The following is a 57,671-nucleotide window of genomic DNA, read 5'->3' as shown; positions in this document are numbered from 1 at the left end:
CGACACCTGCGAAGTCGATGCCGGTGACGACGGTGCTGCCGCCGCCCGGTACGACACTCACCCGGTCACCGACGCGCACGGTGCCCGAGGCGACCTGCCCGGCATAGGCGCGGTAGTCGCGATAGGAATCGGCGTCTTCGGGGGCGACGGCGACGGCGCCCTGCGGGCGGATGACCAACTGCACCGGAAGCCGAAACGCCTCGAGGGCACTCTCGGCCTCGTCGATGAGCGGCAGCGTCTCGAGAAGTTCGAGCAAGCTGGGGCCGTCGTACCAGGGGGTGTTGACGGAGCGATCGACGACGTTGTCACCGGCGAGAGCCGAGACCGGGATCACGTGCACCGCATCGATACCCAGCTCGTCGGTCACGACGCGCACGGCGGCGGCGACGCGATCGAAAGCAGCTTCGTCGTAATCGAGTAGGTCGATCTTGTTCACCGCCACGATGATGTGCGGCACGCGCAACAGCTGCACGACGGAGAGGTGCCGACGCGTCTGCTCGAGCACTCCGTTGCGGGCGTCGATGAGCACGACGACGGCGTCTGCGGTTGTGGCACCGGTCACCATGTTGCGGGTGTACTGCACGTGGCCGGGGCAGTCGGCGAGGATGAATGAGCGGCGCCCGGTGGCGAAGTAGCGGTAGGCGACGTCGATAGTGATGCCCTGTTCCCGCTCTGCCCGCAGGCCGTCGGTGAGCAGGGCGAAGTCGATGCCGCCGGTCTCGCCACCGAATCCGCGCTCCACGGAGGTGCGGGTGACGGCGTCGAGCTGGTCGGCGAGAATCGCCTTCGAATCGTGCAGCAGGCGTCCGACCAGGGTCGACTTGCCGTCGTCGACGGAGCCGGCGGTGGCGAAGCGGAACAGCGTGCCCTCGAGTGGGCGGGTCAGCAGTGCGTCGGTCATTAGAAGTACCCGTCCTTCTTGCGATCTTCCATCGCTGCTTCTGAGATGCGGTCGTCGGCTCGTGTGGCGCCGCGTTCGGTGATGGTCGACTGGGCGACCTCGTGCACGACGGCGTGAACGGTGGCGGCATCGGATTCGACGGCGCCGGTGCAGCTCATGTCGCCGACGGTGCGGTAGCGCACCGTGCGGAGCTCGACCGTTTCGTCGGCCGTGGGCGCGCTGACCGGGCCGACGGCCCGCCACATGCCATCACGCCGGTAGACCTCACGCTCGTGGGCGTAGTACAGCGGCGGCAGCTCGATGCCCTCGCGTTCGATGTAGCGCCAGATGTCCAGCTCGGTCCAGTTGCTGATCGGAAACGCCCGCACGTGCTGCCCGACGGTGTGGCGCCCGTTGTAGAGATTCCACAGCTCGGGCCGCTGGTTGCGTGGGTCCCACTGACCGAACTCGTCACGAAGCGACAGGATGCGTTCCTTGGCTCTGGCCTTGTCTTCGTCGCGACGAGCACCACCGAACACCGCATCGTGGCGGCCGTTCGCGATCGCATCCAACAGCGGCTGCGTTTGCAACGGATTCCGGGTTCCGTCCGCGCGCTCGAGGAGTCGGCCGTCGTCGATGTAGTCCTGCACACTCGCCACGGCGAGCCGGATGCCCAAACGCGCGACCGTCGCATCCCGGAACGCGAGAACTTCCGGAAAATTGTGGCCGGTGTCAACGTGCAGAACAGGAAACGGCACCTTGCCCGGCCAGAAGGCCTTCGCAGCGAGATGCAGCACGACGACGGAATCCTTGCCGCCGGAGAACAGCAGCACCGGCCGCTCGAACTCGGCGACGACCTCGCGAATGATGTGGATGGCCTCGCTTTCGAGCAGGTCGAGCTGGTCGAGGCGGGGTCGTGCAGTCGAATCGGGCTGTGCCTCCTGGAAGACAGGTGCCGCCTGGAGAGCTGGTGTCGAGGTCATAGGTGAAGTCCGCATTCTGTCTTCTCGAGCCCGGCCCAACGGCCGGACCGGGGGTCGTCTCCTGCGCTGACCGGTTTCGTGCACGGTGCGCAGCCGATGGAGGGGTAGCCCTGAGTGAGCAGGGGGTTCAGCACCACGGAATGCGCGGCGGCGTAGTCCTGCAGTTCGTCAAAGCTCCAGGCGGCCAGGGGGTTCACCTTGACCAGCTGGTTGCGTTCGTCCCATTCGATGAGGGGAGTGTTGATGCGGGTGGGTGCTTCGTCGCGGCGCACCCCGGTGAACCACAGCTCGTAGCCACGCAGAGCGCGGTGCAGCGGGGCGACCTTGCGCGCCGCGCAGCAGGCGCCGGGATCGCGGGCGAACAAGTCCGTGCCGAGAGCCACATCCTGCTCGGCGACGGTTTGCTCGGGCAGCACATCCACAATCGTGACGTCGAGGGTGCTGGCCACCTCGTTCCGCGTCGTGTAGGTCTCCGCAAAGTGGTAGCCCGTGTCGAGAAAGAGCACGTCGACGCCCGGCAGCTGCCGGGCGACAAGCTGCGGCAGCACCGCGTCCGCCATCGAGCAGGCGACCGCGACAGCGCTGGTGTCGAAATTCTCGGCCACCCAGGCGATCAGCTGCTCGGCCGAGGCCGCGCTGAGCTCAGCGGATGCTTGCTCGGCAAGGGTGCGCAGCTGTTCGGGTGTGCGGAGGTTCGGGTTGCGGTCGGGAGCGGCGGTCTTCCTGATGCGCAGCGCATCGGTACCCGGGGTTGCTGAACTCACTGGAGTGCCCCCTCGTCGGCGCGGTGCGCCCAGGTTGCGAACGTCTCGGCTTCATCGCGCTCGCCGAGGAACCGGCGAACGAGACGTTCGACGTAGTCGGCGAGGTCGTCGGCAGTGACCTTCAAGCCCCTGACCGTGCGGCCGAGGCCGGCCTCGTCACGGCCGACCGAGGCGAGACCGCCGCCGAGGTGCACCTGGAAGCCGGGCACCTGACCGCCGTTGCCGTCGGCGAGCAGCTGACCCTTCAGGCCGATGTCGGCGGTCTGGATGCGGGCGCAGGAGTTCGGGCATCCGTTGACGTGCAGGCTGATCGGCTGGGGGAGGTCGAGGCCGGCGAGGCGTTTCTCGAGCTCGAGCACGGCGTCGGTGGCCGTCAATTTGGTCTCGACGATGGCCAGTTTGCAGAACTCAATACCGGTGCAGGCGATGGTCGAGCGGCGGAACAGGCTCGGCCGGGCGGCCAGGCCCAGCGCGTCGAGCGCCGTGATGAGCGGCTCGACGTTCTCTTCGCTGATGTCGAGCAGCACGATTTTCTGGTGCGGCGTCGTGCGGAGGCGGGAGGAACCGTGCTGCTCGAGCAGATCGGCGAGGGCGGTGAGAACAGTGCCGGAGACGCGGCCGACGAACGGGGTCACGCCAATGTAGAAGCGTCCGTCGTTCTGCTTGTGCACGCCGACGTGGTCGCCCTGGCGGGTCGGGGTCGGCGCGGCCGGGCCGTCGGGCAGGGCCGCAAACAGGTACTCGTCTTCGAGGATCTGCCGAAACTTCGCCGGCCCCCAGTCGGCGAGCAAGAACTTGAGCCGGGCCTTGTTGCGCAGGCGCCGGTAACCGTAGTCGCGAAAGATCGAGACGACGCCGAGCCAGACATCGGCGACCTGGTCGGGGGTGACGAAGACGCCGAGTCGTTCGCCGAGGCGCGGGCTGACCGAGAGGCCGCCGCCGACCCAGAGGTCGTAGCCGATGCCGAGCTGAGGGTGCTCGACGGCCACGAAGCCGACGTCGTTGATCTCGTGCACGACATCCTGACTCGGATGCCCGGTCAGCGCGGTCTTGAACTTGCGCGGCAGGTTGGCGAGCTCCGGCACCCCGATGTACTTCGCGGTGATCTCGGCGATGGTCTCGGTCGGGTCGATGAGTTCGTCACTGGCGATGCCGGCGACGGGGGAGCCGAGAACCACGCGCGGCACGTCGCCGCAGGCCTCGGTGGTGCCGAGACCGACAGCCTCCAGGCGGCGCCAGATCTCCGGCACGTCTTCGACCCGGATCCAGTGCAGCTGAATGTTCTGCCGGTCGGTCAGATCGGCCGTGTCCCGGCCGAATTCCTCGGAGATCGTGCCGATGACGCGCAGCTGCTCTGTCGTGAGCTGGCCGCCGTCGATGCGCACGCGGAGCATGAAGTACTTGTCTTCCAGCTCGTGCGGTTCGAGAGTGGCGGTCTTGCCGCCGTCGATCCCGGGCTTCCGCTGCGTGTAAAGCCCCCACCAGCGAAAACGGCCGTGCAGGTCGGTGCCCTCGATCGAGTCGAAACCCTGCTTGGAATAGATCTGTTCGATGCGCTCCCGCACGTTGAGGCCGCTGTCCTGCTGCTTCCACTCCTCGTTGCCGTTGAGGGGAGCGGTGCCGTCGACCTTCCACTGCCCGTTCGGGCGCGAGGCCGGGCGTGGCGGCCGGGCCGCCTCGGCGGTTTCAGTCAGGTTCAGCGACACAATGCTCTCCTCCTCGATAACGCGGCAGGGGCGAAAACCGGATGCCGCGTAACTGCGATGGAGTAAAACTAGGGTCGTTGGCCCCCGCACGCGAGAACGTGAAGTCACGTCCGGTCACGAAAAGTAGCGCTGCGTCACACAGATGCGACGGGGCGCGTTGCGGCTTACAATCCTTCGCGGTATCGGCTGGAAACGACGTCGATCAGCAGCTCGGGGGCGGCTTCGTCTGGAGTCAGCAACGGCGACGTCACGACATCCGCGCCGGCCTTTTCGACGAGAGACTGAAAGTAGCCTGGGGCCAGCAGATAGCTGCTCACGACGATGCGTCGGCCGGGCGACGCGGCGCGTGCGGCGGCGACAGCGTCGGCGAGCCGGGGCTCGGCCGCGGAGAGAAATCCGAGGGTGACGTCGTGACCGGATGCCGAGGCCAGGCGTTCTGCGACGACCCGGCAGTCAGCGACGGCGCGCGCATCGCTGGAGCCGGCTGCGGCGAGCAGGAGCACGTCTCCGGGCCCGAATCCGGCCTGGACCAGTCGATCCTGAAGCAGTGCGATGAGCCGGTCGTCGGGTCCGAGTGCCGCGGCGAGCACCACTGAACGGTTGGTTTCGGCATCAATCGCGCGGGTGAGGTCGACATGCACGTGATACCCGGCGGAGAGCAGCAACGGAACCACAATCGCCGGCAGGCGTGGGGGGAGCGCCGCCAACGTCTCGGGTGGGTTCGGATGCTGCACATCGACGAAGCCGAGGGCGACGGTGAGGTCGGGGTGGGCGGCGGCCACCCCGCGCATCAGCCCGTCGACCGCGGCCTGGCCGTCGGGGGAGGACGTGCCGTGCGAGATACCGACGAGGGCGGGGGCGAGGGTGGTCGTCATGTGACCCATGGTTGACCCATTGTGCCGCGCCACCGAAACCGTGTTACTCAGAAAGACGCGGCCCGGCCGGCCGCCAAGGCGGCAGATTGTTGAACCGGCCCTAGGCGAGTTGCACAGCGCCGAGCGCGAGCGCGGCGATCAGCGCCCAGGAGAGCAGCCCGACCGCCAGCGCGCGCCCGCCGGTGCGCGCGAGTTCGCCCAGTTGCACCGCCGCGCCGAGCCCGAACAGGGCCATTCCGAGCAGCGCGGTCTGCAGTGTGTCTGCGACGTCGAGCGCAACCTCCGGCACCGGGAGCAGCGTGCGCACGAGCACGGCGGCGATGAATCCGGCCACGAACAGGGGCACGATCGGCGGTCGCTTCGCCGCACCATCCGTGATCGAAGCCGTGCCGGCGCCCACCAGGACGGCGTGCTTCTGCCGTTCGAGGACCGACGCGACAGCCACAATTGGGGCGAGCAAGAGCACCCGGGTGAGTTTGACGACAATGGCGACCGCCAGAGCGGCAGAGCCGGCGATCTGTGCGGTGGCCACGACCTGGCCGACGTCGTGCACGCCGGCGCCGACCCAGTGTCCGAACTGCACGGCGGTGAGGCCGAGCGGATGCCAGAGCGCCGGCAACACGGCGATGGCGAGCGTGCCGCACAGGGTCACGAGTGCGATCGGGGTGGCGGTCTCTTCGTCTTTCGCCCTGACCACGCCGCTCATCGCGCCGATGGCCGAGGCTCCGCAGATCGAGAAGCCGGTGGCGATCAACAGAGGCTGGTGGCCCGGCAGCTTGAAGGCGCGCCCGAGCCAGAACGTGCCGGCGAAGGTGAGCAGAACGACGGCAACGGTGGTCGTAATAGTCACCCAGCCGAGGCCAGCGATGTCGACAAGGCTGAGTTTCAGCCCCAAGAGCACGATGCCCAGGCGCATGAGTTGCTTCGACGCGACCGACAATCCGGGCGCGAGTATCCCGGTCAGAGCGGGGCGGGCGGCGGGGATCTGCCCGACGAGGATGCCGAGGGCCACGGCCGCGGTCAGAAGCGGCACGGCCGGAACCAGGGTGTGGATTCCCCAGGCGACGAGCGTGGCTGCTGCCGCGGTCAGAACTCCGGGCAACCACATGAACTCCAGCCTATTGCCGTTCCCGCGCGCCCCTGGCCGGGCGGCGCTGCACGCCGAGCGTGGTAGCCGGCGCCAGACCGCACAAAAAACGGATGCGCAGCCCGCGTGGGCTGCGCATCCGTTTGAGATGCAGGGAACTGCTGACTACCTCACCCGGAACCGGGAGACCATCGGGCAGTCGAACGGGTCGCGGGCCGACAGCCCGACGCGGTTCAGGTACTCGATGACGATCTTGTAGGACTGCGTCAGCGACGTCTCCGTGTAGAGGATGTTGTGGCTCTCGCAGTATTCCTTGGTGATCTCCTGCGCACGCTTCAGGTGCGGGCGAGCCATGTTCGGGAACAGGTGGTGCTCGACCTGGTAGTTGAGGCCGCCCATGAAGGTGTCCATCAGGGTGCCGCCGCGGATGTTGCGCGAGGTGAGCACCTGGCGACGCAGGAAGTCGACCTTGCTCTCGTGCGGCAGGATCGGCATGCCCTTGTGGTTCGGCGCGAAGGAGGCGCCCATGTAGACGCCGAACACGGCCAGCTGCACACCGACGAAGGCGAATGCCATGCCGAGCGGCAGGAAGTAGAAGATGACGCCGAGGTACAGAGCGAGGCGCGTGACGAGCATGGAGATCTCGAGCCAGCGCTTGTCGACTTTGCCCTTGCCGAAGACGGTGCGGAAGCCGTGGATGTGCAGGTTGATGCCCTCAAGCGTGAGCAGTGGGAAGAAGAAGTAGCCCTGCTTGCGCGTCATGAAGGAGGTGAGCCAGTTGACCTTCTTCGCGTCTTCTTCGAGGAAGACGATGAAGTCGGGGTCGATGTCAGGGTCTTTGCCGATGACGTTCGGGTTGGCGTGGTGACGGCTGTGCTTGGTCATCCACCAGGCGTAGCTGATGCCGACGAACAGGTTGGCGAGCACGCGGCCGGCGCGGTCGTTGGCCGGCCCGGATTCGAAGACCTGGCGGTGCGAGGCCTCGTGGGCGAGGAACGCGAACTGGGTGAAGATGATGCCGAGTGCGCCGGCGATGATCAGCTGGAACCAGCTGTCGCCGAGTAGCACGAAACCGGTGGCGGCACCCGCGGTCGCGACGATGAGGATCGAGAAGACCATCCAGTAGAAGCCCGTGCGCCGACGTAGCAGTCCAAGGTTGCGCACTGTATGCAGAAGCGAGGAGTACTCGGTGGTGGGATTCTTCGAGTCACCACCCGGGCGGGTTCTGATGATGCGTACCGAGGGTGCAGCTGTAGCGTCCGACATGAGGCCTTTGTTTTGATCTTGACTTCTCAGTCGGAGGTCGAGCAATTACTCATAAAACAGATACCGGTCATCCTATGGGCGCGCCCTGCATTCCGGCGTTATTTCACAACGCATTCTCAGTCGATATATGCTAAATGTGGAATATGTTTGATGAAAATCCGCGGAAACATGCGGAAGTTTTTCGTCGCGTGGGGCAAACTCACACCCAACTGGGCAGCCACATATGCATCTGCCAGAACCACAGCGGCACCTGAATTCCCGCCCAGAGCGGATAGAAGAACGCGCTCACGAGCAGTGCGACGGCGAGAAAGATCGCCACGATGCGGATGCCGACGGTGCGACGGGACGCCTCGGCTCGGTCTGACTCGTCGCGGAGTGCGGCGCGGAGATCCGCCGGCATATCAGCGGGAAGCGCGGGCGACGCGGGCCGGAAGAGCGGCGCCTCACGCAGCAGCATGCCCAGCACGAAAGTCAGCCCGAGCAGCAGGTAGGGCTCGAACACAATCGTGTAGAACTCGAACACCGTGCGGTTGAGGTAGGCGAGCCAGGGCAGGTATCCGGCGACCATGCCCATCAGAATCAGGCCGACCTGCCACTGGCGGTAGCGCGCGAAACGGTAGACCAGGTAGAGGATGGCGGCCGTGGCCGCCCACCAGATGAGCGGATTCGCGACGCCGAGGATCGCCTGCGAGCAGCTGGCCGACGCACATCCGTTCTGACCCAGCGTGGTTCCCTCATAGAACATGCTGGTCGGCCGCGTCATCAGCAGCCAGGTGAGCGGGTTCGCCTGGTAGGGGTGCGGGGTCGAGAGGCCGACGTGGTACTGGTAGATCGCGACCTGGTAGTGCCAGAAGCTCTGCCAGACGTGCGGCACCCAGGCGAAGGGGCCGGTCCAGGCCGAGCCCGCCGACTCGGCGTACTGCCGGTAGAAACCGCCCTGCGTGACGAACCAACCCGTCCAGGAGACGAGCAGGGTCACCGCGGCGACCGGCACGAACAGCACGAAGGTCGCCGGCGCCTGCTTGAGAACCGCGGCGCTCAGCCAGAACGGCACACCGGCACGCCGACGGGCCAGGGCGTCGACGACAACCAGGTAGACCCCGAACGCCGCAAGAAAATAGAAGCCAGACCACTTGACGGAACTGGCCAAACCGAAAGCGAGGCCTGCGGCGATCACCCAGGGCCGCCACCAGAACATCGGACCCCAGCTGGGATGCCCACCGGCCGCTCGGCGCGCGGAGAGCCAGGCGGTCAAACGTTTCTCATGCCAGTCCCGGTCCATCAGCACGGCACCGAAGCCGAGCAAGGCGAAGAACATGACGGAATTGTCGAGAATCGCCACCCTCGACATCACGATCGCATTGCCGTCGATGGCCATCAAGAACCCGGCGATCGTGGCGAGCAGGGTTGAACCGAACAGCTTCTTCGCGATGACCATCAACAGCACGACGGCGAGGATGCCGATCAGCGCGGTCACGATGCGCCACGCCCAGGTCTGGTCGGCGCCGAACGCCGCCATGCCGAGTGCGATCAGCCACTTGCCGAGCGGGGGATGCACGACGAACGAACCCTCGTCGGTGAAAATATTCGTGTCGCCGGCATTGAAGCGCGTGTCGGCTCCTTCTGGCCAGGTCGACTCATAGCCGTTGTTCCAGAGGCTCCAGGCGTCCTTCACATAGAAGGTCTCATCGAAGACGAGCGAATGCGGGTTGCCCAAATTCCAGAGTCGCAGCACCGCCGCAAGGAGGACAACGGCGAGGGGCCCGACGATGCGGAACCAGCGAGATGCGAGCACCTGACCATCGTAGTGAGCGAGGACTGCGAGACTGGGACCATGATCATTCTCGCTGCGACACCGATCGGAAACCTCGGGGATGCCTCGGCCCGCCTCGTCGAGGCACTCAGCACCGCGACAGTTGTCGCCGCCGAAGACACCAGAGTGACGGTGCACTTGCTCAAGGCGCTCGGCATTGAGAACCGGCCGAAGCTGATCAGTCTGCACGACCACAATGAGCGCCAGAAGGCCGCGGAGCTCGTCGAAATCGGCCGCGACACCGACCTGCTGGTGCTCAGCGACGCCGGAATGCCGACGGTGTCAGACCCAGGATTTCACCTCGTCGACGCGGCGGCGGCAGCCGGCGTTCAGGTGACGGCCATCCCCGGACCGTCGGCGGTGGTGACGGCCCTCGCCGTCTCCGGACTGCCGACCGACCGTTTCACCTTCGAAGGATTTCTGCCGAGAAAACCCGGCGACCGTCGTTCGGCGTTGCGGGAGCTTGCGAGCGAGCGACGCACGATGGTGTTCTTTGAGTCGCCCAATCGGTTGGCCGCGTCCCTCGCGGACGTCGCGACGGTGTTCGGCGCCGAGCGTCGCGTCGTGGTCTGCCGCGAGTTGACGAAGTTCTATGAAGAAGTGAAGCGCGGCACCGCGACCGAGCTTGCCGAGTGGGCTGCCGGCGGCGTCAAGGGCGAGATCTGCGTCGTGATTGCCGGTGCCGAGGTGCGCGTGATGGACCTGGCCACCGGTGTGGCCGAGGTGCTCGCACTCGTGGCGGGAGGCATCCGTTTGAAGGATGCCGCAGCCGATGTGTCGGCGGCGACCGGTTTGAGCAAGCGTGACCTCTATGAGGCGGCGCTCAGCAGCAAAGACGGCGCGAACGGTGTGGTGAAGGCTCCGAAAATCACGCCGATGGATCTCCCGCTGAACTAGTGGTGCGAGCGGGAGGACGCAAGTCTTCCCGACTGTCGCGCCAAAAGTCACCCCGATAGACCCCCCACTGCGCTAGTAGAGTAATCCTCACTAAGGTAACTCTGTTGGGTTCTGGTCGGAGGTGCGCGGTGGCACATGCGGTGATGTTCGCTCGATTCGGCGGCCCGGAGGTACTCGAACTCGTTCCGATGACGAAGCCGGTCGCCGGCGCCGGCCAGGTCGTCGTCGAAGTCATGGCTGCCGGGCTGAACCCGGGAGAGAGCGCGATCCGCGAAGGCAGGCGCCAGGACACCTGGCCGATCTCTCTGCCGTCGGGCCAGGGCACCGACTTTGCCGGCTTCATCGTCGATGTCGGCAGCGGCGTTGTCGGCTGGAATGTCAACGACGCGGTGTTCGGCCATGCGGTGCGTGGGGCGCAGGCGAATTTCGTGATGGTTCCGGCCGGAAATGTTCTGCACAAGCCGGAGCACCTCGCCTGGGAGATCGCCGGCAGCCTGTACGTTGCGGCCACGAACGCGTGGGAAGCCGTCGCGGCGGCGAATCCGGTGCCGGGGGAGACGGTGCTCGTGCATGCCGCGGCCGGCGCCGTGGGCGGCATCGCCGCTCAGCTCGCCCGGTTGCGCGGTGCGACGGTGATCGGAACCGCAAGCCGCGAACATTTCGACCACCTGCGTCAGATTGGCGTCGTGCCGGTCGAATACGGCCCGGGCCTCGAACTCCGGCTCGCCGCGCTCGCTCCGGAGGGCATCGATTCTGAACTCGATCACCTGGGCGACGAATCCCTGATGAACACGGAATCCACCGACGAGACCGACCTCGCGAACGTGGCGGTGATGGTGGCGAACCACCAGATTTCGGTGCCCGTCGCGGCGATCTATCCGCTCGAACACGTGCAGGATGCCTACCGTGAACTGGACGTCGGTCACGCCCACGGCAAGATCGTGCTCAGCATGCTGCCGGTCGGCTACGCCCGCCAGAAGGTGCGGGGCATCGACATGCGGGAGACCGAGGCGACCAAAGACGATCCGAACCGGCCGCCGGTGCCGCACACGGTCGAAGCGCTGCCGCCGGTGATCGGGCACCTGCCCGGCCACCCGCATCCGAAGCCGGGCTTCGACGCCGAATTCGAACCACCGGTGCCGGGCGAAGCGGAGGAGACTTCGCGAGCCGCGACCCCGGGGGCCGAGTGAGCGTCAGCGGCAGGCCTTCAGCTCCCAATAAGATATGAGAATGTCCGATGGCTCCTCTTTCTACATCACCACGCCGATCTTCTACGTGAATGATGTCCCGCACATCGGGCACGCCTATACGGAGGTGGCCGCGGACGTTCTAGCCCGCTGGCACCGCCAGAAGGGCGAGAAGTCCTGGCTGCTCACCGGAACCGATGAGCACGGCCAGAAGATCCTGCGCACCGCGACCGCGAACGGCACCACTCCCAAGGAGTGGGTCGACCGTCTGGTCGAGACCGCGTGGAAGCCATTGCTGGACACCGTCAACATCGCAAACGACGACTTCATCCGCACCACCGACGCGCGTCACGAAGTGAACGCCGCCAAGTTCTTGCAGCACCTCTACGACTCCGGGCACATCTACACTGGCGAGTACGAGGGCTTCTACTGCGTCGGCTGCGAGGAGTACAAGCAGCCGAGCGACCTCGTCGACGGCACCGGCGAATTCGCGGGCCAGCAGGTCTGCGCCATCCACTCGAAGCCGGTCGAACTGCTGCACGAGAAGAACTACTTCTTCAAGATGAGCGCCTTCGCCGACCAGCTGATCGAACTCTACGAGTCGAACCCCACCTTCGTGCAGCCCGAATCGGCGCGCAACGAGGTCATCGCTTTCGTCAAGAACGGCCTGAGCGACCTGTCGATCTCCCGCTCCAGCTTCGACTGGGGCATCAAGGTTCCGTGGGACGAGAGCAATGTCGTCTACGTCTGGTTCGACGCTCTGCTGAACTACATCACCGCTGCCGGTTACGGCCACGACGACGAGAAGTTCGCTGAGCTCTGGCCGGCAACCCACATCGTCGGCAAAGACATCCTGCGCTTCCACGCCGTGATCTGGCCGGCCATGTTGATGGCCGCCGGCATCGAGGTGCCGACGCAGGTCTTCGGTCACGGCTGGCTGCTCGTCGGCGGAGAGAAGATGTCGAAGTCGAAGCTGACCGGCATTGCGCCGAGCCAGATCACCGACACCTTCGGCGCCGACGCATTCCGTTACTACTTCATGCGCGCCATCAGCTTCGGCCAAGATGGCTCGTTCTCGTGGGAAGACCTCTCGGCCCGCTACCAGTCAGAACTCGCGAACGGCTTCGGCAACCTCGCCTCGCGCGTGATTGCCATGGTCAACCGCTACTGCGAGGGTGAGATCCCTGCTGCCGGTGCGCTGACCGAGGCCGATGAGGCAATCCTGGCCACGTCGAAGCGCGTGACGGATGCTGCCTCGGAGGCGATCGACCGTCTGGCCATTCACGAGGCGCTCGCCTCGGTCTGGGAGCTCGTCGACGAGCTGAACGGCTACATCACCGTGCAGGAGCCGTGGGCGCTGTCGAAGGACCCGGCGAACCGCGAACGCCTGGAAACCGTGCTGAACACCGCCGTGCGCGGTCTCGGCACGCTCGCCGTGCTGCTCTCGCCGGTAATCCCCGAGGCGACGGCCACCCTGTGGACCGCACTCGGCGGCGCCGGTGCAGTCACCGAGCAGCGCATCGACAGGGCCTGGGAGTGGACCGGCGGCACGCACGTCAGCACTCTCGACGCTCTCTTCCCGCGCATCGAGGCGACTGTTGGCTAACGATTCCGACCACGTTCGGAAACGCGAGCAGACCTCAGGGCGGGATCTCAGTTACCCGCCACTGCCGGAACCGCTCACCGTGGGGGTCTACGACAACCACACCCACCTGGAGATTGCCGACGGCGACGACCCGCTGTCGTGGCTCGACCAGCTCGACCGCGCCTCAAGCGTCGGCGTGCGCGGAGTGATTCAGGTCGGCAACGACCTGGAGACCTCCCGGTGGTCTGCACTGATGGCGGCCCGGGAGCCGCGCATGCTCGCGGCCGTCGCCATCCACCCGAATGAGGCACCGCGCTATGCCGCGGAAGGCACCCTCGACGACGCCCTCGCCGAAATCGCCGAACTCGCCGCGCAACCGCGGGTTGTCGCCGTGGGGGAGACCGGACTCGACTTCTTTCGCACGGGAGAAGACGGCCGGGCAAGCCAGTACCACTCGTTCGAAGCGCACATCGAGATCGCGAAGGCCAACGGCGTAGCGATGCAGATCCACGACCGTGACGCCCACGACGAGGTGATCGGCACCCTCAAACGCGTCGGTGCGCCCGAGTTCACCGTGTTCCACTGCTTCTCCGGCGACGCCGAGATGGCGAAGATCTGCGCCGACAACGGCTGGTACCTCTCGTTCTCCGGCACCGTCACCTTCAAGAACTCCGTCGCGCTCCGCGAGGCGCTGGCCGTGACGCCGCGGGAATTGCTTCTGGTCGAGACGGATGCCCCGTTCCTCACCCCGATGCCATACCGCGGCCGCCCGAATTCGCCGTACCTGTTGCCGAACACGCTGCGGGCCATGGCTGAGCACCTCGAGACCGACGTCGGGGTGTTGGCCGCCCAGATTTCTTCAAACACTGAACTCGTCTACGGCCGCTGGGATGCCCAGCCGCTGACCGGCCATCACGCCGAGATCGACGACAACGCCCAGCCCATCGGAGGCATCGCATGAGCGAGACACAGAACGACCCGTCTTCGGACCTTCCTATCGACCAGCCGCACACCGAGGCTCACCCCGAGCACGGCCGCCACGCGGCAGCCCCGGCCAAGGCTCCGAGCGCACTGCTCGGGCCCGCGGAGATCCGCGACCTGGCCGAGATGCTCGGAGTCAACCCGACGAAGAAACTCGGCCAGAACTTCGTCATTGACGCCAACACGGTGCGTCGCATCGTCAAGGTGGCCCAGATCACGCCCGGCGACACCGTCGTCGAAGTAGGACCGGGCCTCGGCTCATTGACCCTCGGTCTCACCGAGGTCGGAGCCCGGGTCGTTGCCGTCGAGATCGACGCACGGTTGGCCGAGCAGCTTCCGCTGACCGTCGAGCTCATGCAGCCGGGGGTGCCGTTGACGGTCATCCGTGACGACGCGTTGAAGGTGATGGAGTTGCCCGGCGACCCGACCAGCCTCGTCGCGAACCTGCCCTACAACGTGTCGGTGCCCGTGCTGCTTCACCTGCTCGAGCACTTTGCGTCGATTCGCACCGGTGTCGTCATGGTGCAGGCCGAGGTCGGCGAGCGGATTGCCGCGGCGCCGGGCTCGAAGGTCTACGGCAGCCCGAGCGTCAAGGCGGCCTGGTACGGCGATTTCCGCACCGCCGGCAAGGTGAGCCGCCAGGTGTTCTGGCCGGTGCCGAACGTCGACTCGATTCTGGTCGCCTTCGAGCGACGCGCCGAACCGCTCGAGTCGGAGGCGTTGCGCCTGGCGACCTTCGCCCTCGTCGACGCCGCGTTCCAGCAACGCCGCAAGATGCTGCGCCAGTCGCTCTCGGTGCTGTTCGGCGACTCGGCGACGGCCTCCGCGGTGATGTCGGCCGCCGGCATCGACCCGACGACGCGCGGCGAGCAGCTCACGGTGCACGACTTCTTGGCGATCGCCCAGGCGTGGCCGGATGAGCCGAGCGAGTCGAACGAGTCGAACGAGTCGAACGAGGAGTAGCCCGATGCCCGCGACCCCGGTGAACAGCCGTCACGACAATCTGAGCGACGACGCTCTACGCGCGGCGACCGGCAAGTCGTGGGCAGAGTGGTTTGCGATTCTCGATGCTGCCGGGGCGACGTCCCTGACGCATCCGCAGATCGCCGGCCTCTTGCAGAGCGAACACGCGGTTCCTCCGTGGTGGTGTCAGATGGTCACCGTGGGTTTCGAGCAGGCCCGCGGGATGCGTCTGCCCGGCCAGCGCGCCGACGGAACCTTTGAGGTGGGGGCGTCAGCGACGTTGGCGAGCTCGCAGCAGGAGGCCCTCGACGTAGTGATCGCTGCGGTCAGTGCCGGGCTCGGCGAGCCACCGGTTCGGGTCAGCCGTGACGTGAAGTTCGTGACCGCCAAGTGGATGACGGGGGAGAAGGCGTCGGTTCTCGCGATGGCCAATCCGAGTTCCGGCGGCAAGACATCCGTGTCGCTGACACACGCGAAACTCGACGATGCGACCGCCGTCGCGCCGGCGAAAGAGGCGATGAAAGGCTGGCTGGCCGAGGCACGGGCCTCGCTTCGTCATCACAGCCACGAGGCCTGAGCTAGGTTGGATTCATGACCATCCCGGAGGCCTCAACGGTTGTGCACGCAAGAGCGCCGGGCAAGATCAACGTCTTTCTCAAGGTCGGTGCACTGCAACACGACGGCTATCACGAACTCGCCACGGCATTCCAGGCGGTTTCGCTGTACGAAGACGTGTGGGCGGCGCCGGCCGATGATTTCTCCGTCGAGTTTTCCGGATCGATCGACACCTCCGGCCTCGTCACCGACGGCAGCAATCTGGCGATCAAGGCGGCCCGGGCGTTGGCTCGCAAGGCCGGCTATCGCGGCGGGGTGCGCCTGAAGATTTCGAAGAACGTTCCGATCGCCGGCGGCATGGGCGGCGGGTCAGCGGATGCCGCGGCCACGCTTCTCGCCTGCGATGCGCTCTGGGGAACCGAGGCCAGCAAAGACGAGCTGCTGACGATTGCTGCGAAGCTGGGCGCCGATGTGCCCTTCGCGGTCACCGGCGGAACCGCGATCGGCACCGGTCGCGGCGACCAGCTCAGCCCGGCCTTGGCCAAGGGGCAGTTTCACTGGGTGTTGGCGATTGCCGAGTTCGGCATGTCGACGCCCGGCGTCTACGCCGAGCTCGATCGGCACCGCGAACGTCACGCGCAGGATATCTTTCCGGCGATCCACCAGCCGAGCGTCGACGCGAACGTGCTGCAGGCGCTGCGTGCGGGCGACCCGGCGATGCTAGCCGAGTCGCTGCACAACGACCTGCAGGCTCCGGCGCTGCACCTGGCACCGGGGCTCGGCCGTGTGCTGGAGCTCGGTGAGGAGAACGGCGCGTTGGCCGGCATCCTCTCGGGTTCTGGCCCGACGGTGGCTTTCTTGGTCGCCGACTCCGATAGCGCTCTCGAGTTGCAGGTAGCCCTGTCGGCGTTGCGTGTGAATGCGGTGCGGGCTTCTGGTCCGGTGCATGGCGCGCGTCTGATGCACGCGTAGCTTCTGCAGCTCCGCGAGACTGCACTTGTGGCCGGCGCGACGACGGATGCCGCAGGGCATGCACATCCAGGCCAGATAAGCTCAAGGGATAATGGCACATTTGCTCGGGGCCGAGTCCCTGCACCTCGAATTTCCTACCCGCGTCATCTTCGACAGCGTCACCGCCGGCCTCAATGAGGGCGACCGAGTGGGCGTTGTCGGCCGCAATGGCGACGGTAAGTCCACCTTTCTCAAGCTCCTCGCCGGGCGCATGGAGCCTGACGCCGGCCGGGTGACCCGCAGGCGCGGCGTCACCATCGCCATGCTGGACCAGTCCGACAAGCTCGTCGAAGGCGTCACCGTCGGTCACGCGATCGTCGGCGGCATCGAAGAGCACGTCTGGGCCGGCGACGCCAAGGTGCGCGACGTGATCGGCGGACTCGTGCGGGACATCCCGTGGGACGCCCTCGTCGACGACTTGTCGGGTGGCCAGCGCCGCCGCGTCGCCCTCGCCGCGGTTCTCGTCGGCGACCACGACGTCATCTTCCTCGATGAGCCCACTAACCACCTCGACGTCGAAGGCATCTCCTGGCTCGCCGGGCACCTGAAAACTCGTTGGGCCGCGAACTCCGGCGGCCTGCTGGTCGTCACTCACGACCGGTGGTTCCTCGACGAGGTCTGCAACCAGACCTGGGAGGTGCACGACCGCATCATCGAACCGTTCGAAGGCGGTTATGCGGCGTACATCCTGCAGCGCGTGGAGCGCGACCGGATGAACTCGGTCGTCGAGGCCAAGCGTCAGAACCTGATGAAGAAGGAGCTCGCCTGGCTGCGTCGCGGCGCCCCCGCCCGTACCGCGAAGCCGAAGTTCCGCATCGACGCGGCCAACGAACTGATCGAAAACGAGCCGCCGCCCCGCGACACCGTCTCGATGCAGTCGATGGCGATGCAGCGTCTGGGTAAGGATGTCGTCGACCTGATCGACGTCACCGTCACCTACCCGACGAAGACCGGCGAGAAGACGGTGCTGAACAACATCACCTGGCGGATCGCTCCGGGTGAGCGCACCGGCATCCTCGGCATCAATGGCGCCGGCAAGAGCACGCTGCTCGGCCTTGTCGCCGGAACCGTGAAGCCGACCAAGGGCACGGTCAAGCGCGGCAAGACCATCAAGGTCGCCGTGCTCACGCAGCAGCTCGCCGAGCTGGAGGGCATCCAGAACGACCGCGTCAGCGAGGTCATCGCACGTCAGAAGACCTCATATGTCGCCGGCGGCAAGGAGATTACGCCTGGCCAGATGCTCGAGCGCATGGGCTTCATGAGCGCGCAGCTGTCGACTCAGGTCAAGGACCTCTCGGGTGGCCAGAAGCGTCGCCTGCAGCTGCTGCTGATCGTGCTCGACGAGCCGAACGTTCTCATCCTCGATGAGCCCACTAACGACCTCGACACCGACATGCTTGCCGCGATGGAAGACCTGCTCGACTCCTTCCCCGGCACGCTGCTCGTCGTCTCGCACGACCGGTACCTGATTGAGCGCGTCACCGACAACCAGTACGCCGTAGCGGATGGCGCCTTCCGTCACCTGCCGGGTGGTGTCGACCAGTACCTGCAGCTGCGCACCAAGGGCGAATCGGCGCTGACCGGATCGCCGACGGAGGCCGGGGGACCGGTCGGTGGCTCGAAGAAGGCAGCGCTCGGCGGCGCCGAACTGCGTAACGCCCAGAAGGAACTCGCGTCGATCGACCGCAAGGTCGCCAAGCGTCAGGCTGAGATCGCCGCGCTGCACGAGAAGCTGGCCACGCACGACCAGTCGGATTTCACGGGCCTCGGCAAGCTGAGCACGGAGCTCGGCGAGCTCGAAGAGTCGATCGCGAGCTTCGAGACGCGTTGGCTGGAGCTTTCGGAGTTGCTCGGCGAGTAGTAGAGCACTGCAATCGAACGCATCCGCTGATCGAGCCTGTCGAGATCCGGTGACCGGGTTCCTGAACGCGGAGAGCGTTTGAGGTTCTGCGTGCGCTGTCTCGAGAGGCTCGATCGCCGTTTTGGCGGTCGGGCCCGTTGCGTGCATACGCTGAGCTGCGCAACGAAGGTCTGATCGAGATGCGTCAAGGCAGAGGTGCGTTCGTGCGAAAGGATGCCGGCACCGGCCTGGCTCGCATCACAGAACTGGCGGCGCGGCTGATCAAGGAAGCCCAGAAGCTGGGGTTGACTCAGTCCGAAGTAGTGCAACTGATCAACAGAGCGGAATCCGCATGACGAGCACGCCCCAGAGATCAAATACCGTCCGACTTGTCATTGCAGTTGCGACCATGTTCATCCCGTTGGCCGTCGTGCTGGGATCCTTCATCGTCTGGAGGGATCAGCTGCCCCGGGAGATCGCCTCTCACTGGTCGGGGACGGGTCCGGCGGACGGAGCTATGACGGTCCCGCAGTTCCTGACCATGGCACTGGTCATGACCGGCGGCGCGGCCGTCGCAGCGGTCGTCGTCGGTCTGTGGCCGGACATGCGACCGGCAACTCGGCGAAGTGGTTTCTTGATTGCAGGAGCCGTCGCGGGAGCGGGAGCCCAGTCGTGGTTGGTCAACACGCTCCTGACTATGAGCGTCGGCGATCCGTACGAGGTCGTCCTTGGTGCCTGGTCGGTATTGGGCTTCGCAGCCGCCGCCTATGGCCTCATCCCCTTCATGATCGCCCCGAAACCGCAGCAGATCTCGCACGATGTGGTGCAGCGGATTGACATTGGGCCCGGGCAAGATGGCGAATGGTCGCGGACCATCACGGCGAAACTCTTCCTCTGGAGCTGCCTTGCGTTGGTTGCTGTTGGCATCGCCGTCTACACGGCGTCAGTCGCCAACAACAGACTTTCCGAGGCGATTTTAGGCCTGGCCGTCATCGCCGTTGTGATCCTTGTACTCGCTTCATTCAGCCGTTATCAGGTGACTGCTGACTGGCGGGGCTTACGTGTGGTCTCGTCGCTGTCGCGAATTCCACTGAAGCGCATCCAACTGGAGGACATCAAGACGGTGGAGGCTACTGAGCTCGCCCCGAGTGAATGGGGCGGTTGGGGATATCGGATCACCCCCGGGAGATCCGCGCTGATACTGAGGAAAGGCCCTGGCTTGATAGTCACCATGACCAGCAAGAAGCAATTCGCGTTGACCCTCGACGATCCAGACGTGCCGGCCGCCCTGCTGGCGACGCTGCGGGATCGGCGCTCGCGGGCCTAGGCGTCGACGAAGGGGGCGAACGGATGCCCGGGGACGCTTGATCACACCGGAACCTTCATCGGACGACTCGCAAATGGCCGAGCTCGCACCGATTGGTTTGAGTGTTGACAGTTAGAGCTTGAACAGTTAGAGTTCTTATTATGAACGCATCGGACAAGCCACTCACCACAAGCCTCGAACTGCTGCGTTGGGTCGGATGGGCGCAAATGAAGGCCGGCGAGGACTGGATCCGTGAGCGCGAACTTAGCCACCCGCAGAGCTTCGCGCTCGGCTATCTGGTGCAGAACCCCGGTGCGATCCAGCGTGACATTGCTGAGGTGACCCGCACGACCGCGGCGAGTGTCTCGAGTCTCCTGCAGGGACTCGAGGCTCGCGGTCTCATCGAGCGCCGTACCGAGGCGGGCAATGAGCGCAGCAAGCGCGTCTACGCTACGCCTGCAGGCATCGAGCTCATCAGCGGTTTCGACACCGCGATGGCCGCCACCGAAGAGGCGATCCTCGCCCCCTTGGACGAGGCCGAGCGAACCGCCCTCCACGCCCTGCTCACGAAGATCACCGCCGAACTGCCGCAGCCGACCCGGTCGTAGCCCGGGCGCGGTTGTCCCGCGCGTCAGAACATCTCTTCGCCGTGTCGGCGTGTGTCGGCGCGCGCTCGAACCTGCCCGGAAGGGAACAACCATGAGCACCACAACAGTCCAAGAGGCACCAGCCGGACGCGTCGACAGTAACCGTTGGTATCTCTCGTCCGCACCGATCGTCCGATCCCTGGTGCACCTCTGCGTGCCGATGGCGGCTGCGATGATCGTCGGAGCGATCTACAACCTCATCAACGCCGGATTCATCGGCTCGCTGCACAGCACAGTGTTGCTTGCTGCGATCACCCTCGGTTCCCCAATCCTTGGCCTGGTCATGGCTGTCGGCAATGTGTTCGGTGTCGGCGGCGGTGCGCTCATGTCGCGGTTGCTCGGCGCGGCCAAGCATGATTCCGCGAAGGCCGGCGAGATCAAGCGCGTCTCGTCGTTCTCTTTCTGGGGATCGGTCATCACCGGGGCCGTGATTGGTGGCATCGGGCTGCTGCTGCTGAACCCGCTTGTGTCGCTGCTCGGCGCGAACGCCGCAGCCGTGCCCGCGACGAGTGCGTTCGTGGGCGTCATGCTCGCCTTTGTGCCCGTTCTCGCCGCGGCGGTCTGCCTCGAGCAGCTCGTCCGGGCCGAGGGGGCCGCCCGCCAGGTCATGGTCGGGCTCATTGCGTCCACGATCGCGAACCTCCTATTCGACGTCCTGTTCATCCTCGTGCTGCCCTGGGGAGTCGCCGGCGCGGCGCTGGCGACAGGTCTGTCGAACCTCGGCGTAGTCCTCTACTTCGTTGTCTGGCTGACCCGAAACAGCGAGCATGTGAGCCTCGCTCCACGGTGGTTCACGCTCGCGCCGACCGTTCTGAAGCCTGTTCTTGGCGTTGGCGTCGGCACGCTGCTGCAGTCCGCCTTCCTCATCGTCACCGCCCTGGTGCTCAATAACCTCGCAGCCGCGTATGGCGACGGCCCGCTTGCAGCCATGGGCGTCGCGGTGCGCATTGCCCAGGTACCGGAGTTCCTCATCATGGGCGTCACGCTCGGAGTGCTGCMGCTGCTTGCCTACTCATACGGCAAGGGGGACCGGAGCCGTCTCTCGTCGGCGCTCCGCACATCCGCAATCACGGTCGGCGGTATCGCACTCATCAGTTCGGTGGCGGTCTTCATATTCCGCGACCAGGTGTTCGCGGCCTTCGTCGCTGACCCGTCGGTTCTCGCGATCGGCGTCGTTGTCCTCACAGCTCAGCTCGTCGCGATGGTCGCGAACGGATTCACGGGTCTCATCACCTCGCTTTTCCAAGCCACGGGACGCGCTCTGCCGGCAACTGTGATGTCGGTGACGCAGGGTGTCTTGTTCATCCCAGTCGTACTCCTCGGAAACCTCTGGTTCGGGCTCGGCGGCATCATCTGGGCGCTGACGGTCACCGAGGTCGCCGTGCTCCTCGTCGGTCTCGTGATGTGGCTCGCATCCCGCCGCGCGATCGACCGCGGCCTCGCCGAAGGCAGCCCCGAGCGGGCAGAAGCGGTACTGGAGGAGGCCGCAGCCTGAGCACCGTCGCCGGTCCTTGATGCGAGCCGCCTAGACAATCTTGGGGCGGAGGATGCACACAGGAGGAGATTCTGCGACACACCGCCCAAGGCCGGCTGGCGAGGGCGGCGAGTTGCAGAAGTTCCTCCTTTGCGTCGGGTCGGGTGGGGTGGGTCGGCTTGGATGCTCGGTGGGGCGTATGGAGGCAAGCCCGCCTAGGATGTGGGTGGCTGCACGCCCGGCCGGCGGAGGGGGATGGGGATGAATCCAGCGGAATTGCATGTCGGCCCGCGCGGGCGACGACTGTGCCTCGAGTTCGCACGGCACCAGGGCGGTGGCATGCGCGAACCCACGGAGTTGGGCGAGGCGCTCTTCTTCGCCGCCTACGATGTCGATCCGGGCCGGGGAACCTCGCGGGTGCTCTTCGGCGACGGGCTCGAGAGCTCCACGCGGCCGGATCGTTCGCCGAACGACGTCGCGCGTCTGCTCACGGATGACCCGCTCGTCGAGCCGGACGCACGTGCGTTGCTTCTCGCACTCGCCGCTTCCGTCAACTCCGCCCGGTACTGGCAGTACCCCGATGGCGAGGACATGCTCGCCGCGACGCCAGAGCTTCGAGGACCGTTGGCGCGCGTCGGAGCCCTGATCGCTGAGTCATCCCACTCGGGATGGTGGGCGACTCCGCTCGAGGGCTCGGCGCAATGGGAGGTTGCGTTCGCCGGAACGACTGCGGCGGAGGCGGCTCGGATGCCCGCCGCGAGCACACTCGAGCAGTGGCGGGCAGCGCAGGTCAGCGAGGAATTGAGCAACGCTGAAAGAGATCGGCCGTCCGACCCGCGCGCCGGGTGGAGCGGCTCCTGGTGGTCGAAACCACCCGGCGGCCTGACACGCAGCACACGTGCGCTCGATGGCATTGGCCCCGTCGGCCTGTGGTTCGTCGAAGACGCCATGGGGTGGGATTCGGCGACGGTTCGCCAGGTGCAGGTTCCCCGAGACGCGCGAGTCTATGAGATCGACGGCCCCGAGGCCTGGGCCGATCTCTGCCGGCGCTATCCACTGGAAGTCACCGCGTCGCGCCGGCACGATTGGTACCTCACCACCGCTCGAAACGGCCGCTGGGTCATCCCGGACTGGGCTCAGGTCGCGCGCGATTTCGACGCGGTGCACCTCACCGTGGCCGGCTATCTGACGACGGCCGGGCGGGCCATTCCGGTCGACAATGACCGCATGACCGTGCTGGCCGGTTGGGACCCAGACCAGACCCACTGGCTCATTGACGTCGCGCGTGACGAATCCCGCATCCGCCTGTGGCTCCGCGACGACTCCGAGGGGTGGGCCGTTTCTGACGCAGATGGGAACGAGCCCGGGGCGAACGAGACCTGATCGGCGGGTTTCCGGCGTTTCCAGGCGATCCTGCGCGACCCACCGCATCCGCTCGCAGAAGCTGTGACGGAGTGTGACGTAACGTCCAGCGGGCCGAATTTTCTCCAGCTAACGTAGTAGATGTGCCTCGCAACGCAGCGGCACAGACCCCCACCCTTTTGCACCGGTGGATTTTCTGTGCCGATTTTGCCCTCTCATCGAACTTCGGTGCAGGCCGGCGCACACAGCGAAAGGGAAAGTAACAAACGTGAAGAAGAAGATTTTGGCCGCCCTCGCGGTTGTACCCCTCGTGGCACTCCTCGCCGGTTGCGCAGCAGTGGCCGGCGGCGGCAACGCCGAGAAGACCGACAGCGCCGACAAGGTCGTCAAGATCGGCGTCGTCAACGCCGGCGACGCCTACTGGGCCGACTACACGAAGGCTGCCGCCGACGAAGGAATCAACGTCGAGATCGTCAGCTTCTCCGACTACCCGCAGCCGAACCCGGCGCTGACCGAGGGCGAAATCGACCTCAACCAGTTCCAGCACATCGTCTACCTCGCCGACTACAACGTGTCAGCGAAGCAGGATCTGGTGCCGGTCGGCTCCACCGCGATCTACCCGCTCGGCCTCTACTCGACCAAGGTCAAGGATGTCGCCGAGATCAAAAAGGGTGACACGGTCGTCGTTCCGAACGACAACAGCAACCAGGCTCGCGCCCTGCTGATCTTGCAGTCGGCCAAGCTCATCACGCTCAAGAGCGGCGGCAGCATCTTCTCCGACCTGACCGACATCGACACCGAAAAGTCGAAGGTTCAGGTCAAGGCGCTGGAGGCCGCACTGATCCCGACCTCGCTGCCGGATGTCGCAGCAGCCGTCATCAACAACGACTTCGTCGCCAAGGCCGGCCTCAGCCTCGACGACGCCATCGCGAAGGATGACCCCAGCGACCCGAACGCTCTGCCCTACGTCAACGTCTTCGCCGCACGCGCCGAAGACAAGGACAACGCGACCTACAAGAAGCTCGTCGAGATCTACCAGAACTCGAAGGCCGTTCAGGATGGCGTGCTGAAGGTTTCCGGCGGAACCGCCGTGCTGCTGAAGACCCCGGTTGCCGACCTCGAAGCGTCGCTGGCCAAAGTTGAAAAAGACACCGCTGCTCAGAAGTAGCACCCGGCACCACCGCACCACCCGCATCATCCGCACGATCCTGCAGTCCCGCTCATGCCCACAAGGCGCTAGCGGGACTGCTTGGTCGTGAATGCACCGATGAAGGAACTCATGTCAGTCGCCCCGCACACCGTTGTTGAACTCCGCGGAGTCAGCAAGGTCTATCCCGCCACCGCCAAGGGAGGTTCGCCGGTCGTCGCCATCGACGATGTGAGCCTCACCGTCGAGGCGGGCGATGTGTACGGCATCATCGGCTACTCCGGCGCCGGCAAGAGCACGCTTGTGCGTCTGGTCAACGCCCTCGAGCTGTCGACCTCGGGCGAGATTCTGGTCAATGGGACGACGATCACCGGTCTGTCTGAGCGGGAGCTCCGGCCGGTCCGGGCCGGCATCGGCATGATCTTTCAGCAGTTCAACCTGCTGAACTCCCGCACCGTCGCGGCAAACATCGCATACCCGCTCGAGGTCGCCCGAGTGCCGAAGGCCGAGCGCACGGCCAGGGTCGCCGAGCTTCTCGAGTTCGTCGGACTCGGTGACAAGGCCAAGGCCTACCCGGACCAGCTCTCGGGCGGGCAGAAGCAGCGCGTCGGCATCGCCCGCGCGCTGGCGACCTCGCCCAGCATCCTTCTCGCCGATGAAGCGACGAGCGCACTCGACCCCGAGACCACGCATGAGGTGCTCACGCTCCTCAAACGCATCAACCAAGAATTCGGCGTCACGATCATCGTGATCACCCACGAGATGGATGTCATCCAGACCATCGCGACGAAGGTCGCCGTGATGGACCAGGGACGAGTGATCGAGCGGGGCGACGTCTTCGACGTGTTCTCGAATCCGCAGCACGCGGCATCCGCCCGGTTCGTCTCGACCGTGGTGAAGGGAGTTCCCTCGGAAGCAGAGCTGGAGACGCTGCAGGCGCGTCACGCCGGTCGAATCGTCACCCTGACCTTCCGCGACGAAGCCGTCGACCAGACCGCCGTGTTCGGCGAGCTCACCCGGGCCCAGGTCGCTTTCGAGGTGGTCTACGGCGGTATTCATGAGATCCAGGGACGCCCGTTCGGTCATCTGACCCTGTCACTCTTGGCCGACGACGCGGTTGTCGACTCGGCGCTGACCCGCATTCGAACGCTCACGACCGTGACGGAGGTGCGTTAGAGATGGATGCTTTCCTCGATTTGCTTCCCCAGTTCGGCACGGCGGCAGTTGAGACGCTGTACATCGTCGGTCTCACACTGCTTTTCGGCGGGATCGGCGGCCTCATCGTCGGTCTCGGTCTCTATCTGACCCGCGCGGGCAACATCCTCGCGAACCGTCCGATTTCGGTGATTCTCAATGTGCTGGTGAACTTCGTCCGGCCGATCCCGTTCATTATTTTCATCGCCGCCGCTCAGCCGCTGGCGCGTGTGGTCGTCGGAACCGGTATCGGCAACGCGGCGGTGATCTTCACGATCTCGCTCGCCGCGACCTTTGGCATCGCGCGCATCGTCGAACAGAACCTGATGACGATTTCACCCGGCGTCGTTGAGGCCGCCCGCTCGGTGGGTGCCAGCCCGCTGCGGATCATTTTCACCGTGCTGCTGCCCGAGGCCCTTGGCCCGCTGATTCTCGGCTACACCTTCGTCTTCGTGGCGCTCGTCGACATGGCGGCCGTCGCCGGCGCCGTTGGGGGAGGCGGGCTCGGAGACTTCGCGCTCACCTACGGCTACCGGCAGTTCAACCCGGTCGCCACCTGGGCCGCGGTGCTGGTGATCATCGTGCTCGTGCAGGTCGTGCAGTTCTCCGGCAACTGGCTGGCGCGGAAGGCGTTCCGGAGGTAGGGATCCCGGTGATCGAGCCTGTCGAGATCCGGTGACCGGGTCTCGAGATCGGCTCGCGTGGTCTCGACAGGCTCGACCAACGACGGGGAGCGTTTGGGGATCGGCTCGCGGGGTCTCGAGACACGGGCTCGCTACGCTCGCTCGCCCTCGACCAACGGGATCGTCGGTTCGCGAGTCAGTCGAAGTCGAGCGAGAGCTTGCGCAACAGCCCGGCGAGGCGTTCCTGATCCGCCGCCGACAGGGTGGCGAGCAGTTCGGCCTCGGCGTCGACGAGCCGGGTGATCGCGGCATCCACACGCGTGAGCCCGCCCGACGTCATGCCGACCAGGATGCCTCGTCCGTCGTTCGGGTCGGTGCGCCGCGTGACGAGACCACGTTCGACGAGCCGGTCAATCCGGTTCGTCATGGTTCCGCTTGAAACGAGAGTCTGCTGCAGCAGCAACTTCGGGCTGAGCTCATACGGATGCCCGGCCCGGCGAAGCGCGGACAGCACGTCGAACTCCCACGACTCCAGTTCGGAGCGCGAGAAGGCGGTGCGCCGGGCGCGGTCCAGATGCTTCGACAGGCGGCCGACCCGCGACAGCACCTGCAACGGCGCAAAGTTCAGATCCGGCCGTTCGCGCAGCCAGGCGTCAACGATTCGGTCGACTTCATCACTGGCGGGCATCCCTCTATTATCGCGGCTCTCGAGCGAAACCCCGGGGAAGAAGCAGCGTGCGCCCCAGTGTTTGTCGGCAAATCGAAGCGTGTGCGGCGGTGAGTTGCCCGCAAAGTTGTGCCCACACCCGCGCGCGCGGCGCGGCAAGCCTCTCTGATCTGGCAGACTTGAATGCGATACCGGCCCCGGCCGGCGTCATCCGCCGTGGTGTAATGGCAGCACGACAGCCTTTGGAGCTGTTAGGTCTAGGTTCGAGTCCTGGCGGCGGAGCAATTTTTTTGCCAGTGACGATCTCAGCGACCAGCATCACCTGCTTCAGCACCTGCAGCATTTACGGCCCCGATCACCCGGAACAGTACCTGCAGAACTCAAGGAAACGATATGACAGACCAGAAACTCGCCATCGTTGTTCTCGCCGCTGGGCAGGGCACCCGAATGAAGTCGGCGCTTCCGAAGCTCCTGCACCCCCTCGCCGGCATGCCGATCGTGGGCCACGTGCTCGCCACCGTGCAGACGCTGGACGCCGCACACATCGTCTCGGTCGTTCGACACGAACGAGACAGTGTCGCCGCAGTGATCACTGCGCAGCTGCCCGAGAGCGCGATCGTCGACCAAGACGAGATCCCCGGAACCGGCCGTGCCGTCGAGCAGGCTGTCGCCGCGCTCCCGGCCGACTTCGACGGTGACATCCTCGTCGTCAACGGCGATGTTCCGCTGCTCGACGCCGACACCCTCGCCGAGTTCATCGCCGCGCACCGCGCCGGCCGGGCATCGGCCACCGTGCTCTCCGCGATCTTCGACGATGCGACCGGCTACGGACGCATCATCCGCTCGGAGTCCGGAAGCTTCGACCGCATCGTCGAGCAGAAAGACGCGACAGAGGCCGAGAAGGCCGTCGACGAGATCAACGCCGGCGTCTACATTTTCGCGGCCGCCGAATTGCGCGACCAGCTGGCGCACCTCGACACCGACAATGCGCAGGGCGAGAAGTACCTGACAGATGTCGTCGGTCTGCTCCGTGCGGCGGGCTCCGACGTCACCGCGGTGCCCGTTGCCCACTCGTGGCTCGTGGCCGGGATCAATGACCGCGCCCAGCTCAGCGAAGCCGCCCTCCGCCTGAACGCGCTGATTGTGCGCGGCTGGCAACTGGCCGGCGTGACAATCGTCGACCCGGCGACCACGTGGATCGACCTCAAATCGCAACTGGCTCCGGATGTGACGCTGCTGCCGGGAACGCAGATCCAGGGGGCGACCGTGGTCGCCACCGGCGCGATCGTCGGACCAGACACCACCCTGCTCGACTGCGAGATCGGCGAGAACGCTGTGGTGAAGCGCACCGACGCGACCCTTGCGGTCGTCGGCGCCGGGGCATCCGTTGGACCGTTCGCCTTCCTTCGACCGGGCACGATCCTGGGCGAGAACGGAAAGATCGGCACCTTCGTCGAGACGAAGAACGCGACGATCGGCGAGGGCAGCAAGGTTCCGCACCTCAGCTACATCGGTGACACCGTGGTTGGCGTCGGCTCCAACGTCGGAGCGGGCACCATCACGGCGAATTACGACGGCGTGAACAAGCACAAGACGGTCGTCGGCTCCCATGTTCGTACCGGATCGCACAACGTGTTCGTCGCCCCGGTTAGAATTGGTGACGGAGCCTACACCGGAGCGGGAACTGTCGTGCGCAAAGACGTTCCCGCTGGATCGCTCGCGATCAACGTGGCTCCGCAGCGCAACATGGCTGGCTGGGTTCAGGCCAACCGCCCAGGAACAGACGCGGCGAAGGCTGCATCAGAAAGCGGAGACTAGTGTCGGAGATCAAGACCAAGGGCGAGAAGCGACTAGTACTGGTATCGGGGCGAGCGCACCCGCAGCTGGCCACCGAGATCGCAGAAGAGCTTGGTTGTGATCTGGTTCCCACCGACGCACGCACCTTCGCGAACGGTGAGATCTACGCTCGATTCGACGAGAGTGTGCGCGGCAGCGATGCCTTCGTTATTCAGTCGCACACCGCGCCGATCAACGAGTGGCTGATGGAACAGCTGATCATGGTTGACGCTTTGAAGCGCGCCTCCGCCAAGCGCATCACGGTTGTCGCCCCGTTCTACCCCTATGCCCGTCAGGACAAGAAGGGCCGTGGCCGCGAGCCGATCTCGGCGCGCCTTGTCGCCGACCTGTTCAAGGTCGCCGGCGCAGACCGCATCATGTCGATCGATCTGCACGCCGCTCAGATCCAGGGCTTCTTCGACGGCCCCGTCGACCACCTCTTCGCGATGCCGGTGCTGCTCAAGCACATGCGCGAACAGCTCGACCCGTCGACGCTGACCGTCGTCTCTCCGGACATGGGCCGCGTGCGCGTCGCCGACATCTGGAGCGACAAGCTCGGCGCCCCCCTGGCCATCATCCACAAGCGCCGCGACCCGCTGGTTCCGAACCAGGTCTCGGTGCACGAGATCGTCGGCCAGGTCGAAGGCCGCGTCTGCCTGCTCGTCGATGACCTCATCGACACCGGCCGCACCATCGTCAAGGCTGCCGAAGCCCTGCGCGCTGCCGGTGCGATCGGCGTCGTCGTCGCGGCCACTCACGCCGTTTTCAGCGACCCGGCCATCGAACTCCTGCAGAGCGATGCGATCTCGTCTGTCGTCGTCACCGACACCCTCCCGGTGCCGGAGGAGAAGCGCTTCCCGACCCTGACCGTGCTTCCGATCGCACCGCTCTTGGCTCGCGCCATCCGCGAGGTCTTCGAAGACGGTTCGGTCACCTCGATGTTCGACGGTGCTGCGTAACGCGTCACCGCACTGACACAGAACGCCCGCACCCCGGAGCAATCTCGGGGCGCGGGCGTTTTTGTCTGCACGGATGTCGCAGCGCACGTGAGCGGGCGCAGCCGGGTACACGAACGCCGAGGGTGACCGTGACGGTCACACTCGGCGAAAGTGGTGGTGCGAGTGGTGCGATTACTGCGAACTAGTGCGAGGAACCCGCCGACTCGATCTCGGTGCGGTCGCCCGACCACAGCGTGTGGAACGTGCCGGGCATGTCGACGCGCTTGTAAGTGTGCGCACCGAAGAAGTCACGCTGTCCCTGCACGAGGGCGGCGGGCAGACGCGGGCTGGCCAGCGAGTCGAAGTAGCTCAGGGCCGACGCGAAGCCGGGAACCGGGATGCCAGACAGTGCGGCCGTCGAGACGATCCGGCGCCAGGCCGCTTCGCCGTCGGCGACAGCCTGGGCGAAGTACGGGTCAACGAGCAGGCTCGTGATCGAGGAGTCGTTCGCGTAGGCATCCTTGATGCGGTTCAAGAACTGGGCACGGATGATGCATCCGCCGCGCCAGATCGTGGCGATGGCGCCCTTGTCGATGTTCCAGTCGTACTTCCCGGCACCGGCGATGATGGCGTCGAAGCCCTGCGCGTAGGCGACGATCTTCGAGGCGTAGAGCGCGGCGCGCACGTCGTCCTGGAAGGTGTGGCCGACAATGGCGATCTCCGGGCGGGCGGTGATGGTGGCGCGAACCGGTCCACGCTGCTCGGGGTGGCTCGACACGGCGCGGGCGAAGACCGCTTCGGCGATGCCGCCGACGGGAACGCCGAGGTCGAGAGCGTTCTGCACAGTCCAGACGCCGGTTCCCTTGGATCCTGCTTCGTCGAGCACGATGTCAACGAACGGCTTGCCGGTCTTGGCGTCAACCTGGCGCAGCACCTCGGCCGTGATCTCGATCAGGTAGCTCTCGAGCTCGCCCGTGTTCCACTCGGCGAAAATGTCGGCGATGGCGGCGGGGGAGTGCCCGCCGACCTGGCGGAGCAGGTCGTAGGCCTCGGCAATGAGCTGCATGTCGGCGTATTCGATGCCGTTGTGGATCATCTTGACGAAGTGACCGGCGCCATCCGTGCCCACGTGCGTGACGCAGGGGACACCGTCGACGACGGCGGCGATCGACTCAAGGATCGGGCCGAGGGTCTTGTACGCCTCAACGGAGCCGCCGGGCATGATGCTCGGGCCCTTGAGAGCGCCCTCTTCGCCACCGGAAATGCCGGCGCCGACGAAGTTCACGCCCGTGGCGCGCACCGTCTGCTCACGACGGATGGTGTCGTGGAAGTCGGCGTTGCCACCGTCGACGATGATGTCACCGGGCTCGAAGAGCGCGGTGAGCTGGTCGATGACCGCGTCGGTACCCTTGCCGGCCTGCACCATGATGATGGCGGTGCGGGGGCGGGCGAGCGAGGCGACAAAGCCTTCGATGGTCTCGGAGGCGACGAAGCCGGCCTCGGGGTGCTCAGTGGTGAGCAGTCGGGTGCGTTCGGGGGAACGGTTGTACACGGCGACGGTGTTGCCCTCGCGGCTGGCCAGGTTGCGGGCGAGGTTTGAGCCCATCACCGCCAGTCCTACTACGCCAATGTTTGCCTGTGCTGCGCCGGTTTCGGCCACGTTCGCTCCTTCAGGTTGCTGGTTTTCAGACCACGTCAAGGCTACTGCGTCACCGGTGCGGATGCCGCCGACGGCGCCTGGCGAGTGATTTTGACAGAGCAGATGTAAATGTTAGCGTTTGACATTGAAATCTGATTTATTCAACGCTGAACGCGAAATGAACAGATCCAAAGCAGCATCTGATCTAAGTAGCGGAGCGTCAATGAGTGATGAAATCCAGTACCCCATCTGCGTGATGGGCGTTCAGGGAAGCGGGAAATCCACTATCGGCCGGTCTCTCGCCGTCGCCCTGGGTCTGCGCTTTTTCGATGGTGACGACCTGCACAGTGTCGAAGCCAAAGCCAAGATGGCCTCCGGGCATCCGCTTACCGACGACGACCGTCTGCCCTGGCTGGCGCGCATCGCCGAGGTCATCGCGGATGCCGCCTCCCACGGCGAGCCCATCGTCGTCGCCTGTTCAGCGCTCAAGCGCAGCTACCGCGACCTCATGCGTGAGACGGTTCCCACCTTGTATTTCGCGCAGCTCGAAGGCTCCCAGGCTTTGATCGCCGAGCGCCTCTCGCACCGCAACCACGAGTACATGCCCCCCACACTTCTCGATTCGCAGTTCGCCGCGCTGGAGCCTTTGGCCTCCGACGAGGCCGGAACGCGCGTTTCGCTCACGCTCACCCCCGACGAGATCGTCGCGGAAATCATGAAAGAGATAGGACACTGATGACCGATCTAGAGATGAACTGGGTGTTGTCGACACCCGCGCTTCTCGGCATTGCCGCCGGAGCGATCGCACTGCTGCTGGTGCTGATCATGAAGTTCAAGGTTCACGCATTCCTGGCCCTCATCCTGGTCAGCCTGCTGACCGCCATCGCCACGGGCATCCCGAACGCGGCCTTGGTGAAGGTCTTGACCGACGGATTCGGTGGAACGCTGGCAACAGTCGCTCTGCTCGTGGGTCTCGGCGCGATGCTCGGCCGGATGCTGGAAACCAGTGGCGGCGCACAGGTGCTGACGGATGCCCTCATCCGCAAGTTCGGTGAGAAGCGTGCCCCGCTCGCCCTCGCCGTTGCTTCGCTGATGTTCGGTTTCCCGATCTTCTTCGATGCCGGCCTGGTCGTCATGCTGCCGATCATCTACTCGGTGGCTCGCCGCCTGGGCGGATCGTTCCTGCTGTACGCCTTCCCGTCGGCCGTGGCCTTCTCGGTCATGCACATCTTCGTGCCGCCGCACCCGGGCCCCGTCGCGGCAACCGGCCTGCTCGGCGCCGATGTCGGACTCGTGCTGATCTTCGGTCTGCTCGTCGCACTGCCCACCTGGTACTTCGTGGGGCACCTGTTCGGACGCTACGTCGGCAACAAGTACAACATTCCGGTTCCGTCGATCCTGCGGGGCACGACGAACGACTTCGTTGACTTCGCTTCCGCTCCCAAGCTCGGCACCATCTTGACCTTGCTGCTGCTGCCGCTCGTCCTGATCTTTATGAACACCGGCCTCAACATGCTCGCCACAGCCGGCGTCGTCTCGCTCGACGACACCTGGGTGCAGGTGCTGCGCATGCTCGGTGAGACCCCCGTCGCCCTGCTGATCACCGTGCTCCTCGGCATGATCTTGCTCGGGTGGAGGAAGGGCAAGTCGTCCACCCTGATCGAAGCTGTCGTCGACAGCGCCCTCGGCCCGGTGTGTGCCGTCATCCTGATCACCGGCGCCGGTGGAATGTTCGGTGGCGTGCTGCGCGCCAGCGGAATCGGCAATGCGATCGCCGAATCACTCGATCAGATCGGTCTGCCGGTCATCGTTGCCGGCTTCGTGATCGCCGCCGTCGTGCGTATCGCCCAGGGTTCGGCCACCGTCGCACTCACGACGGCTGCCGCTCTCGTGCAGCCCGTCGTGTTCGGAAACCCCGACTTCAGCCCGGTGCAGCTCGCCGCGATCGTGCTGAGCCTCGCTGCCGGCTCGGTGTTCGCCGGCCACGTCAACGACTCCGGCTTCTGGCTGGTCAGCCGGTTCTTCGAAATGGACACCAAGACGACGCTGAAGACCTGGACCGTTGGTCAGGCCCTCGTCGGTGTCATCGGATTCGTCATCGCGCTGACGATCTTCCTCGTCGCCGGACTGTTCTAGTTTGATTGGGGAGGGGAAGCGTGCTTCCCCTCCCTTTTCTGTACCTGCTGTGCCCGCTGTACCTGCTTGACCTTCTGTACCTGCTTCACCTTCTGTACCTGCTTCACCTGTTGCCTCTTGCTGAAAGGCGGTGCCCGATGGCATCCACACTCTTCGACATCACGGGGCGCGTCGCGCTCGTCACCGGATCCAGCCGTGGAATTGGGCGGGCCATCGCCGACGGCCTGGCCGAAGCCGGCGCGATCGTCGTGCTGAACGGCGTCAACCCCGAGCGCCTCGCCGAGACCCACGCCGATTTCGTTGCCCGCTTTGGAGCCGACCGGGTATTCGCGCGCGCCTTCGATGTGACGGATGCCGACGCCGTCGCCGCCGGGATCGCCTGGGTTGAAGAGACCGTCGGTCCGCTGCGCATCCTCGTCAACAACGCCGGTGTGCAGCACCGTGTGCCGATGCTCGACCTCGACGTCGCCGACTGGGAGCGCGTGCTGAAGACCAACCTCACCAGCGCGTTCCTCGTCGGACGCGAAGCCGCACGCCACATGATTCCGCGCGGCGAGGGCAAGATCATCAACATCGCGTCGGTGCAGACCGACCTGGCGCGCCCGACGATTGCGCCGTACACGGTGTCGAAGGGTGGCATCCGCAATCTGACCCGCGCCATGACGGCCGAATGGGCCGAGCACGGTCTGCAGATCAACGCCATCGCCCCCGGCTACATCCACACCGAGATGACTCAGAACCTCGTCGACGACGAGAAGTTCAACTCCTGGATTCTCGGCCGCACCCCCGCGCACCGCTGGGGCACCATCGAAGACCTCGTCGGCCCGGCCCTCTGGCTCGCCGGTGACGGTTCGAAGTTCGTCAACGGGCAGGTCGTCTTCATCGACGGTGGCATGACCGTCGTCGTCTGACCCGTCCTGACCCGTCCTGACCCGTCCTCCCCAGTTTTCCCATCCCGCGAGACTGCAGTAGTGGCCGCTTAGATCGCATGAAAGCGACCACAACTGCAGTCTCGCGGTGCAACACCCACGTCATTTAGGAGTCGCCATGTCAATTCCCACTGAAACGCTCGCCGTCGTCGCCCACGCTGCCGGAGACCTGCGCGTCGACACCATCGCTGTGCCGCAGCCGTCGGCCGGCGAAGCGCTCGTCGAGATCGCCTACGGCGGCATCTGCGGCTCCGACCTGCACTACTGGCAACACGGTGCGGCGGGGGAGTCGATCCTCAAGGCGCCGATGGTGCTCGGCCACGAGATCGTCGGCACCGTCGTGCAGCAGGCCGCCGATGGCAGCGGACCCGCCGTCGGCACACTCGTTGCCGTGCATCCGGCCACCCCCGGCGCCGGCGACGGCTCGGCCTTCCCCGCCGACCGCCCGAACCTGTCCCCGGGCTGCACCTACCTCGGCAGCGCCGCGCGGTTCCCGCACACCGAGGGCGCCTTTGCGAAGTACGCCGCCCTGCCGACGCACATGCTGCGCGCGCTTCCGGCCGGACTCACGCTCCGCGATGCCGCGCTCACCGAGCCGGCCAGCGTCGCCTGGCACGCCGTCGCACGGGCCGGCGACCTGACCGGCAAGCGCGTGCTCGTGATCGGGGCCGGACCCATCGGCTCCCTCATCGTCGCCGTCGCCAAGCGCGCCGGCGCATCCGAGATCATCGCCACCGACATGCACGACCTGCCGCTCGAGAACGCGGTTCGCCTCGGCGCCACCGGCACTCTCACGGCCACGGATGCCGACGCGATCGCCTCCGTCGCGGCCGATGTGGTCTTCGAATCCTCCGGCAGTCCGCGCGGTCTGGCTTCGGCCGTGCGCGGTGCCGTGCGCGGCGGGCGCGTCGTGATGGTGGGCTTGCTTCCCTCCGGTGAGCAGCCTGCGCTGATCTCGCTGGCGATCACCCGTGAGCTCGAGCTGGTTGGGTCGTTCCGGTTCAACGACGAGATCGATGAGGTGCTCGCGGCACTCGCCGACGGATCCCTCGTCATCGACCCCGTCGTCACGCACGAGTTCGCCGCCGCCGACGCCCTCGAGGCGTTCGAGCTGGCCCGGGACGCGTCGCGTTCGGGCAAGGTGCTGTTGCGCTTCTAGTCGTGGTGGGGGCTAACTCAGGAAATCTCCGAGATCACGGCCGGGACATCCGCAGAATCATGCCAATTTCGAATCTGGCGACGAGGGATTTCCTGAATTAGCCACGGGCGCAGCGAAAAGGATTGGCCCTCGGCGGCTTGGCGGGTTCGACCGCCGGAGACAGCTCAGGCGAAATACGGCCGGGGTGTGTCAGCCCAGGTCGGCTCGACCTCGGCGATCGTGCGCCGCATGATCAGTTCCATTGCCGCCCGCGCCTTGTCGGGGTGCCCGCCCTGAATGGCGTCGGCGACATCGACGTGCCACTGCAGCGCCGTCTCGTGCGGCCGCGTCGGCATCAGGCCGAGGTCGGTGCGGCCGGAGAGCACGGCGCCGATCGGCTCATCGAGACTGGCGAACATCTCGTTACCCGAGCCGTGCAAAACCAAACGGTGAAACAGGATGTCCAACTCAAGAAAGCGGTTGAGGTCGCCCGCGCGCCCCACGGTGCGCATCTGTGCGGCCACCGCCATCAGCTGAGCCGATACGTCTTCGGGGCAGTGCTTCGCGGCCAGTTCGGCGGCCATCGGCTCGACCGCGGAACGCAGCTCGCTCAATGAGCGCAGCTGAGCGCCCTTGGCGTCGCCTTCGAGGCGCCAGCGGATGACCGTCGGATCGTAGGCATTCCAGCGCTCCGGCGGCAGCACCCGGATGCCGATGCGGCGCACCGACTCGACCAGGCCCATCGCGGCGAGCACCCGGATTGCCTCACGGACGACCGAGCGGCTCACACCCTGGGTCTGAGCGATGTCATCGGAGTGGAGCACGGTTCCGGCGGGGGAGCGGCCGTCGATGACTGCGCGTCCCAAGGCGTCGGTGACACGGTTGTGAAGGCTGGACGGCATGGGTGCAAATGTACCGCGTACGGGCCGTTCGGTCTGGGTGCCTCGCCCGCGGCGGTACCGAATTCAGGAGCCGAGCGGCGAGTCGCGGGCGCAGGCCGCGAATTCGGCCCCGAAACGGATGCGACACAGCTCCGTTCCTGAATTGGGTACCGGCAACGTGGGTGGCCAGATGGGCTAGAGGGGGCGTGTCGGCGGCGGTGGCCGCAATCAGCTAAACTTGACCCTTGAACTTCGGCGAGGGACGCCGCTTCCTGGAAACAGGGTGCAGCATCCGTTATCGACGCGGCGAAAAGGCCTTCGGCTTTTCCTCACGCTGACATGCGTTCGAGTTGAACCAGTATCCACCGCGAATCTCGCACAGCGAATCTCGCAGCGCGAACTCTCGCGACAACGAACTGGGCTGAAGAAGCCCGCAAGGAGAACCATCATGGCTAACGACAACAAGGTTTCCGCAGAACTGCGCGAAAAGTTCGGCAAGGGCTTCGCACGTCGCCTGCGCGTTGACGGCAAGATCCCCGCAGTGATCTACGGTCACGGCACCGACCCGGTTCACGTTGCTCTTCCCGCACACGAGATGACCCTCCTGCTGCGCAAGGCCAACCAGGTTCTCGAGATCGACCTCGCCGGCACCACACACCTCGCCCTCGTCAAGGATGTTCAGCGCGACCCGGTTCGCCAGATCATCGAGCACCTCGACCTCATCGTCGTCGTCAAGGGCGAAAAGGTTCAGGTTGAAGTTGCTGTTCACACTTCGGGCGAGGTCTTCCCGGGCAACAACGTTGACCTGGAGACCAAGACCCTCCTGCTCGAGGTTGAGGCCACCCACATCCCCGAGTTCGTCACCATCGACATCTCGGGCCTCGAAGACGGCGCTCAGATCCACGCCAAGGACATCCCCCTGCCGACCGGCGCTTCGCTCATCACCGACGCCGACCAGCTCATCATCAACGTCTACGCACCGCGTGGCGAAGAAGAAGCAGTGGCAGCAGCACCCGCTGCTGAGTAATCATTTTCAACTGGTTTCGTTCTAAGCGGAGGAATCCCCTGGACACGAATCTCTGGCTCGTAGTCGGGCTCGGTAACCCCGGGCCCGGCTACGCCGGCCACAGACACAATGTCGGTCAGATGGTTCTGGCCGAGCTTGCACATCGCATGCACGCGAATTTCAAGAGCCATAAAGCCAGCGCGCAGGTCGCTGAGGGGCGCACCGCTCCCGGCGGGCCCAAGCTCGTGCTGGCGAAGCCGAACTCGTTCATGAACGTGTCGGGCAAGTCCGTGTCGGCGCTGCTGCGCTTCTACTCGATTCCGCCCAGCCGACTGATCGTCATTCACGACGAGCTCGACCTCCCGTTCGACAGCCTCAAGCTGAAAATCGGCGGCGGTCACGGCGGCCACAACGGGTTGCGCGACATCATCGCCTCCACCGGAACCGGCGATTTCATTCGCCTGCGCGTCGGTGTTGGACGCCCGCCCGGTCGTCAAGACCCTGCAGACTTCGTGTTGCGTGACTTCACCGCGGCCGAGCGCGCAGTGCTGCCGTCGATCATCGATGAAGCAGCGGATGCCGTCGAGCTGGTTGCCGTCGAAGGTCTCGCCTCCGCGCAGCAAAAGGTGCACAGCCCATAACGCTTCCCCGTCGGGCGGGGATACTGGCCTCTCCGCGTGCCGCGTTTGTGGCAGGAAGCGGAAGGAAGCGAGCAAAAAGCGCCCTCGCGCGCTAGCCGGACTCGCGGATTCGCAGAGGCGCGCCCACCGGAACCCGCACCGGAACGGTCGGCCGAGGGTGATCGAGAAGCGAGATCAGAAGTTCAGCGCACGCCGCACCGAATTCACGTGGCTGAAGGTCGACTGCGGTAATGCGCGGCGTGTGGAACTCCATGAGCGGGCTGTCCACTCCCGAGATGAGCTTGATTGTTTCGCCCACTCGGTGATCGAGTGTGCGCAGGATTCCCGCAACACGAACGGCGATGCCGTCTCCGCCCGCGAGGATCGCATCGCAACCACTCATCGGTTCGACCCACGGCCGAAGAACGCCGGCGAGAGTGTCATTTGACGCATGGGTGTCGAGGACGAGCACTCGCGGCTCTTTCTGGTGCTTCTCGCACCACCAGCGATAGGCCTTTTCGAGCTCGGCTGCCCAGGACGAGACCTGGTCGATGAGCAGCAACCCCGGCCGCACAGCCCCCTGGTGCAGAAACCGGTCGAACACCTCGACGGTGCTCTGAAAGTTGGGCGACTCGACGATTCCCCACGGATCGGGGAGGGCGACGTCTGGCGCATCTCCCGAAACGACGGGAAGGTCCTGCCGCAGAATCACCTCGACTCCGGGATCGTCAGAGTGCGGCTCGACCAGGATGAATCCGTCGACGGACGGCACCTCGATACGTGGTTGATTCGAGATGCTGGGAACGATGAGCAACGACGTGTCGTGTTGCTGCAGGGCGTTCGCGACGCCCACGGTGACCTCGTTGTAGTAGCCGAAGTGCACGGCGGAATTGGGCATATAGAGCCCCACGCTGCCCGTCCTTGATTGGCGAAGGGCCCGACCGAGACGGTTGACCCGATACCCCGTGTCATCGAGAATCGCGAGGATTCTCTGCCGGGTCTCTTCAGAGACGCCCTTCTTGCCGTTGACGACCAAGGAGACCGCGGTCGTCGACACCCCCGCAATGTCTGCGACTTCAGCGAGTGTTATGGCCATCTGATTGCCTCCGATTGAAACGCAGCCTTCTCCGTGTGCGAGAAAGCCTCACTGCCCCGGGTGAGTAGGCCTGGGCCATACGCCCCACTTTCGCTGACACCGATCATTGCCCTCACCCCGCTCCTGTGCGCACCACCGAATGACTTTTACTTTATCGATTAAGTGTTTTTACTTGATCGATTAAGTGAATTGGTTGTAGGGTCCAGGTTAATCGATTTAGTGCCGTGAGGGCAACTAGTGCGAAGTGGCAGTCGGAGCGTGCATACGCGCCCTTCTGCGGCGTTGCGTCGGGTCGGAAATTTCAACGAATGAGGTTGTGCAGCGTGCAGCAATTGGATTTGGCTTTCGTCAACGGAAGCGTCTTCGACGGCGTGTCAGACGCCCCGGTCGCGATGAGCGTCGGCGTGCGCGACGGCATCATCGTGACGCTTGACGCTGAGCAAGTTGACGCAGGTATCACTCCGGCCACGCGTGTTGTCGACGTGACCGGCCGCCTGCTGCTCCCCGGATTCATCGACGCTCATGTGCATCCGGTCGAAGGGGGCATCGAACGGCTCGGCTGCGATCTCTCGTCGGGATCGAACCGGGAGGACTACCTGGAGCTGATCGGCGACTATGTGCGCACGCATCCCGACCAGGACTGGATCATCGGCGGAGGCTGGAAGCAGGCCGCATTCCCCGGCGGCAACCCGCATCTTCGCGACCTTGACGCGATCTCGACGGTGAAGCCGATGATCATCTCCAACCGTGATCACCACAGCGCCTGGGTCAATTCGGTCGTGCTGCGCATGGCCGGCATCGACAAGGACTTCCCAGATCCTGTCGACGGCCGCATCGAACGCGACAAACTCGGCAATCCGACCGGAACGCTCCATGAGGGTGCGCGGATGTTGGCGCTTCGTCTTGCCCCGGCTCCCACGAAACGGGGATCCCTCGAAGGCCTGCTGGAGGCCCAGCGCTATCTCCACTCGTTTGGAATCACGGGCTGGCAGGATGCCCTGATCGGTGACTACGGCAACCACAGCGCTGACATCGTTGACGCCTACCAGGAAGCGATCGACACCGACCGCCTGCGGGCACGAGTGAACGGCGCGATTTGGTGGGAGCGCGAGCAAGACGAGTCGCAGATCGATACCGTGTTGGCGCTGCGGGAGCGCTTTCAGCATGAGTTCTTTCGGGTGACGACGGTCAAGATCATGCAAGACGGCGTTACCGAAAACATGACGGCCGCTATGACCGCGCCGTATGTCGTCCCCGGTCACTCCTGCTCCCACGCCGAGACCGGGCTGTCATTCTTGGAACCCGCGAAGCTCGATCACTTCGTCACTCTGCTCGACTCCCACGGTCTGCAGGTGCACTTCCACGCCATCGGCGACCGCGCGGTGCGTGAATCCCTGGACGCGGTTGCGGCGTCGCGGGAGAAGAACGGTGATACCGGACCCACCCACCACATCGCCCACGTGCAGGTCATCCACCCCGCTGATCTGTCTCGATTCGCCGAACTCGACGTTGCGGCGAACATTCAGGCGCTCTGGGCCTCCAACGACCCCCAAATGGTCATGCTCAACCTGCCCATTCTCGGCGAGGAGCGCACGCCGTGGCAGTATCCGTTCGCAAGTCTGCAGGCGGCAGGCGCCCGACTGTGCGCGGGTTCGGACTGGCCAGTGACCAGCCCCGATCCCTGGCTCGGGATCCATGTCGCGGTCAACCGCCAGCACCCGTCTTGGCATCCCGACTTCAACTCCGAGGTTTTCGTTCCCCAGGAACGCATTTCACTCGATGCGGCCCTCCGTGCGTACACGAGTGACAGTGCCCGCATCAACAACCGAGGGAACTACTCGGGGGCGATCAAAGAGGGCTACGTCGCCGACCTCGTCGTCGTCGACCGCAATCCGTTCGAACACCCCACGAGCCAGATCGGCGCCACCACGACGCTCGAAACGTTCTTCGCCGGTGAGTCCGTCTACATCGCCTGATCACCTCTCGTTCTTTCCGCACCACCTGAGTCACATACAGCAAAGGAGCATTGTCGCTATGAAACGAATCACCCTGAGCAGCCTCGCTGCGGGAGCCCTCGTCGGTCTGTTGGCCGGCTGCGCTCCGATCGGAGTGTCGACGAGCAGCACGGTCGATCCCGACCGGAAAACGGGTGTCGACATCAGCACGATCGCCGAGAGCAGCGCAGCGATCAAACTGCTTCCCTCGGAAATCACGAAAACCGACAAGCTTGTCATCGGTGTCGACCCGACATATGCGCCCAACGAGTTCAAGGACAAAGACGGCAACCCGATTGGCTGGGAAATCGATCTGATGGATGCGGTCGCCGCGAAACTGGGGGTGACCACCGACTACCGGGTGGCGAAATTCGACAACATCGTGCCCAGCATCCTCGGCGGAAAGTATGACCTCGGCCTCGGCGGCTACTACGACACGAAGAAGCGTCAGGAAACACTCGACCTCGTCGACTTCGCCATCGCCGGAAACCAGTTCGCTTCGGCGAAAGACAACCCGATCACGTCGGAGCTCGACGTGTGCGGGTTGAAGGTCGCCGCGCAGAACGGTGGTTCTGCGCCCCTGATCTACCTGCCGGAACTCGACACCAAGTGCGCAGCGGCGGGCAAGGAGCCCATCGAGGTGCTCGGCTACGACACACAGGATGATGCGACAGCGGCACTGACGCTCGGTCGCGTCGACGCGATGGTCGCCGACTCACCGGTCGTCGGCTACGCGGCGCGTCTCAGCGACGGCAAGCTCGTCACCTCCGAGGTGTACGACTCGACCCTCTCGGGCGCTCCGATCGCGAAGGACCGTGGCACCTTCTCCGAATCACTGCGTGTCGCTCTGCAGGAGCTCATGGACGAGGGAACCTACCAGTCGATCTTCGAGTACTGGGGTGTCGAGGGTGGCGCAATCGACACGATCATTGTCAACGGAGCCCAGGAATAGTCAGCACGACCGAGAAATCGGTGACGAGAGAAATCGGTAACGAGAACTGTGGAACAAGCACAGACTGAGAACGGTCTCGGCGGGACACGTCCCACCCAGGCGATTCGCTTGAAGCATCCGTGGCGAAACACTGTTGCAGTGTTCCTCATCCTCGGGCTGGTGCTCTTCGTCATCGACGCGAGTCAGCGGCCCGCGTACGACTGGGGAGCATTCGCAACATACCTCCTCGATCCGCGCATCGTGCAGGCCGCGGGAGTTACACTGCAATTGACCGTCTACTCGATGGTTCTCGCAGTGGCACTGGGAATTCTGCTCGCCATCATGCGGCAGAGTCCGAACCCGATCTTCCGCTCCGTCTCACTGGTCTTCATCTGGCTGTTTCGCGGAACTCCGGTGTATGTGCAGCTTGTGTTCTGGGGCTTGTTGTCGACGATCTACCGCTCGATTGACGTGGGCATACCGTTCGCGACCCCGTGGGTGCAGATCGAGACAATCGATGTCGTGAGCGTGTTCTGGATTGCCGTGTTCGGGCTTGCGCTGAACGAAGCCGCATACATGGCAGAAATTGTTCGCGCGGGTCTTCTCTCCGTTGACAAGGGTCAGACCGAGGCCGCGACGGCGCTCGGTCTGACCTGGGGCAAGACGATGCGCAAGATCGTGATCCCGCAGGCCATGCGCGTCATTATCCCGCCGACCGGCAACGAGGTGATCTCGATGCTCAAGACCACGTCGCTGGTGACCGCGGTGCCCTTCAGCCTCGATCTCTACACCCGCTCCCGCGACATTTCAGCTGAGACGCTGAACCCGATTCCACTGCTGCTCGTCGCCTCGGTGTGGTATCTGCTGTTCACCTCGTTGCTGATGGTCGGGCAGTACTTTCTCGAGCGTCGATTCGCTCGGGGGTATGACCAGCGCAGTGCGCCTCAGGAGGTCGGCAGCGCGCGACCGGAGCCGAAAGACAGCGCCTCCACGCCTGTGGCGGCAGGCATTCGACGTGAGAAGGAAGTGTCGTGAACGTGAGACCGATGGTCAGCGCCGAGGATGTGCACAAGTCGTTTGGCAGCAATCAGGTGCTCACAGGCGTGTCGATGAAGATCGCTGCCGGCGAGGTAGCCTGCGTGATTGGGCCGTCCGGCTCGGGAAAATCGACGTTCCTGCGGTGCCTGAACCACCTCGAACAAATCGACCAGGGGCGAATCATTGTCGACGGTTCTCTGATCGGCTACCGAGAGCGCGGAGACAAGATCTACGAGCTGAAGCCGAGCGAAGCGGCCGCGCAGCGGCAGGACATCGGGATGGTGTTCCAGCGGTTCAATCTGTTTCCCCATCTCTCAGCGCTGGAGAACATCACCTGTGCGCCTCGGCTTGTTCATGGGGAGGGCGGAGCGTCCGCTTCCAGACGAGCCAAGGAGCTGCTTGACCGCGTCGGCCTGGCCGACAAGGCAAGTTCTTATCCGAGTCAGCTCTCAGGAGGACAGCAGCAGCGGGTGGCGATCGCACGCGCTCTGGCGATGGAACCGAAGTTGATGCTCTTCGACGAACCAACCTCAGCACTCGACCCGGAGCTGGTCGGCGAGGTGCTTGACGTGATGAAGGAGCTCGGCCGAAGCGGGATGACGATGGTCGTTGTCACCCACGAGATCGGATTCGCCCGTGAAGTCGGAGACTCGCTCTATTTCATGGACGGCGGGCAGATCGTCGAGTCGGGTAAGCCGAGCGAAATGATCTCGAATCCTCAACAGGAGCGCACCCAGGCATTCTTGTCAAAGGTGCTCTAGCGGTGTTCGGCCGTCCCGACCATGGGGCGGCCATCGCTCGGCGACCAGGTGCGCTCCCGATTAGACTTGACCGGTGATCCTCCAGGGCTTAATCGCAGCGCTTTCTCGCGCCTCCACGTTCGAAAAGTCCCTCGGCTTCGCTGCCAGAGACGCCGACTTTTCGCTCACCGAAGGGTTACGAGCCCCTCTTCTCGCCGCACTGCTCGGACGCCGTCGCGAACTCGGCAAGGCCGAAGCACTGCTCATCATCACCGCGACCGGGCGCGAGTCGGAGTCACTGCGCGAGAACCTCGGCTGCTTCACGGTGGGTGCCGGCGCGGATTCCGCCGAGATCATCGACTTTCCCGCCTGGGAGACGCTGCCGCACGAACGCCTGAGCCCGAGCGCCGAGATCGTCGGCAAACGCCTGCACGCTTTGCGACGGATGCGCGAGTGGCAGGAGCTGCCGGCCGAGACGCGCCATCCGCTCGTCATCGTCGCCTCGGTGCGCGCCGCTCTGCAACCCGTCGCCGATAACCTCACCGACTTCGAGCCCATCGAGCTGACCGCGGGAGGGCGCGGCAACGACCTCTCCGCGATCAGCCTGCACCTGGTCGACGTGGCCTATTCACGCGTTGACATGGTCACCCGCCGCGGTGAGTTCGCCGTGCGCGGCGGCATCCTCGACGTGTTCCCGCCGGTCGCGGCGCACCCCTACCGGATCGAGTTCTTCGGCGACGAGGTCGAGCAGATTCGTGCATTCTCGGTCGCGGACCAGCGCTCGCTGCCCGAACCGATCGACTCGGTCAGCCTGCCGCCGAGCCGTGAACTCCTGCTCAGCCCGGCCGTGCGTCAGCGCGCCCGCGAGATGCAGCACGAGTTTCCGAGCCTGGCCGGGATGCTCGCCAAGATCGCCGAGGGCATCCCCGTCGACGGCATGGAGAGCCTTGCTCCCGCGCTCGTCGACCGGCTCGTTCCGATCACCCACTACCTGCCAGAGGGCGCCGCCATCGCGGTGATCTCGCCGGAACGCGTCGCCTCCCGGGCAATCAGCCTGGCCGACACGAACCGCGAGTTTCTCTCGGCGGCCTGGAACGCCGCGACCGCCGGCGCCGAGGCGCCGATCGACCTCGAGTCCGGTGACTTCCTCACGCTGGGCCGCCTCAAAGACTCGGTCCAGTTCTCGGCTCCGGGCCAGCCGACGCCCGACCACCCCTGGTGGACGCTGAGCTCGTTCCAGGCCGCCCCGTCCGACGAGGTCGTGCTGCCCGAGCACCGCGAGATCGACGACCTGCTCACCGTGCGCATCGAAGCGGATGCCGTTCCCAGTTTCCAGGGCAGCGTCGAGGGAGCCGTCGGTCACCTCGCCACCCGCCTGAAAGACGGCTGGACCGTCGGCATCGTCGCGCAGGGCGCCGGTCTCGTCGAACGCGCCGCCGACGTTCTGGCCGAGTTCGAACTGCCGGCCCGGATCGTCACCGAGTTTCCGGCGGAGCCGGAACCCGGCATCGCCTACCTGCTCAAGGCATCCATCGACCACGGTTTCGAGATTCCGGAAACCAAGCTCACGCTGGTCAGCGAGTCCGAGTTCTACGGCCGCACCGTCGGCTACGACGCGCGTCAGATCAAGAAGCTCGCGAGCCGCCGCAAGAACGTCGTCGACCCGCTCCAGCTGAAGACCGGCGATCACGTCGTGCACCAGACGCACGGCATCGGTCGGTTCATCGAGCTGACCCAACGCGAAGTTTCGAGCGGCGGGCGCAACCCGGTCAAGACCAAGCGCGAATATCTCGTGCTGGAATACGCGCCGTCGAAGCGCGGCCAGCCGGGCGACAAGCTCTTCGTGCCCACCGATCAGCTCGACCTGGTCAGCCGCTACGTGGGCGGCGAGGCGCCGACGCTGAGCAAGATGGGCGGCAGCGACTGGTCGGCCGCCAAGACCAAGGCCCGCAAGGCCGTGCGCGACATCGCCGTCGAACTGGTCAAGCTCTACTCGGCACGGATGGCCAGCAAGGGTCACGCTTTCGGGCCGGACACCCCGTGGCAGCGCGAGCTCGAAGAGGCGTTCCCGTTCGCCGAGACGCCCGACCAGCTGACCACGATCGAGGAGGTCAAGGCCGACATGGAGCGGCCGATCCCGATGGATCGCCTGATCTCCGGCGACGTCGGCTTCGGCAAGACCGAGGTCGCCGTGCGTGCCGCGTTCAAGGCGATTCAGGATGGCAAGCAGGTCGCCATGCTGGTGCCGACGACGCTGCTGGTGAACCAGCACCTCGAGACCTTTCAGGAGCGGTTCGCCGGTTTCCCGATCCACCTGCGCGCCCTTTCGCGCTTCCAGACCGAGAAGGAGTCGCGCGAGACGATCGCCGGCCTGCTCGACGGCACCGTCGACATCGTGATCGGCACCCACCGTCTGCTCTCTGAATCGATCATCTTCAAAGACCTCGGCCTGGTCATCATCGACGAGGAGCAGCGGTTCGGCGTCGAGCACAAAGACCAGCTGAAGAAGCTGAAGACCAACGTCGACATCCTCGCGATGAGCGCGACACCGATCCCGCGCACGCTCGAGATGGCGGTCACCGGCATCCGTGAGATGTCGACCCTGGCCACCCCGCCGGAGGACCGGCACCCGATTCTCACCTTCGTCGGTCCGTATTCCGAGCGGCAGGTTGCCGCGGCGATCCGCCGCGAGCTGCTGCGCGAGGGCCAGATCTTCTTGGTGCACAACCGGGTGTCGAGCATCAACCGGGTGGCCGCCCAGCTCGCCGAGCTCGTGCCGGAAGCCCGCATCGCCGTCGCGCACGGCCAGCTGCCGGAGGCGCAGCTCGAACAGATCGTCGTCGACTTCTGGGAGCGCAAGTTCGATGTGCTCGTGTCGACCACGATCATCGAGACCGGCCTCGACATCGCCAACGCGAACACCATCATCATCGACCGGGCCGACAAGTTCGGCCTGAGCCAGCTGCACCAGCTGCGCGGCCGGGTCGGTCGTGGCCGGGAACGCGCTTACGCCTACTTCTTGTACGACGAGAACAAGCCGCTGTCAGAGACCGCGCACGACCGGCTGGCGACGATCGCGGCCAACAACGAGCTCGGCGCCGGCATGCAGGTGGCGTTGAAGGACCTCGAGATTCGTGGTGCCGGAAACCTGCTCGGCGGCGAGCAGGCCGGGCACATCGCGGGTGTCGGCTTCGACCTCTACCTGCGGATGATCGGCGAGGCCGTGAGCACGTTCCGCGGCGATGTGGCCGAAGGTCAAACTGAGCTGCGACTGGAACTTCCGGTCGACGCGCACATTCCCGACGACTACGTCGACAGTGAGCGGTTGCGGCTCGAGGCCTACCAGAAGCTGTCGGGCGCGAGCTCGGCCAGCGCGGTCGACGGTCAGATCGATCTCGTGCTCGAGGAGCTCACCGACCGCTACGGCGAGCCGCCGGCCCCGGTGCAGAACCTGATCGCCGTGTCCCGGCTGCGCCGCCAGGCCCAGCAGGCCGGTCTCGGCGAGGTCGTCGCGATGGGCTCGAACCTGCGCGTCGCGCCGGCCGACCTGGCCGATTCTCTGCAGGTGCGCCTGCAGCGGATGTACCCCGGCTCCCGTTACTTCACCCAGAACGGCTCGCTCACGGTGCCGATGCCGCGGGTGAACGGCGAGCCGCTCGCCGACTCCGAGCTGATCAACTGGGCCGGCACGTTGCTGACGGCGATCTTCCCGCCCGCGCCCGTGCAGGCATCGGTCTCGACGCCCGCGTAGGTGCCGGGGCTTGCCCCACCCATCTGTGTTGTCTATAGTGGTACAGACGGAACAGATTGGAGGGGCAATCATGCAGATTGAAATCGATCCGCAGTCACAAGTCCCGATTTATCAGCAGATCAGAGACCGGGCGGTCGAGGCGATCGCCTCCGGCGTGCTCGTGCCGGGGGAGCAGCTCGCCTCGGTGCGCCAGCTCGCTCTCGAATTCGGAATCAACGTGCAAACGGTGAGCAAGGCCTACGACGCGCTGCGGCAGGAAGGCCTGATCCGCACCAACCACAAGTCGGGTTCGGTGATCGCACGCGGCCCGGGCGACGCGGTGGCCACACCGAACTTCGTCGACGACTGGTCGGCCCGGCTGTCGACGCTCCTCGCCGAAGCGGTCGTGCAAGGCGTCACCGACTCCGAGATTCTGGCGCGCACCGAGCAGATTGTTCATGCGTTCGCCGCGCTGCGCAACACCTCGCCTCACTCACCACACACGGAAAGTCCTGAAGTCCCATGAGTTGGTTCGCTGTCGTCCTTCCCCTTCTCATCATGGCGTTCGTCGCGGTGATGTTGCTCCTCATGCCGTCGATCACGCGGGCGACCCTGCCGCTCGGCGTCAGCATCCCGCAGCAGCGCACCGGAGAGCCGGTTGTGCTCGAAGCGGTGAAGCGATATCGGTGGGCTGTCGGCATAGCGTTCGCCGTGAGCGCCCTCGCGGCTCTGTTGCTGGCCGGTGTCTCCGTGGTCGCCGCGGTCATCGTGCCGGTGCTGCTGCAGCTCGTGCTCTCGATCGGCGCCTACGTCGTGTGCCGTCGAAGCATCCAACGGGCCAAGGCCGCTGAGCACTGGTACCAGGATGTCCCGGTGCGCCTCAGCGGAACGCTCACCGCAACCCAGACTCGCGCGTCGACCCCGATCGGCTGGTATATCGCGGCCACGGTGCTGCTCGCCGTTGTCGCCGCGTTCGGCGTGTCACTCTACGACTCGCTGCCGACGACTCTGACGACCCACTGGAACGCCGCCGGTGAGGCCGACGGCTTCGCACCGAAGTCGGTCTGGTCGGTCTTCGGTCCACTGTTGATCGGGCTGGGCATGATTGTGTTTCTGTTCAGCATCGCCCGGTTGACGAGCCGGATTCCGCTGCGACGGGTCGCCGACTACAGCGCAGAGCAGCAGCTCGCGATGCAGGATCTCATGCAGCAGCTCGTCGGCCAGCTCACCCTCGTGCTCGCCGCGATCTTTGGGGCGATCAGTCTGCAGAGCTGGTTTACACCGCACAACGAGGCGGTGAATCTCGCAATCGCGATTCTGGCCCCCGTGCTGATCTTCCTGCTGATCGGCGTCTTCCTGGTGCGTCAGCGCAGAATCGTTCGCCGGGTCGCGGTCACGGCGGGAGCAGGAGCGTCAGCCGCCTCAGACGCGGGTGCCTCGGCATCCGTAGCCGCAGGTTCCACCCAGCGCGCCGACACCCCCGACGACGACCGCTTTTGGAAGGGCGGCATGATCTACCTGAACCGCAACGATCCGGCACTCTGGGTGCCGAAGCGGTTCGGGGTCGGCTGGACGGTCAACCTCGGTCACCCGGGCGGAATCGCGATCATGACGATTCCCGTGCTGATCGTCATCGGCGTTGTCATCGTCGCCATCGGCTCCAGCCCGCGCTAGAACGTTTCGGTGGTTGAGGAGGCCCGCCAGGGCCGTCTCGAAACCCGGTGAGTCGATCTTCAAACCCAACCACGGTTCAAGGATCGGCTCACGCGGTTTCGAGACGCGGCCGACTCCGTCGGGCGCTCCTCAACCACCGAGAATGACTACTCCGCAGTCGCCGCCTCGTGGTGATGCGAGATCTGGCGGTAGTGCTTCGCACGCAGAGTCACGAAGATGGCCGCGGCGACGATCGAGATTCCGGAGCCAAGCAACACGGCGAGGGTTCCCTCATCCGCGACCTCGTGCTGTCTGGCGAAGGCCAGTTCACTCATCAGCAGCGACACGGTGAATCCGATCCCGCCGAGGCAGGCCACCATCATGATGTCGGGGAATTTCAGAACCGACCGGTCCCGGGCGATCAGGATGCCGAGCCCGCCGGCCAGGGTGATGCCGAGCAGCTTGCCCACCGGCAACGCGACCAGGATGCCCCAAAATGCCGGGCTCAGTTCACTGATCGACACCTGCGGAATTGCCACCATCGCGGCGGTGAGTGCGAATAACGGGAGAACGAAGCCGTTCGAGAAAGGCTCGAGGATGTGATGTGCTCTCCCGGCCGGAATCCGGGCCATCACGAGCCCGAGGATGACGCCGGCGATGGTGGCGTGCACACCGGAGCGCAGCGTGAAGTACCAGGTGAGCACGCCGAGGATGACGAGCACGATGACGAGTGGCCAGGCCGGGCGACGCGAGAGCACCCACGCTGACCGGGGCTTCAGCATCCGGCTGACCAGCCCGAACGCGGTGGCGGCGATGGCGGCGTACCCGATGAACTGCAATTGGGGGTCTTGGGTGAAGAAGAAGGCGATGATCAGAATCGCGACCAGGTCGTCGAGCACGGCGAGGGCCAGCAAGAAAACGCGCACACGGGTCGGGATGCCGCGGCCGAAGACGGCGAGCACACCGAGAGCGAAGGCGATGTCCGTGGCGGTCGGCACCGGCCAGCCGGCGCTGAGCCCGCTGCCGCTCGTGATGAGCAGGTAGACGCCGGCCGGAATGATCACTCCGCCCATGGCGGCCAATGCGGGAAGAGCGGCCTTGCTGAAGCTGTTCAGATCGCCGATGACGAGTTCACGTTTCAGCTCGACGGCGACGAGAAAGAAGAAGATCGCGAGCAGGCCGTCGCTGATCCAGTGCTTGGTTGAGAGATCGAGGCCAAGAAGAGGCATGTCGATGTGGGCGCCGAGCGCGTTGATCAGGGCCGGCCCGATCGGAGTGTTCGCCAGAATGAGGCCGATAGCGGCCGCGGCGAGAAGAAGTCCGGCGGCGTAGCGCTCAGAGCGGATGATTTTCATGGGAATCCTGCCTGCCCCGTCGGGGGTGGTCGAAGAGTAATGAACGAATTGCTTCGTCCGCCGACCAGACTTCCCGGCTCACCACGCCCAGCCTAGCAAAACCCCGATTCGAAGCCGGTCGACATGCCTACGATAGAACCAACCCAGAGGAGCTCTCGTGACCAACCCCTTGTTCTCAGCCGCAGGTTCGGCCGCGCCGGCCGTGCCATCCGCGTCATCCGCGCCGACCGCCGCTTCCGCCGCATCCGTGCCGAACGAAGAGCCGACGGCATCGACGCCGAGCGAACTCGACACCCTGATCGAGACGGTGGCGAAGCTGCGCGCCCCCGGCGGCTGCCCCTGGGACGCCGACCAGACCCACGCCTCGCTCGTGCAGTATCTGACCGAGGAGAGCCACGAACTCATCGAGGCGATCGAGTCAGGCAACCGCGACGAGATGCTCGAAGAGCTCGGCGACGTGCTCTACCAGGTGCTCTTCCACGCCGACATCGCCGCCCACACGAGCGGTGAAGACTTCGACATTCAGGATGTCGCCGCGGCGATGAACCAGAAGATGGTCGGTCGGCACCCCCACGTCTTCGGCGATCTCACGCTCGACACCGCCGACGACGTCGTCGCGGCCTGGGACGACTTCAAGGCGCAGGAGAAGCCGCACCGCACGAGCGTGCTCGACGGGATTCCGCAGGGGATGCCGGCACTGGCGCTCGCCGACAAGGTACTGGGCCGGGCGGAGAAGATCGGCCTGATCGAGGTGGAGACCGAGCCCTCGATGGCTCTTGGCAGCGAAGACGAGCTGGGCCCGCTGCTGCTGGCGATCGTCGCAGCGGCGAAGTCGCAGGGGCTGGATGCCGAACGTGCGTTGCGCACCGCGGTACGCGACCTCCAAGACGAGATTCGCAGCGCCGAGGCGGAGTCTTCGGCTGGTGGCGACCCGTTCGATGCCGGCGTAATCGGTACACCGATGCAAAGATGACCTATGTCTCCGAGTGACACCTCCGCCGAAAAGCCCTCCCGCCGCTCGTTTCTGAAGGGCGCCGGCCTTGCCGCTGCCGGGTTCGCGGTCGGCGGCGCGACCGGGGGAGCCATTGGGGCGGCGCTCGGCGCGGCCAGCGTAGAGGGCGACGACGAGCGCTCGGCGCCACTCGATCCCCGGCACGAACCCGGCTTCGATCACGTTGTCGTGTTGATGTTCGAGAACCGTTCCTTCGACAACCTGCTGGGTTGGCTGTACACCCGTGACACGGTTCCAGCCGGGCAGAAATTCGACGGCCTGGCGATGGGCAACTATCACAACGCTGCCCCGGACGGCACCGTCATCGACGCCCATGTCTACACCGGCAGCACCGACTCGATCATGAGTCAGCCGAACCCCGACCCCGGCGAGGAATACCCGCACGTCAACACCCAGCTCTTCGATATCGTCGACCCGGCTTCGAACGCCGATCTCTCCGCCGGATCCTGGAAGGCACCATACAATGCCCCGGCTCCCGGCCAGACGCCCAAGAACTCGGGGTTTGTGCGTGACTATGACATCAACTTCCGTCGGCTGAACAAGGGCAAGTCACCGACCAGGGAGCAGCTTGCCGTGGCGATGGGCGGTTTCTCGCCGCAGATGCTCCCGGTCACATCGACGCTGGCCCGCAACTTCACCGTCTTCGACTCCTGGTTCTGCGCGGTTCCGTCGCAGACGTTCTGCAACCGGTCGTTCTTTCATGCGAGTACCTCGCACGGTTTCGTCACGAATCGAGGCGACGGCGGCTACCAGAAATGGCTCGATGCTCCTCCGACGCCGACGATCTTCAACCGGCTGCAGGACGCCGGACTCAGCTGGCGGGTCTACTACGACGAGGCGCAACTCATCTCGTTCACCGGAATGATTCACGCCCCGGTTCTCGAAAAGTACTGGAAAACCAACTTCCGCACGATGGAGCAGTACTACCTCGACGTGAAGAACGGAAACCTCCCGGCCTACGCGTTCATCGAACCGCGCATGACCTTCAACCACAACGATATGCATCCGCCGATCGGACATCTCGAGGAATCGGATGTCGAAGGCGTCGACATCTTCAATGGCGCGCTGTCGGATGTGCGTGCCGGCGAAGCCTTGCTGCATGACGTCTACTCGTCGATTCGCGCCAGTGCCTCCCCGAAGGGCTCGAATGCCAACAACACCCTCTTTCTGGTCACGTTCGACGAACACGGCGGAACCTTCGACCACGTGCGCCCGCCGCGCGCCGTACCGCCGACCGATGAGGCCGAGCCGGGAGAGATGGGCTTCACTTTCGACCGCCTGGGACTTCGGGTGCCGGCGATCGCCATCTCGGCGTATACCAAGGCGGGCACGGTGATCAACGATGAGATGCATCACGCCTCGGTCATCCGCACGCTCAGCCGACTGCACGGGCTGGCCCCGCTGACCAATCGCGATGCCGGAGCCAACGACCTCTTCAGCTTGGTGAACCTGACCAAGCCGCGCCCGGCATCCGACTGGCCCGACACGCATCCGCAGTACACGCCGCCGAACCCCGAGGCGGTGCCGCACCCGAAAGAAGATAACCGCGACCGTCCGCTCAGCGCGCCGGCCACCGGGCTGCTCGGGCTGTTGGTCGCCCGCTACGGCACGCCGGGAGCCAAAGTTCCCGAGACCTACGGGGAGGCGTTCGACGCGTTGTCCGATCACGGCCAGGGACTGTTCGGCACGCTCGACTGAGCGATGTTTGGATAGCCTCTCCACCCTCGCGCCGACGCGCCGGGACCGGTACCGTCAGAGCATGAGTGAGACTTCTTTCAACGCGCTTCTGTCCAGTCAAATCGGCAACGAGTTTGCTGCGTCGCAGCAATACATCGCCATCGCGGTGTGGTTCGACAATCACGACATGCCGCAGCTTGCCGCGCATTTCTATCGCCAGTCGATCGAAGAGCGCAACCACGCGATGATGCTCGTGCAGTACCGCATCGACCGTGATCTGGGTGTCGAGATTCCGGGCATCCCCGCCGTGGTCAACGACTTCGCCAACATCGTCGAGCCGATCGCCCTGGCGCTGGCTCAGGAGAAGCAGGTCACGTCCCAGATCGAGGCCCTGTTTCGCGCAGCCCGTGCCGATGGCGACGCGCTCGGTGAGCAGGCCATGCTCTGGTTCCTCAAGGAGCAGGTCGAGGAGGTCGCCTCCATGTCGACCCTGCTGACCATCGCTCAGCGTGCCGGGGAGAACCTCTTCGACATTGAGAACTTCGTGGCCCGCGAAACCGTCGGCGACTCCGGTGTCGACTCCGACGCGCCGTCGGCGGCCGGCGGGGCGATCTAGCCCCTTCGCGCTCACAGCGGCCCCGATGCGCCCGGTCACCCGGTGCGCATCGGGGCCGACTCTGTGCGCAGGGCCTGGCCGAGAGGGCGCGGCCGACCTGACAGAATTGAGACATGGCAGCTTCTGTGACCCCGCCCCGCGGCATGCGCGATTTTCTTCCCCACGAAAAGTCAACTCGGGAGCACGCCCTCGGCGTGATCCGCTCGAGCTTCGCCGCACATGGGTTCGACGAGATCGAGACCCCGGTGATGGAGGACTCGGCTCGCCTGCACTCCGGCCTCGGCGGCGACAACGAGAAGCTCGCCTTCGCCGTGATGAAGCGTGGCCTGAGTGAAGCGGATGTCTCAGCCGCCGCCGAAAGCGGTGACCTGCTGTCGCTGGCCGACCTGGGCCTCCGCTTCGACTTGACGGTTCCGTTGGCGAGGTTTTATGCCACGCACCGGGCGAACCTGCCCACCGTGTTCCGTTCGATCCAGATCGCGCCGGTCTGGCGCGCGGAACGCCCGCAGAAGGGGCGCTACCGCCAGTTCATGCAATGCGACATCGACGTGATCGGCGAAGCCAGTGCGCTCGCCGAGATCGAGCTGATCAGCGCCACCTCGGCAGCGCTCGACGCGCTCGGACTCACCGGCTGCTCGATCCGCATCAACGACCGCCGCATCTTGAGCACCCTGCTCGGCACCTGGGGGATCGGCGCCGACCTGACCGAACGCGCCCTGATCACCATCGACAAGCTCGACAAGATCGGTGTCGACGGCGTCGTCACCGAGCTCCGTGGCCTCGGCATCACGACCGACGGCATCGCCGACGTGCTCGGCTCCATCGCTTCGGCCGGCTGGAATCTCACCACGAGCCCGGAGCAGGCGCCGACGTGGCTCGACGCGTCCGCCTACGCCGATCTGCTGGCGCTCCGCGCCGCACTGCCCGAGGTCGAGCTGGTCTTCGACCCCACCCTGGTGCGGGGCATGGGGTACTACACCGGCACCATTTTCGAGATCTCACACCCCGACCTGAGCTACTCCCTCGGCGGCGGCGGACGCTACGACGGCATGATCGGTCGATTCCTCGGCACCGACGTTCCCGCCTGCGGCTTCTCGATCGGATTCGAGCGCATCGTCGACCTGCTTGAAGCGGATGCCGCAGCGGCCGAAAACTCGGTCGTTCTACTGCACGACGCCGACGCCGATCCGGCACAGCTCGTGGCGGTCAAGCTCGCGCTCGTGGGCCAGGGCAAGCGGGTGCGGCTGACGCAGCGCACCAAGAACATCAAGGCGCTGCTGGCCCGCGCGGAGACCGACGGGTTCGGAAGCTTCGCATTCCTGCCGGCCGCGGCTGCCGCGAGTGACGCATCCGTTGAAGCTGCCGGCGACGGGTTCGACGCGGCCGGCATCGCTCGCTCGCTGGAATTCAAGCCGCTCGGCAGCTAGCTTTCGTGAGGCCCGCCCGGGTCTTCTAGACTGAACGCGGAATACACCGTCGTTTTCTCCAAATTATCCGCACCAAACACAGGAGATAGTTGTGGCTCTCATTGAGGCTGTAGTAGCTCGCGAAATTCTTGACTCCCGAGGCAATCCGACTGTTGAGGTCGAGGTTTTGCTTGAGGATGGCACGGTCAGCCGCGCCGCCGTTCCCTCCGGTGCGTCAACCGGTGCCTTCGAGGCGTACGAACTGCGCGATGGCGACAAGTCGCGTTACCTCGGCAAGGGCGTGCTCAAGGCCGTCGACGCCGTTCTCGACGAGCTCGGCCCGGCCGTCGAAGACCTCGACTCGACCGACCAGCGCATCGTCGACGCCGTTCTGATGGAAACCGACGGCACGACCAACAAGGAGCGCGTCGGCGCCAACGCCATCCTCGGCGTCAGCCTGGCCGTCGCCAAGGCCTCGGCCAAGTCCAGCGGCCTGCCGCTGTTCCGCTACCTCGGTGGCCCGAACGCACACACCCTGCCGGTTCCGCTGATGAACATCATCAACGGTGGCTCGCACGCCGACAACGATGTGGACATCCAGGAGTTCATGATCGTTCCGCTCGGTGCAGAGACCTACAGCGAAGCGCTTCGTTGGGGCGTCGAGACCTACCACGCCCTCAAGGGCCTGCTGCAGTCGAAGGGCCTCTCCACCGGCCTCGGCGACGAGGGCGGATTCGCTCCGAACCTGCCGAGCAACCGTGCGGCACTCGACCTCATCGTCGAAGCCATTCAGATCGCCGGCTACGTACCCGGCAAAGACATCGCTCTGGCTCTCGACTGTGCCGCCACCGAGTTCTACAAGGATGGCGCGTACCACTTCGAAGGCAAGGCGCTCACCGCGCAGGAGCTCGTCGCGTACTACGGCGAACTGGTCGACGCGTACCCGCTGGTCTCGATCGAAGACCCGCTGGAAGAAGAGGACTGGGACGGCTACGTTCACCTCACCGCCGAAATCGGCGACAAGGTGCAGATCGTCGGCGACGACCTGTTCGTGACCAACCCCGTGCGCCTGGCCAAGGGCCTCGAGCTCAAGGCCGGCAACTCCATCCTGATCAAGGTCAACCAGATCGGCACCCTGACCGAGACGCTGGATGCTGTCGCTCTCGCGCAGCGCGCCGGCTACACGGCCATCCTGTCGCACCGCTCCGGTGAGACCGAAGACACCACCATCGCCGACCTCGCCGTCGCCACGGACGCCGGTCAGATCAAGACCGGTGCGCCTGCCCGCAGCGAGCGCGTCGCTAAGTACAATCAGTTGCTGAGGATCGAAGAAGAGCTGGGTGAGGCAGCGGTCTACGCAGGCCGCTCCGCTTTCCCGCGTTTCAAGGCTTAGTTCTGTCGGGTCAAACGCCCCTGCTTTGTCAGGGGCGTTTGACCTTCATTATGTGACGCGGTGCATATGTCTTCCCATGCTCAGGACACATACGTGGTGGCTGTCGATATGCACAAAATAGGAGGTGGGGGAGTTGCTGAAGTTCTGGCTTCGCTTCTGGGGAGCTCTCGCGTCTCTCGCAGGTGTGGCTGGACTATGGTTTGCGGCGGATGCAGTTCATCTCCAAGGGGTTTTTTGGATACTCGTTGTCTGCGCCGCGGTCATCGCGATGATGGGAATCATCTGGCCGAAGGTAAGCAAGCTCCTTCTGATAGTCAGGAATCACCCTATAGTGCAGGCGCAATTGGGCGAGCTTGAAGCCGAGCTGTCGGCGTGCCGCGCTGAGATGGTCGCTGCCGATGCAAGAGCGCTTGCTGCCCGCGATGAAGGCATCGAGGAAGGCCGTGCTCAGGCGGTTGGATCCGTTTTGGCGACGATCTCTGGCCCCACCCAGATAAATTCGATTGCAGTCTATGAAGGAAACCTTGCGATGGTACTTTCTCTCAGCGAGCCTTTTGCGGAAGTCGGAGCGCGATTTCAAGTCAGCTTTACTGTCACTGGCCAAATCAAGGGAGTGATTGAGATTATTTCTGTTGAGCGTGATCGCGATCTCGCCTTTGCAATCTGCGTTGAGGCAACCTCGACCGGATTTTGGAGTGCCCTTACCGAACGTGTAGAGCATGACCCGCGTCCTCCTGCCGGAGTTGAACTTCGCGCATTGCGGCTTCCAGTGAGGGAAACCAGCAATCGCCGCGATCCATTCCGTACAGCAGATGAGCCACAGCCAGAGGAGTCCAGATGAGTAAGGACCACGTAATCGTCACAAATGCGAAGGTGGCAAATATTGTTGCCCCATCGCAGCTCGCAATCACAGCTGGGCGAGCTTCCGGAATTCAGAAGGGTGACGAGGCAATTGTCCGGCGCGTGATCGCAGTGACAGATCCTGACTCCGGAAAATCGCTTGGCGAAGTTGTATATGCGAAAGTATTGCTCGAGATCAATTTTGTTTCTGAAAAGTTTTCAGTTGGACGAGTCAAAGACACAGCACCTCGCTC

At 65.1% G+C, this 57,671-nt stretch carries 51 protein-coding genes and 1 tRNA gene (2 of these 52 running past the window's edge); 38 read left to right on the top strand and 14 right to left on the bottom strand.

Features of this window, described 5'->3' with window-relative positions:
• The 8 genes from AC1DCF_RS02650 to AC1DCF_RS02615 all read right to left on the bottom strand — a co-directional run.
• Window positions 1-901, bottom strand: partial view of a sulfate adenylyltransferase subunit 1 gene (locus AC1DCF_RS02650; protein ID WP_477209650.1) — the 5' portion only. The gene continues 497 nt to the left of window position 1, outside the view; the window shows 901 of its 1,398 coding nt (coding positions 1-901); the start codon lies at window positions 899-901; its stop codon lies off the left edge, out of view.
• On the bottom strand, window positions 901-1,863 hold the full coding sequence (cysD, locus tag AC1DCF_RS02645; protein ID WP_441791020.1) for a sulfate adenylyltransferase subunit CysD: 963 nt from the start codon (window positions 1,861-1,863) through the stop codon (window positions 901-903). Before cysD ends, AC1DCF_RS02650 begins: the two co-directional genes overlap by 1 nt.
• Complete coding sequence (locus AC1DCF_RS02640; protein ID WP_477209829.1) at window positions 1,860-2,591, bottom strand: phosphoadenylyl-sulfate reductase; 732 nt, start codon at window positions 2,589-2,591, stop codon at window positions 1,860-1,862. The genes cysD and AC1DCF_RS02640 overlap by 4 nt, the downstream gene beginning before the upstream one ends.
• A 32-nt stretch (window positions 2,592-2,623) precedes the next feature.
• Window positions 2,624-4,333, bottom strand: coding sequence for a nitrite/sulfite reductase (locus AC1DCF_RS02635; RefSeq protein WP_477209649.1), 1,710 nt, complete (start codon window positions 4,331-4,333; stop codon window positions 2,624-2,626).
• Between the two features lie 164 nt (window positions 4,334-4,497).
• Entirely contained in the window at window positions 4,498-5,208 is a 711-nt protein-coding gene (locus AC1DCF_RS02630; RefSeq protein ID WP_477209648.1) for a sirohydrochlorin chelatase, read from the bottom strand.
• Window positions 5,209-5,308: 100 nt separating this feature from the next.
• On the bottom strand, window positions 5,309-6,316 hold the full coding sequence (locus AC1DCF_RS02625; protein WP_477209647.1) for a YeiH family protein: 1,008 nt from the start codon (window positions 6,314-6,316) through the stop codon (window positions 5,309-5,311).
• Window positions 6,317-6,460: 144 nt separating this feature from the next.
• Entirely contained in the window at window positions 6,461-7,561 is a 1,101-nt protein-coding gene (locus tag AC1DCF_RS02620; RefSeq protein WP_477209646.1) for a fatty acid desaturase family protein, read from the bottom strand.
• Between the two features lie 199 nt (window positions 7,562-7,760).
• On the bottom strand, window positions 7,761-9,356 hold the full coding sequence (locus AC1DCF_RS02615; RefSeq protein WP_477209645.1) for a dolichyl-phosphate-mannose--protein mannosyltransferase: 1,596 nt from the start codon (window positions 9,354-9,356) through the stop codon (window positions 7,761-7,763).
• 39 nt (window positions 9,357-9,395) lie between these two features.
• Between AC1DCF_RS02615 and rsmI the strand changes: the two genes are divergently transcribed.
• The 16 genes from rsmI (at window position 9,396) to AC1DCF_RS02535 (ending at window position 26,167) form a co-directional block, all read left to right on the top strand.
• The gene (rsmI, locus tag AC1DCF_RS02610; protein ID WP_477209644.1) at window positions 9,396-10,271 is read left to right on the top strand and encodes a 16S rRNA (cytidine(1402)-2'-O)-methyltransferase; all 876 of its coding nucleotides are present in this window, start codon (window positions 9,396-9,398) and stop codon (window positions 10,269-10,271) included.
• Window positions 10,272-10,399: 128 nt separating this feature from the next.
• Complete coding sequence (locus tag AC1DCF_RS02605) at window positions 10,400-11,461, top strand: NADP-dependent oxidoreductase (protein ID WP_477209643.1); 1,062 nt, start codon at window positions 10,400-10,402, stop codon at window positions 11,459-11,461.
• A gap of 40 nt (window positions 11,462-11,501) precedes the next feature.
• The gene (gene metG, locus AC1DCF_RS02600) at window positions 11,502-13,064 is read left to right on the top strand and encodes a methionine--tRNA ligase (RefSeq protein WP_477209642.1); all 1,563 of its coding nucleotides are present in this window, start codon (window positions 11,502-11,504) and stop codon (window positions 13,062-13,064) included.
• Window positions 13,057-14,004, top strand: coding sequence for a TatD family hydrolase (locus tag AC1DCF_RS02595; protein WP_477209641.1), 948 nt, complete (start codon window positions 13,057-13,059; stop codon window positions 14,002-14,004). The genes metG and AC1DCF_RS02595 overlap by 8 nt, the downstream gene beginning before the upstream one ends.
• Window positions 14,005-14,150: 146 nt before the next feature.
• A complete protein-coding gene (gene rsmA, locus AC1DCF_RS02590) occupies window positions 14,151-14,987 on the top strand; it encodes a 16S rRNA (adenine(1518)-N(6)/adenine(1519)-N(6))-dimethyltransferase RsmA (protein WP_477209828.1) in 837 nt (278 codons plus the stop codon).
• A gap of 4 nt (window positions 14,988-14,991) precedes the next feature.
• Window positions 14,992-15,564 carry a hypothetical protein gene (locus tag AC1DCF_RS02585; protein WP_477209640.1) on the top strand — a complete coding sequence of 191 codons (573 nt, stop codon included), beginning with the start codon at window positions 14,992-14,994 and terminating at the stop codon, window positions 15,562-15,564.
• A 14-nt stretch (window positions 15,565-15,578) separates the two neighbouring features.
• Window positions 15,579-16,514 carry a 4-(cytidine 5'-diphospho)-2-C-methyl-D-erythritol kinase gene (locus AC1DCF_RS02580; RefSeq protein ID WP_441791009.1) on the top strand — a complete coding sequence of 312 codons (936 nt, stop codon included), beginning with the start codon at window positions 15,579-15,581 and terminating at the stop codon, window positions 16,512-16,514.
• 91 nt (window positions 16,515-16,605) lie between these two features.
• Window positions 16,606-18,414: an ABC-F family ATP-binding cassette domain-containing protein gene (locus AC1DCF_RS02575; RefSeq protein ID WP_477209639.1), complete on the top strand. Its 1,809-nt coding sequence runs from the start codon at window positions 16,606-16,608 to the stop codon at window positions 18,412-18,414.
• Between the two features lie 203 nt (window positions 18,415-18,617).
• On the top strand, window positions 18,618-18,749 hold the full coding sequence (locus AC1DCF_RS02570) for a hypothetical protein (protein ID WP_477209638.1): 132 nt from the start codon (window positions 18,618-18,620) through the stop codon (window positions 18,747-18,749).
• A 53-nt stretch (window positions 18,750-18,802) separates the two neighbouring features.
• The gene (locus AC1DCF_RS02565) at window positions 18,803-19,720 is read left to right on the top strand and encodes a hypothetical protein (RefSeq protein WP_477209637.1); all 918 of its coding nucleotides are present in this window, start codon (window positions 18,803-18,805) and stop codon (window positions 19,718-19,720) included.
• Between the two features lie 140 nt (window positions 19,721-19,860).
• Complete coding sequence (locus AC1DCF_RS02560; RefSeq protein ID WP_477209636.1) at window positions 19,861-20,307, top strand: MarR family winged helix-turn-helix transcriptional regulator; 447 nt, start codon at window positions 19,861-19,863, stop codon at window positions 20,305-20,307.
• Between the two features lie 91 nt (window positions 20,308-20,398).
• Window positions 20,399-21,841, top strand: a complete 1,443-nt coding sequence (locus tag AC1DCF_RS02555) for an MATE family efflux transporter (RefSeq protein ID WP_477209635.1) — start codon at window positions 20,399-20,401, stop codon at window positions 21,839-21,841.
• Window positions 21,842-22,159: 318 nt separating this feature from the next.
• Window positions 22,160-23,203 carry a hypothetical protein gene (locus AC1DCF_RS02550; protein ID WP_477209634.1) on the top strand — a complete coding sequence of 348 codons (1,044 nt, stop codon included), beginning with the start codon at window positions 22,160-22,162 and terminating at the stop codon, window positions 23,201-23,203.
• Between the two features lie 247 nt (window positions 23,204-23,450).
• Window positions 23,451-24,350 carry a MetQ/NlpA family ABC transporter substrate-binding protein gene (locus AC1DCF_RS02545; RefSeq protein ID WP_477209633.1) on the top strand — a complete coding sequence of 300 codons (900 nt, stop codon included), beginning with the start codon at window positions 23,451-23,453 and terminating at the stop codon, window positions 24,348-24,350.
• 111 nt (window positions 24,351-24,461) lie between these two features.
• A complete protein-coding gene (locus tag AC1DCF_RS02540) occupies window positions 24,462-25,505 on the top strand; it encodes a methionine ABC transporter ATP-binding protein (protein WP_477209827.1) in 1,044 nt (347 codons plus the stop codon).
• Window positions 25,506-25,507: 2 nt separating this feature from the next.
• Window positions 25,508-26,167: a methionine ABC transporter permease gene (locus AC1DCF_RS02535; RefSeq protein ID WP_477209632.1), complete on the top strand. Its 660-nt coding sequence runs from the start codon at window positions 25,508-25,510 to the stop codon at window positions 26,165-26,167.
• Between the two features lie 175 nt (window positions 26,168-26,342).
• Here the strand turns inward: AC1DCF_RS02535 and AC1DCF_RS02530 are convergent, their stop codons facing one another.
• The gene (locus AC1DCF_RS02530; protein WP_441792647.1) at window positions 26,343-26,834 is read right to left on the bottom strand and encodes a MarR family winged helix-turn-helix transcriptional regulator; all 492 of its coding nucleotides are present in this window, start codon (window positions 26,832-26,834) and stop codon (window positions 26,343-26,345) included.
• Window positions 26,835-27,023: 189 nt separating this feature from the next.
• Here AC1DCF_RS02530 and AC1DCF_RS02525 point away from each other — a divergent pair.
• The 3 genes from AC1DCF_RS02525 to AC1DCF_RS02515 all read left to right on the top strand — a co-directional run bounded on the left by AC1DCF_RS02525 (window position 27,024) and on the right by AC1DCF_RS02515 (window position 29,608).
• Window positions 27,024-27,095: transfer RNA gene (locus AC1DCF_RS02525), tRNA-Gln, on the top strand.
• A 111-nt stretch (window positions 27,096-27,206) separates the two neighbouring features.
• Window positions 27,207-28,631: a bifunctional UDP-N-acetylglucosamine diphosphorylase/glucosamine-1-phosphate N-acetyltransferase GlmU gene (glmU, locus tag AC1DCF_RS02520; RefSeq protein WP_477209631.1), complete on the top strand. Its 1,425-nt coding sequence runs from the start codon at window positions 27,207-27,209 to the stop codon at window positions 28,629-28,631.
• On the top strand, window positions 28,631-29,608 hold the full coding sequence (locus tag AC1DCF_RS02515; protein ID WP_441792645.1) for a ribose-phosphate diphosphokinase: 978 nt from the start codon (window positions 28,631-28,633) through the stop codon (window positions 29,606-29,608). The genes glmU and AC1DCF_RS02515 overlap by 1 nt, the downstream gene beginning before the upstream one ends.
• A 181-nt stretch (window positions 29,609-29,789) precedes the next feature.
• Here AC1DCF_RS02515 and gndA read toward each other — a convergent pair whose 3' ends face one another.
• Window positions 29,790-31,193, bottom strand: a complete 1,404-nt coding sequence (gene gndA, locus AC1DCF_RS02510) for an NADP-dependent phosphogluconate dehydrogenase (protein ID WP_477209826.1) — start codon at window positions 31,191-31,193, stop codon at window positions 29,790-29,792.
• Window positions 31,194-31,449: 256 nt separating this feature from the next.
• Here gndA and AC1DCF_RS02505 point away from each other — a divergent pair, with 256 nt between their 5' ends.
• The 4 genes from AC1DCF_RS02505 to AC1DCF_RS02490 all read left to right on the top strand — a co-directional run bounded on the left by AC1DCF_RS02505 (window position 31,450) and on the right by AC1DCF_RS02490 (window position 35,450).
• Window positions 31,450-31,962 (top strand): gluconokinase, encoded by a 513-nt coding sequence (locus tag AC1DCF_RS02505; protein ID WP_477209630.1) that lies wholly within the window; start codon window positions 31,450-31,452, stop codon window positions 31,960-31,962.
• On the top strand, window positions 31,962-33,362 hold the full coding sequence (locus AC1DCF_RS02500; protein ID WP_477209629.1) for a GntP family permease: 1,401 nt from the start codon (window positions 31,962-31,964) through the stop codon (window positions 33,360-33,362). Before AC1DCF_RS02505 ends, AC1DCF_RS02500 begins: the two co-directional genes overlap by 1 nt.
• 137 nt (window positions 33,363-33,499) lie before the next feature.
• Window positions 33,500-34,273 carry an SDR family oxidoreductase gene (locus tag AC1DCF_RS02495; RefSeq protein ID WP_477209628.1) on the top strand — a complete coding sequence of 258 codons (774 nt, stop codon included), beginning with the start codon at window positions 33,500-33,502 and terminating at the stop codon, window positions 34,271-34,273.
• Between the two features lie 136 nt (window positions 34,274-34,409).
• Complete coding sequence (locus tag AC1DCF_RS02490) at window positions 34,410-35,450, top strand: L-idonate 5-dehydrogenase (RefSeq protein ID WP_477209627.1); 1,041 nt, start codon at window positions 34,410-34,412, stop codon at window positions 35,448-35,450.
• Window positions 35,451-35,614: 164 nt separating this feature from the next.
• On the opposite strand, the gene AC1DCF_RS02485 is transcribed toward AC1DCF_RS02490, so the two are convergent.
• Window positions 35,615-36,331 (bottom strand): FadR/GntR family transcriptional regulator, encoded by a 717-nt coding sequence (locus AC1DCF_RS02485; protein ID WP_441792640.1) that lies wholly within the window; start codon window positions 36,329-36,331, stop codon window positions 35,615-35,617.
• A 427-nt stretch (window positions 36,332-36,758) separates the two neighbouring features.
• Between AC1DCF_RS02485 and AC1DCF_RS02480 the strand changes: the two genes are divergently transcribed.
• Together AC1DCF_RS02480 and pth are read left to right on the top strand one after the other, a co-directional pair.
• On the top strand, window positions 36,759-37,337 hold the full coding sequence (locus AC1DCF_RS02480) for a 50S ribosomal protein L25/general stress protein Ctc (protein WP_477209626.1): 579 nt from the start codon (window positions 36,759-36,761) through the stop codon (window positions 37,335-37,337).
• A 38-nt stretch (window positions 37,338-37,375) separates the two neighbouring features.
• On the top strand, window positions 37,376-37,957 hold the full coding sequence (gene pth, locus AC1DCF_RS02475) for an aminoacyl-tRNA hydrolase (RefSeq protein ID WP_477209825.1): 582 nt from the start codon (window positions 37,376-37,378) through the stop codon (window positions 37,955-37,957).
• 91 nt (window positions 37,958-38,048) lie between these two features.
• Here pth and AC1DCF_RS02470 read toward each other — a convergent pair whose 3' ends face one another.
• Window positions 38,049-39,032, bottom strand: coding sequence for a LacI family DNA-binding transcriptional regulator (locus AC1DCF_RS02470; RefSeq protein ID WP_477209625.1), 984 nt, complete (start codon window positions 39,030-39,032; stop codon window positions 38,049-38,051).
• 323 nt (window positions 39,033-39,355) lie between these two features.
• Between AC1DCF_RS02470 and AC1DCF_RS02465 the strand changes: the two genes are divergently transcribed.
• From AC1DCF_RS02465 to AC1DCF_RS02435, 7 genes are all read left to right on the top strand, one after another.
• On the top strand, window positions 39,356-41,008 hold the full coding sequence (locus AC1DCF_RS02465; RefSeq protein WP_477209624.1) for an amidohydrolase: 1,653 nt from the start codon (window positions 39,356-39,358) through the stop codon (window positions 41,006-41,008).
• Window positions 41,009-41,066: 58 nt separating this feature from the next.
• Window positions 41,067-41,978, top strand: coding sequence for an ABC transporter substrate-binding protein (locus AC1DCF_RS02460; protein ID WP_477209623.1), 912 nt, complete (start codon window positions 41,067-41,069; stop codon window positions 41,976-41,978).
• Between the two features lie 138 nt (window positions 41,979-42,116).
• On the top strand, window positions 42,117-42,992 hold the full coding sequence (locus AC1DCF_RS02455) for an amino acid ABC transporter permease (protein WP_477209622.1): 876 nt from the start codon (window positions 42,117-42,119) through the stop codon (window positions 42,990-42,992).
• Between the two features lie 11 nt (window positions 42,993-43,003).
• A complete protein-coding gene (locus AC1DCF_RS02450) occupies window positions 43,004-43,756 on the top strand; it encodes an amino acid ABC transporter ATP-binding protein (RefSeq protein ID WP_477209824.1) in 753 nt (250 codons plus the stop codon).
• Window positions 43,757-43,829: 73 nt separating this feature from the next.
• Window positions 43,830-47,486 (top strand): transcription-repair coupling factor, encoded by a 3,657-nt coding sequence (gene mfd, locus AC1DCF_RS02445; protein ID WP_477209621.1) that lies wholly within the window; start codon window positions 43,830-43,832, stop codon window positions 47,484-47,486.
• A 70-nt stretch (window positions 47,487-47,556) separates the two neighbouring features.
• Entirely contained in the window at window positions 47,557-47,991 is a 435-nt protein-coding gene (locus AC1DCF_RS02440) for a GntR family transcriptional regulator (RefSeq protein WP_477209620.1), read from the top strand.
• Window positions 47,988-49,139, top strand: coding sequence for a DUF1648 domain-containing protein (locus tag AC1DCF_RS02435; RefSeq protein ID WP_477209619.1), 1,152 nt, complete (start codon window positions 47,988-47,990; stop codon window positions 49,137-49,139). The genes AC1DCF_RS02440 and AC1DCF_RS02435 overlap by 4 nt, the downstream gene beginning before the upstream one ends.
• 146 nt (window positions 49,140-49,285) lie before the next feature.
• Here the strand turns inward: AC1DCF_RS02435 and AC1DCF_RS02430 are convergent, their stop codons facing one another.
• On the bottom strand, window positions 49,286-50,473 hold the full coding sequence (locus AC1DCF_RS02430; protein WP_477209618.1) for a Na+/H+ antiporter NhaA: 1,188 nt from the start codon (window positions 50,471-50,473) through the stop codon (window positions 49,286-49,288).
• A gap of 157 nt (window positions 50,474-50,630) precedes the next feature.
• Here AC1DCF_RS02430 and AC1DCF_RS02425 point away from each other — a divergent pair, with 157 nt between their 5' ends.
• The 5 genes from AC1DCF_RS02425 to eno all read left to right on the top strand — a co-directional run bounded on the left by AC1DCF_RS02425 (window position 50,631) and on the right by eno (window position 56,577).
• Entirely contained in the window at window positions 50,631-51,446 is an 816-nt protein-coding gene (locus tag AC1DCF_RS02425; protein ID WP_477209617.1) for a nucleoside triphosphate pyrophosphohydrolase, read from the top strand.
• Window positions 51,447-51,449: 3 nt separating this feature from the next.
• Complete coding sequence (locus AC1DCF_RS02420) at window positions 51,450-53,183, top strand: alkaline phosphatase family protein (RefSeq protein WP_477209616.1); 1,734 nt, start codon at window positions 51,450-51,452, stop codon at window positions 53,181-53,183.
• 61 nt (window positions 53,184-53,244) lie between these two features.
• On the top strand, window positions 53,245-53,778 hold the full coding sequence (locus AC1DCF_RS02415; protein WP_441792628.1) for a ferritin: 534 nt from the start codon (window positions 53,245-53,247) through the stop codon (window positions 53,776-53,778).
• Between the two features lie 113 nt (window positions 53,779-53,891).
• Window positions 53,892-55,205, top strand: coding sequence for a histidine--tRNA ligase (gene hisS, locus AC1DCF_RS02410; RefSeq protein ID WP_477209615.1), 1,314 nt, complete (start codon window positions 53,892-53,894; stop codon window positions 55,203-55,205).
• A gap of 91 nt (window positions 55,206-55,296) precedes the next feature.
• Window positions 55,297-56,577, top strand: a complete 1,281-nt coding sequence (eno, locus tag AC1DCF_RS02405) for a phosphopyruvate hydratase (RefSeq protein WP_441792626.1) — start codon at window positions 55,297-55,299, stop codon at window positions 56,575-56,577.
• Between the two features lie 193 nt (window positions 56,578-56,770).
• On the opposite strand, the gene AC1DCF_RS02400 is transcribed toward eno, so the two are convergent.
• The gene (locus AC1DCF_RS02400) at window positions 56,771-57,298 is read right to left on the bottom strand and encodes a hypothetical protein (protein ID WP_477209614.1); all 528 of its coding nucleotides are present in this window, start codon (window positions 57,296-57,298) and stop codon (window positions 56,771-56,773) included.
• A 116-nt stretch (window positions 57,299-57,414) separates the two neighbouring features.
• Between AC1DCF_RS02400 and AC1DCF_RS02395 the strand changes: the two genes are divergently transcribed.
• Window positions 57,415-57,671, top strand: the 5' portion of a protein-coding gene (locus AC1DCF_RS02395; protein ID WP_477209613.1) for a hypothetical protein. Its footprint extends 148 nt past the window's final position; 257 of the gene's 405 nt are visible here — the first part of the coding sequence; the start codon lies at window positions 57,415-57,417; its stop codon lies off the right edge, out of view.

The organism is Leifsonia sp. 10L418 (genome assembly GCF_056395445.1).
This window is presented reverse-complemented; position numbering and strand designations above follow the sequence as displayed.

Excerpts from the sequence above, each read along its gene's own strand:
- cysD (WP_441791020.1), bottom strand. The coding sequence starts at position 1,863 with ATGACCTCGACACCAGCTCTCCAGGCGGCACCTGTCTTCCAGGAGGCA.
- AC1DCF_RS02630 (WP_477209648.1), bottom strand. The coding sequence starts at position 5,208 with ATGACGACCACCCTCGCCCCCGCCCTCGTCGGTATCTCGCACGGCACG.
- AC1DCF_RS02625 (WP_477209647.1), bottom strand. The coding sequence starts at position 6,316 with ATGTGGTTGCCCGGAGTTCTGACCGCGGCAGCAGCCACGCTCGTCGCC.
- AC1DCF_RS02620 (WP_477209646.1), bottom strand. The coding sequence starts at position 7,561 with ATGTCGGACGCTACAGCTGCACCCTCGGTACGCATCATCAGAACCCGC.
- rsmI (WP_477209644.1), top strand. The coding sequence starts at position 9,396 with ATGATCATTCTCGCTGCGACACCGATCGGAAACCTCGGGGATGCCTCG.
- metG (WP_477209642.1), top strand. The coding sequence starts at position 11,502 with ATGTCCGATGGCTCCTCTTTCTACATCACCACGCCGATCTTCTACGTG.
- rsmA (WP_477209828.1), top strand. The coding sequence starts at position 14,151 with ATGCTCGGAGTCAACCCGACGAAGAAACTCGGCCAGAACTTCGTCATT.
- AC1DCF_RS02585 (WP_477209640.1), top strand. The coding sequence starts at position 14,992 with ATGCCCGCGACCCCGGTGAACAGCCGTCACGACAATCTGAGCGACGAC.
- AC1DCF_RS02580 (WP_441791009.1), top strand. The coding sequence starts at position 15,579 with ATGACCATCCCGGAGGCCTCAACGGTTGTGCACGCAAGAGCGCCGGGC.
- AC1DCF_RS02575 (WP_477209639.1), top strand. The coding sequence starts at position 16,606 with ATGGCACATTTGCTCGGGGCCGAGTCCCTGCACCTCGAATTTCCTACC.
- AC1DCF_RS02565 (WP_477209637.1), top strand. The coding sequence starts at position 18,803 with ATGTTCATCCCGTTGGCCGTCGTGCTGGGATCCTTCATCGTCTGGAGG.
- AC1DCF_RS02560 (WP_477209636.1), top strand. The coding sequence starts at position 19,861 with ATGAACGCATCGGACAAGCCACTCACCACAAGCCTCGAACTGCTGCGT.
- AC1DCF_RS02550 (WP_477209634.1), top strand. The coding sequence starts at position 22,160 with ATGCGCGAACCCACGGAGTTGGGCGAGGCGCTCTTCTTCGCCGCCTAC.
- AC1DCF_RS02540 (WP_477209827.1), top strand. The coding sequence starts at position 24,462 with ATGTCAGTCGCCCCGCACACCGTTGTTGAACTCCGCGGAGTCAGCAAG.
- AC1DCF_RS02535 (WP_477209632.1), top strand. The coding sequence starts at position 25,508 with ATGGATGCTTTCCTCGATTTGCTTCCCCAGTTCGGCACGGCGGCAGTT.
- AC1DCF_RS02530 (WP_441792647.1), bottom strand. The coding sequence starts at position 26,834 with ATGCCCGCCAGTGATGAAGTCGACCGAATCGTTGACGCCTGGCTGCGC.
- glmU (WP_477209631.1), top strand. The coding sequence starts at position 27,207 with ATGACAGACCAGAAACTCGCCATCGTTGTTCTCGCCGCTGGGCAGGGC.
- gndA (WP_477209826.1), bottom strand. The coding sequence starts at position 31,193 with ATGGGCTCAAACCTCGCCCGCAACCTGGCCAGCCGCGAGGGCAACACC.
- AC1DCF_RS02505 (WP_477209630.1), top strand. The coding sequence starts at position 31,450 with ATGAGTGATGAAATCCAGTACCCCATCTGCGTGATGGGCGTTCAGGGA.
- AC1DCF_RS02500 (WP_477209629.1), top strand. The coding sequence starts at position 31,962 with ATGACCGATCTAGAGATGAACTGGGTGTTGTCGACACCCGCGCTTCTC.
- AC1DCF_RS02495 (WP_477209628.1), top strand. The coding sequence starts at position 33,500 with ATGGCATCCACACTCTTCGACATCACGGGGCGCGTCGCGCTCGTCACC.
- AC1DCF_RS02490 (WP_477209627.1), top strand. The coding sequence starts at position 34,410 with ATGTCAATTCCCACTGAAACGCTCGCCGTCGTCGCCCACGCTGCCGGA.
- AC1DCF_RS02485 (WP_441792640.1), bottom strand. The coding sequence starts at position 36,331 with ATGCCGTCCAGCCTTCACAACCGTGTCACCGACGCCTTGGGACGCGCA.
- AC1DCF_RS02480 (WP_477209626.1), top strand. The coding sequence starts at position 36,759 with ATGGCTAACGACAACAAGGTTTCCGCAGAACTGCGCGAAAAGTTCGGC.
- AC1DCF_RS02470 (WP_477209625.1), bottom strand. The coding sequence starts at position 39,032 with ATGGCCATAACACTCGCTGAAGTCGCAGACATTGCGGGGGTGTCGACG.
- AC1DCF_RS02460 (WP_477209623.1), top strand. The coding sequence starts at position 41,067 with ATGAAACGAATCACCCTGAGCAGCCTCGCTGCGGGAGCCCTCGTCGGT.
- AC1DCF_RS02450 (WP_477209824.1), top strand. The coding sequence starts at position 43,004 with ATGGTCAGCGCCGAGGATGTGCACAAGTCGTTTGGCAGCAATCAGGTG.
- AC1DCF_RS02440 (WP_477209620.1), top strand. The coding sequence starts at position 47,557 with ATGCAGATTGAAATCGATCCGCAGTCACAAGTCCCGATTTATCAGCAG.
- AC1DCF_RS02435 (WP_477209619.1), top strand. The coding sequence starts at position 47,988 with ATGAGTTGGTTCGCTGTCGTCCTTCCCCTTCTCATCATGGCGTTCGTC.
- AC1DCF_RS02430 (WP_477209618.1), bottom strand. The coding sequence starts at position 50,473 with ATGAAAATCATCCGCTCTGAGCGCTACGCCGCCGGACTTCTTCTCGCC.
- AC1DCF_RS02420 (WP_477209616.1), top strand. The coding sequence starts at position 51,450 with ATGTCTCCGAGTGACACCTCCGCCGAAAAGCCCTCCCGCCGCTCGTTT.
- AC1DCF_RS02415 (WP_441792628.1), top strand. The coding sequence starts at position 53,245 with ATGAGTGAGACTTCTTTCAACGCGCTTCTGTCCAGTCAAATCGGCAAC.
- hisS (WP_477209615.1), top strand. The coding sequence starts at position 53,892 with ATGGCAGCTTCTGTGACCCCGCCCCGCGGCATGCGCGATTTTCTTCCC.
- AC1DCF_RS02400 (WP_477209614.1), bottom strand. The coding sequence starts at position 57,298 with ATGCTCTACACGTTCGGTAAGGGCACTCCAAAATCCGGTCGAGGTTGC.